The sequence below is a fragment of the Streptomyces sp. NPDC086077 genome, assembly GCF_040686175.1.
Classification (GTDB): domain Bacteria; phylum Actinomycetota; class Actinomycetes; order Streptomycetales; family Streptomycetaceae; genus Streptomyces.
Genome location: NZ_JBFBJT010000036.1, coordinates 1 through 54,895 on the forward strand (window position 1 = coordinate 1; position 54,895 = coordinate 54,895).

Sequence of the window (54,895 nt, forward strand, 5' to 3'; positions counted from 1 at the left end):
GCCGGTCTACGGCAGTTCCGGCGGCCTCAACGACGGCTTCGCGCTGGCCGACGTACCGAAGTCGCTGCGCACGGCCGTGAACAAGGAGCAGCCGCTCACCTCGAACAACAAGTCGCCGTACCACCTGTACTGGCAGCGGATCGTCGACGGCGGCACGCCGTATCTGGTGGCCGGCACCCGGGTGATCGGCGGCGGGCCGACCGGCTACATGGTCAAGTCGCTGGAGCCGGAGGCCAAGGACCTCAACTCGCTGGCCTGGTCGCTCGGCATCGCCACCGGCCTCGCGCTGATCGGCTCGGCACTGCTCGCGCAGGCCGCCGCCACGACCGTGCTGAAGCCCGTGCACCGCCTCGGTGTCGCGGCGCGGCGGCTCGGGGAGGGCAAGCTGGACACCCGGCTCAGGGTCTCGGGCACCGATGAACTGGCCGATCTGTCACGGACGTTCAACAAGGCCGCCGAGGCGCTGGAGAAACGGGTCGCGGACATGGCCGCGCGGGACAACGCGTCCCGGCGGTTCGTGGCGGACATGAGTCACGAACTGCGGACACCGCTCACCGCGATCACCGCCGTGACGGAGGTGCTGGAGGAGGAGCTGGAGTCCGAGAGCGGCAGCCTGGACCCGATGATCGAGCCCGCGGTACGGCTGGTGGTGAGCGAGACACGCCGGCTGAACGACCTGGTCGAGAACCTCATGGAGGTCACCCGCTTCGACGCGGGCACCGCCCGGCTGGTCCTGGACGACGTCGACGTCGCCGACCAGATCACCGCCTGCATCGACGCCCGCGCCTGGCTGGACGCGGTCGAGCTGGACGCGGCGCGGGGCATCCACGCCCGCCTGGACCCGCGCCGCCTGGACGTCATACTCGCCAACCTCATCGGCAACGCGCTCAAGCACGGCGGTTCGCCGGTGCGGGTGGCCGTGCGCGAGGAGGACAGCGAGGTCGTCATCCAGGTGCGCGACCACGGGCCCGGCATCCCCGAGGACGTCCTGCCGCACGTCTTCGACCGCTTCTACAAGGCCAGCGCCTCCCGCCCGCGCTCGGAGGGCAGCGGCCTCGGCCTGTCCATCGCCCTGGAGAACGCCCACATCCACGGCGGTGACATCACCGCCGCCAACTCGCCCGAGGGCGGGGCGGTGTTCACGCTGCGGCTGCCGCGGGACGGGTCGGACGTGGTGCGGGCGGCGGAGGAGAAGCGCTCGGAGAAGGAAGACACGTGAGGAAGGGGGGACGCGTGCGCAACGCTCGTCTCCTGGTGGTGCCCGTGTTCGCGGCGCTGCTCGCCGGCTGCGGCATCCGGGCCACCGAGGTGCCGACGGACTTCGGCGCGGCGCCCTCGCGGGCGCACTGTTCGCTCGCCGGCTCGGACATCGCCACGCAGTCCTCGGCGGGGATGCCGGTGCGGGTGTTCCTGCTCTGCGGTTCGTCGCTGGTCGCGGTCGACCGGGCCGTGCGGGTACCCGAGGTCGCGGAGGACTCCGAACGCCGGGTGCTGGTGGCACAGGGCCTGCTGGACGAGCTCGCCCAAACACCGCCGACGGCAGAGAAGCAGGCCGGCTACTCGACGGACGTACGCGCGGGTACGGCGGTCGTCGGGCCCGGCCGACGGGATCCCGAGGACACGCTGCGGCTGTCCACCGCCCCCGACGACCTGGCCTCCTACGCGCTCGCCCAGATCGTGTGCACGTTCTCCGACTCGGCGGCGGCCGAGGGCGACGGATCGGTGATCCTCGGCGGCCCCGGTACCGCGCCGCCCCGCCGCTACGAGTGCACGGACGACGTCCGCGCCCGTCCGGGCGAGGTGGATCCGCCGTCGGCGGAGGTCAAGGACGGCTGACGGCGGGTGTGGCGCAGGCCTCACCCGGGTAGGGAGGTCCGACTCGGAACCGATCGCGCCGAGGGCCGCGTCTTGGGTGGCGTGCAGCGTCAAGGCTCCAGGGGCGGCAGCGCCGCGATCCACATGCGGGTGACGGGGGGTGTCCTCCTCGCCGCGCACCTCGCCCTCGTCGCCTGGTACACGCTGCGTCCGCTGGACGTGCCCTGGGTGATGCCCGCCAATCTGCGTCCGCTCGCCGGTATCCGCGCCGATCTCGCGCTGGGCTGGCCGGAGGCGGCCCGCGGCGTCGGGGGCGGACTGGCGCTGCTGGCGCCGCTGGGCGTGCTGCTGCCGCTGGCCGGGGGCAGACTGCGGGTCTCGCCGCTCGGCTCCCTGGTCCGCACGGTCACCGCCGGGGCGCTGATCTCACTCGGCATAGAGCTGCTCCAGACCGGCGTGCCGGGTCAGGTCGTGGACGTCGACTCCCTGCTGCTGAACACCGTGGGCGTCGCCCTCACTCATGTCGCCCTCGTCCCCATGGGCCGCTCCTGGCTGCGCCGCAGGGTCCGGGCCCGGCGCCGGGCGGCCCCGCCGGCCCTCCCCAGGGAGGAAGCGTCTCAGGGTCGTACCCCGACGATTCCCAGGGTCGGTATCGCCCCATGGAGCGACGCTTTGCCCCCTTCGTCACCGTAGCGTTGTTGTCAGACGGGGCAGCCGGAAGAAGCCCCGGAAAGACGCACCGCGAACGAGCCGAAAAGACGAAGGAGTCCTGATGAGCCGCCTTGCCCGCCCCACCAGTGGTCGGATGATCGGCGGAGTGTGTGCAGCGCTGGCACGGCGCTTCGGCACTTCCGCGACCACGATGCGTGTGATCTTTCTGATTTCCTGCTTGCTGCCCGGCCCCCAGTTCCTGCTCTACATCGCGCTGTGGATCCTGCTCCCGGCGGACGGCAAGGCCGCCCGTACGGCCTGGTGACAGCCACCTGATCTGCCCTCCCTCAGGGGCACGTGCCGATGGGGCGCAACCCTTACCAGGGTGCGCCCCATCGGCATGTTCACATGGTGCGGCTCAGCCCAGCGGGATGCCGTTCACCGGGGTGCCATGGGTGGGCAGGCCCTGCACCGGCAGTCCACCGAGCAGTTTCGCGGCCGGGCCGGTCGGACCCTCGGCCAGCACGGACTCGGCGGCCGGCTGGACCGCCCGCAGCCCGACGCCGAGCGCGGTCTGCCCCTGGGTCAGCGCAGCGGAGGAACCCGGCACCGCCTGGTTGAGGTTCTCCGCCGGCAACGTCCTCGTGACCGTGTCCAGCGTCTGGCCGGCGTCGGGGAGGGTGGCCGGAGCGGCGTCGGCGGCGCCCGCACCGGTGGCGGCGAAGGCGGCACCGAGGGCGGCGACACCGAGGGTCTTGGCAGCAGACTGCTTCATGGTGAATTGCGTCCTTGACTGACTTGAAATGGGATAAACGGGATGGCGGATCAGGGGGGCGGTTCAAGAACGTAAACACCCCGGGGTACCCGCCGCAAACATCGAAATGCGGATGGATGGTGAACGCCCGTCCGCACTCACTGATCCCCGTCGAGCCCTAGGAAGCCGTGGAGTCCCTGGTAGACGCGGTCTGCTGGAACAGCCATTCGGACTTCAGCTCGGCATAACCGGGCTTGATCACGTCATTGATCATGGCCAGTCGTTCATCGAAAGGAATGAATGCTGACTTCATAGCATTGACCGAGAACCACTGCATGTCTTCGAGCGTGTAACCGAATGCCTCGACAAGGTGCTCGAATTCCCGGCTCATGCTGGTGTGCGACATCAGCCGGTTGTCCGTGTTCACGGTGGCCCGGAAGTGCAGCCGCCGCAGCAGTCCGATGGGGTGCTCGGCGTAGGAGGAAGCGGCGCCGGTCTGGAGGTTGGAGCTGGGGCACAGCTCCAGCGGGATGCGCTTGTCCCGGACGTAGGAGGCGAGCCGGCCGAGCCGCACGCTGCCGTCCTCGGCGACCTCGATGTCGTCGATGATCCGCACGCCGTGCCCGAGCCGGTCGGCGCCGCACCACTGCAGGGCCTGCCAGATGGACGGCAGCCCGAAGGCCTCGCCGGCGTGGATGGTGAAGTGGTTGTTCTCGCGCTTGAGGTACTCGAACGCGTCCAGGTGCCGGGTGGGCGGGTAGCCGGCCTCGGCGCCCGCGATGTCGAAGCCGACGACACCCATGTCCCGGTAGCGGTTGGCGAGTTCGGCGATCTCCAGTGCGCGGGCCGCGTGCCGCATCGCGGTGAGCAGGGCGCCCACGCGGATGCGGTGGCCGCTCTCTCGGGCGATCCGCTCCCCTTCCCGGAAGCCCTCGTTCACGGCCTCGACGACCTCTTCGAGGGTGAGCCCGCCCTCCAGGTGCTGCTCGGGCGCGTAGCGCACCTCGGCGTAGACGACACCGTCCTGCGCGAGGTCCTCGGCGCATTCGGCGGCGACCCGGACCAGGGCCTCGCGGGTCTGCATCACGCCGACGGTGTGCGAGAAGGTCTCCAGATACCGCTCCAGGGACCCGGAGTCGGCGGCCTCGCGGAACCACAGGCCGAGCTTGCCGGGGTCCGTGTCGGGGAGTTGGGAGTAGCCGCTGTCACGGGCGAGGTCGACGACGGTGCCGGGACGCAGCCCGCCGTCGAGGTGGTCGTGCAGCAGAACCTTGGGTGCCCGGCGGATCTGGTCCGGGCTCGGGGTGTGCCCCATCCGGTCAGTCTGGCTCGTCATCTTCGCACCCTAGCTCCTACGCGCGTAGATCGCCGGATGTACGTTTCCGTCGATACGTAACGGTGACCGTGCGGACGGGTGGCGTACACCGGCGCTTCTGACACTGTTCTGTCATGGCACAGCAAGCGACGCCGGTTCGCACGGCCCGGCTGGGACGGGCGTTCGGTCCGGAACCGACGGCGGTGAGCGCAGTGGTGCTGCTGCTCCCCGGCGGTGAGCCGAGCTCCGCCCGCAGACCCTCTCCCCTGGTCGCGGCCGCGTCCGTACGGGGGTTGGGACGCCGGCTGGTACGCGCGGGGCGGGGGGAAGGGCTGGCCGCGCATGTCGTGCACTACCGCTACCGGGGGTGGAACGGCAGCGAGGCGCATCTGGCCCGGGACGCCTCCTGGGCCGCCGACGAGGCCGTACGACGCTACGGCGACGTCCCCGTCTGCCTGGCCGGGATCGACATGGGCGGGCGGGCGGCGCTGCACGCGGGTGGGCACGAGGCCGTCAACTCCGTACTGTCCCTCGCTCCCTGGCTTCCGGAGGACGACGTGGCGGCCTCACCCGAACCGGTGAAACAGTTGGTGGGGCGGCGGGTGCTGATCGCGCACGGCACGAACGACCAGCGGACCGATCCCGAGCTGTCGTTCCGGTACGCGGCGCGGGTGAAGAAGGTCAACCGGGACGTGTGCCGGTTCGAAGTGCATTCGGATCGGCACGGGTTGCACCAGCACCGCGACGAAGTGCTCGCTCTGGCCGAGGACTTCGTGATGGGCGTGCTCTTCGGGCGGGGGTTCTCGCGACCGGTGGAGGACGCGTTGGCCGCGCCGCCGCCGTTGGGCTTGCGGATGCCGTTGGCTGCGGGGTTCGGGCGGTCGTTGCGGCGGTAGCGGGGTTCGGGTCGGGTCGTCCGGGCTGCGGCTCGTTCAGGTCGGGAGCAAGTTGCCTCTTCTGGAGAGGAGGAACTTCTTGAAGGCCGCCACCGGGGGTGTGTCCGGGTGGCCCTCCAGCCAGGCCACGCCGATCTCGCGGGCCGCGCGCGGGGCTGTGACCGTCAGCTCCACCACTCCCGGGCGGGCCACCGCCGGGGGCGGGAGGAGCGCCACACCCAGGCCCGCGGCCACCAGGCCGCGCAGGGTTTCCGCCTCCTCGCCCTCGAAGGCGACACGCGGCTTGAAGCCGGCCTCGCGGCAGAGGTCGTCGGTGATCCGGCGCAGGCCGTAGCCGGGCTCCAGGGTGACGAAGTTCTCCTCCGCCGCCTCGGCGAGGCGGATGCGCCTGCGGGTGGCCAGGCGGTGCTCGGCCGGGACGACGAGACGGAGCTTCTGCTCGTCGAGACGGCGGGCCACCAGGTCGGGGGCGTCGGGGACCGGTGAGGTCAGGCAGAGGTCCAGTTCGCCCGTGCGGAGGCGTTCGAGCATGGCCTCGCCGTAGTTCTGGACCAGGCTGAAGCGGACCCGGGGGTGGTCCGCGCGGAAGGCGTGCAGCAGGCCGGGGACGGTCTCCGCGCCCATGGTGTGCAGGAAGCCGAACGCGACCTTGCCGGTGGTGGCGTCGGCGTCGGCGCGCACCTCGTCGGCGGCGCGCTCGATCTCGGCGAGGGCACGGTCCACCGAGGCGAGGAAGGTGCGGCCGGCGGCGGTGAGGGAGACCGTCCGGCCGCGACGGGCGAACAGGTCGACGCCGAGGTCCTGTTCGAGGCGGACCATGGCGCGGGAGAGGGTGGACTGGGGGACGTCCATCTCCTGCGCGGCCCTGGTGACGTGCTCGGTGCGGGCGACGCCGGCGAAGTGCGCGAGGCGCGGGGCGAGAAGTGTGACGATGTCTCGTGTGTCACTGGCCGGTGACAGCCGGGGCTGTGAGCTTTGTTGATGCACCATGGGAATGATTATGACGATTCCATGCATTGGACGGATGAACGGGCGCGTACGTAACTTCGAAGCATGACTCCCGCCAGTACCGGGGCGTCCACCGTCGTGGGCGCCGTTCCCTCCGCTCCTTCCGCTCCTTCCGCTCCTTCCGCCCCTTCCGCTCCTGTCTCCGACTCGCGTATGGCGCCGGGCGGACCCGGATACCGGCGGATGAGTTTCGCCCTCTTCCTCGCGGGCGTGGCCACCTTCGCGCTGCTGTACTCCACTCAGGCACTGCTCCCTCTGATATCGGGGGACCTCGGGGTGACGGCGGGCGAGGCGAGCTGGACCGTGGCGGCGGCCACGGGTGGTCTGGCGCTGTTCGTGATCCCGATGAGCGCGCTGTCCGAGCGATTCGGGCGCCGTGCGGTCATGACGGTGTCGCTGGCGGTGGCGGTGGGCGTGGCGCTGCTGGTGCCGTTCGCCGGGTCGCTGACCACGCTGGTGGCGTTGCGGGCGGTGCAGGGGGCCGCACTTGCGGGGGTGCCGGCGGTGGCGACCGCGTATCTGGCGGAGGAGGTCCGGCCGAAGGCGCTGGTCACGGCGATCGGGCTGTTCGTCGCGGGCAACAGCGTCGGGGGGATGAGCGGTCGGGTCATCACCGGGTGGGTCGCGCAGGAGTGGGGCTGGCGGGTGGCCGTCGGTGCGCTCGGCGTGGTGGCCGTGGCGTGTGCGGTCGCGTTCCGGCTGCTGTTGCCGGCGCCTCGGCACTTCTCCGCGGAGTCGCTGCGGCCGCGGGTGCTGTGGGGGACGGTGCGCGGGCATCTGGGCAATCCGCTGCTGCGTCGGCTGTACGCGATCGGTGCGCTGTTCATGACGGTGTTCGGCGGGGTGTACACGGTGATCGGGTACCGGCTGACCGAGGAGCCGTTCGGGCTGCCGCAGGGTGTGGTGGGCTCGATCTTCCTGGTCTACCTGGTGGGTACGGTGTCGGCGTCCACGGCGGGTCGGATTGTGGAGCGGCTCGGGCGCAGGGGTGCGCTGTACCTGGGCGGCGGTACGACGGCGGTGGGGCTGGTGCTGTCGCTGGGCGACTCGCTGGTGCTGGTGCTGCTGGGGCTGGTGCTGATCACGGCGGGGTTCTTCACGGGGCACGCGGTGGCCTCGTCGGCGGTCAGCAAGACGGCGACGCACGGGCGGGCGCAGGCGTCCGCGCTGTACCAGTCGGCGTACTACGTGGGTTCCAGCGCGGGGAGCACGGTGGGGGCGATGGCCTTCCACGCGGGCGGCTGGAGCGGGACCGTGAGCGTGGGGTTGCTGGCGGTGCTGGGGGTTGTGGGGATCACGCTGCTGGGGTCGCGGGCGGCGCGGGTGGCTGCGGCGCGGGTGACCGCGTAGGGCGCCGCCCCATGCCTCCGGCGCCTGTGCGGGTGCGGGGGGGCGCTGTGGGGTGCCGTGAGGGTGCGGGTGGCGCCTTCTGTCCGGGGGGTGGATCGGGGCCGCGCCGGGGGTGTCCGTCCTCGGTAACGGCACGGAATCGGTCCCTCACCAACTCGCCCGTGTTGACGCGCCGCTGCGGGCGGACACCCCCCGACACGACCCCTTCTCGCCGTACGCGACTGCGCTCCGTGGGCACGGCCCCTGTTCGCTGTGGGCGGGTGCGGCGCCCGCGGCCGGCAGCGCCGGGCTTGGGGGAACTGTTGACGCACCCCTTCTGGACAGGCCCTTTTCCTACTCGGGGCGCCATTGTCAGTGGGCTGCGGTAGCTTCCGAAGTGCTGGGTGCAATGGTGCGCGGCACAGGGAACGGCCACAGGGGTGGGTGGACGATGAGCAACGGCACGGCGACGACGACAGATCTCGACGCCACACTGGAAAAACACCGGGTCGAGCTGACGGGCTACTGCTATCGCATGCTCGGCTCCTCCTTCGAGGCGGAGGACGCGGTCCAGGACACCCTCGTCCGCGCCTGGCGCAGCTACGACAAGTTCGAGGGACGTTCCAGCGTCCGGTCCTGGCTCTACCGGATCGCGACCAACGTGTGCCTGGACATGCTGAACGCGGGCAACAAGCGCGCCAGGCCGATGGACCTGTCGGAGGCCACCCCGCTCGCGCAGGCCGCGCTGTCGCCGCGCCCCGACCACACCTGGCTGGAGCCGATGCCCGACGCCCGTGTGCTGCCCTCGACCGCCGACCCGGCGGAGGCGGCCGTCGCCAAGGAGTCCGTGCGGCTGGCGTTCATGGCCGCCCTCCAGCAACTGCCGCCCAAGCAGCGCGCCGTGCTCATCCTGCGCGAGGTGCTGGCCTGGAAGGCGAGCGAGGTCGCCGAGCTGCTGGGCACCTCGGTGGCGTCGGTGAACAGTGCCTTGCAGCGGGCCCGCGCCACGCTCGCGGAGCGCGAGGACACCGGCTCGGACGCGGTGGTGTCCGACGCGCTGGACGAGGAGCAGCAGAAGCTCCTGGAGCGTTACGTCGCGGCGTTCGAGGGCTACGACATGACGGCGCTGACCGCCCTGCTCCACGAGGACGCCGTGATGACGATGCCGCCGTTCGACCTGTGGCTGCGCGGCCCGGCCGACATCACCGGCTTCATGACCACCATCGGATCCGCCTGCGCCGGCTCCCGGCTGCGTCCAGTCGAGGTCAACGGCATGCCCGGCTTCGCGCACTACAAGCCGGACCCGGAGTCGGGCGGCTTCGTGCCGTGGGCGGTGCAGGTGCTGGAGATCTCAGACGGACGGATCACCGGGTTCCACTGCTTCCTGGACACCAAGCGGTGGTTCCCGCTGTTCGGGCTGCCCCTCCACCTCGAAGCGGAGGCCGACCAGGTCGAGGAGGGCGTGTAGGGCCGGGTCGGGGTCGCGGAGCCGGATGCCGCTTCCGGCCCGCTTGGCCGTCAGCGCCAGCCGGGCCAGCAGGTCGACGGTCCCCAGACCTGGTGGCCCGATCGCTCCGACGTCACATACGACCACTGGCGCCCCGGTGTCCTCCAGCAACGCCCGCACGTCATCGCAGAGCCCTGTCACCTCGTCCCGGGTGACGGGGCCGGCCAGCACGATTTCGGCGGGGGTCATGGCATCCACGAACCGGTAGACCGGCGGGGCCGCCATAACTCATCGCCGGCGGACCCCCCGTCGCGCCGCGAGGATCACATTGACCTGGGCCAGGGCTGCCGCAGAGGGTTGGGTGTATGCGCCATGGAACACCCCCGCCCGCGACAGCCGGAACACGTCTCCCCCTCAAGGGGGCGTCGTGCAGGGGGTTTTGAGCGGCTTCGCGGTGATCGCGGTGGTCATCGCCGTCGGTTACGCGATCGGGGTGCGGGGTCACCTCGGTGAGCAGGGGCGCGAGGTGCTCACCAAGCTCGCGTTCCATGTGGCCTCGCCCGCCCTGCTCTTCACGACTCTCGCGGGCGCCGACCTGTCGGTGGTCTTCTCCAGCCGGCTCCTGGTCACCGCGCTGAGCACGGCGGCGGTGGCGGGAGTGTTCGTGGCGGTGGGTGTCGTACGCCGCTGGGGGATGGGACGTACGACGGTCGGGGCGCTGTGCTCCAGTTACGTCAACTCGGGCAACCTCGGCATCCCCATCGCGGTGTACGTGCTGGGTGACGCGTCGCTGGTGGCGCCGGTGCTGCTGTTCCAGCTGGTCGGGGTCACACCGATCGCGCTGACGATCCTGGACCTTTCGGCCGGGGGCGGGGGGAAACGGCCGCTGTGGCAGCGTCTGCTCACTCCGCTGCGCAATCCGATCGCCCTCGGCTCGCTGGCGGGGGTGGCGGTGTCGGCGACCGGTCTGCGTGTCCCCGGCCCGGTCATGGACCCCCTGACGCTGATCGGGAACATGTCCGTCCCGGCCGTCCTCTTGGCCTTCGGCATCTCGCTGCGCGGCAGCACCCTCCCGCTGCGCGGCGGGGAACGGGGACCGGTGCTGCTCGCGGTGGCGCTCAAGGCAGGTGCCCAGCCGCTGATCGCCTGGGTGCTGGCGGCGGGCGTCTTCGGTCTTCGTGGCGCGGCCCTGCTCGACGTGGTCGTGACGTCGGCGCTGCCCGCCGCCCAGAATCTGTTCACGTACGCGAGCAGCTACCGGGTGGGCGAGGTCCTGGCACGCGAGGCGATCCTGCTGTCCACGGTGCTGTCGGTGCCGGCGCTGGTCGTGGTGGCGACGCTGCTCGGGTGAGTCCCTGCTCCCGGGGTCCCCGTTCGGCGCGGGCCGGATCCGGCATGCGGAACGGGACCGGTGGGGCTCCACCGGTCCCGTTCACCCGACAGGGAGAAGCGCGGGTCAGGCGATGCGCTCCAGCACCACCGGGGACGGCGTGAAGTCCGTGCCGGGGGCCGCGACGTCGTACGAGCCGTCGACCGCCTGGAGGGCGTAGTCGAAGCGCTCGGGGGTGTCGGTGTGCAGGGTCAGCAGGGGCTGGCCCTCCGTCACGGTGTCGCCGGGCTTGGCGTGGAGCTCGACGCCCGCGGCGGCCTGCACCGGGTCCTCCTTGCGGGCGCGGCCGGCGCCCAGGCGCCAGGCGGCGATGCCGATGTCGTAGGCGTCGAGCCGGGTGAGGACACCGGACGACGGGGCCTTGACGACGTGCTGTTCCTTCGACGTGGGAAGCGTGGCGTCCGGGTCGCCGCCCTGGGCCGCGATCATCCGGCGCCAGACGTCCATCGCCGAGCCGTCGGCCAGCGCCTTCGCCGGGTCGACGTCCCGGACGCCCGCCGCGTCCAGCATTTCGCGGGCCAGCGCGACGGTCAGCTCGACCACGTCGGCGGGGCCGCCGCCGGCCAGGACCTCCACGGACTCGCGGACCTCCAGCGCGTTGCCCGCCGTCAGGCCGAGCGGCGTCGACATGTCCGTCAGGAGCGCGACCGTCCTCACGCCGTGGTCCGTGCCCAGGCCCACCATGGTGGAGGCCAGTTCGCGGGCGTCCTCGAGCGTCTTCATGAACGCGCCGGTGCCCACCTTCACGTCGAGCACCAGCGAGCCCGTGCCCTCCGCGATCTTCTTCGACATGATCGAGGACGCGATCAGCGGGATCGCCTCGACCGTGCCGGTGACGTCGCGCAGCGCGTACAGCTTCTTGTCGGCGGGGGCGAGGCCGTCGCCGGCAGCGCAGATCACCGCGCCCACGCCGTCCAGGACCGAGAGCATCTCCTCGTTGGAGAGCAGCGCCCGCCAGCCGGGGATCGACTCCAGCTTGTCCAGGGTGCCGCCGGTGTGGCCGAGGCCCCGGCCGGAGAGCTGCGGGACGGCCGCGCCGCAGGCGGCGACGAGGGGGGCCAGCGGAAGGGTGATCTTGTCGCCGACGCCACCCGTCGAGTGCTTGTCCGCCGTGGGGCGGGACAGGGACGAGAAGTCCATGCGCTCGCCGGAGGCGATCATCGCCGCCGTCCAGCGGGCGATCTCGCCGCGGTTCATGCCGTTGAGCAGGATGGCCATCGCGAGCGCCGACATCTGCTCGTCGGCCACCTCGCCGCGCGTGTACGCGTCGATGACCCAGTCGATCTGCTCGTCGCTGAGTTCACCGCGGTCCCGCTTGGTGCGGATGACGGAGATGGCGTCCATGGCCATGCTGGCTTTCCTTCCGGGGATTGCGAAGAGCACGGCCCCTGCGGACGGGGTCGCAGGGGCCGTACAGGAGTTACGAGGAGAGGTGCTCCGGCCCGAAGGCGTGGGGCAGCATCTCGGACAGCGGCAGGATGCCCGCCGGGGTGTCCAGCAGCAGGCCGGGGCCGCCGAATTCGTACAGCAGCTGGCGGCAGCGGCCGCACGGGACGAGCAGCTCGCCCCGGCCGTCCACGCACGTGAAGTGCGTCAGCCGCCCGCCGCCGGTGCGGTGCAGCTCCGAGACCAGCCCGCACTCGGCGCACAGGGAAATCCCGTAGGAGGCGTTCTCGACGTTGCAGCCGGAGACGGTGCGCCCGTCGTCGACCAGGGCGGCGACGCCGACCGCGTAGCCGGAGTAGGGGGCGTACGCGTGGGTCACGGCCTCGCGGGCCACCGTGCGCAGCGCCTCCCAGTCGACTTCGGCGGGCGGTGTCACTTGCCCTGTCCCTTCCGGTACGGCAGACCGTCGGCCTTGGGCGGCCGCAGTCGCTGCGCCGAGAGCGCGAGGACGACCAGCGTGATGACGTACGGCGTGGCGGAGACGACCTGGTTGGGGACCTCGTTGGTGGTGGCGTACCAGGCGAAGACCAGGGCGCCGGCGACGAGGGTGATGGCCGCGTTGACGTACTTCTTGCGGACCACCATCCAGACGGCGCCGATGATCAGCAGCAGCGCGCCGAGCAGCAGCAGGGCGTGGACGTTCTCGGAGCCGCCGCGCAGGTTGAGGCTGTCGGTGTAGCCGAACAGGCCGGCGCCGATGGCGAGTCCGCCCGGCATCCAGTTGCCGAAGATCATCGCGGCGAGACCGATGTATCCGCGACCGCTGACCTGGCCCTCCAGGTAGAAGGGGTTGGCGACGATGGAGAGGAAGACACCGCCGAGGCCGGCCAGGCCGCCGGAGATGACGACCGCGATGTACTTGTACTTGTAGACGTTCACGCCGAGCGACTCGGCCGCGACCGGGTTCTCGCCGCAGGAGCGCAGCCGCAGGCCGAACGGGGTGCGCCACAGGATCCACCAGGTGGCGGGGATCAGGGCGATGGCGACCAGGGTCAGCCAGGAGACGTTGGTGACCAGGCCGCCGAGCAGGCCGGCGAGGTCGGAGACCAGGAACCAGCCCTGGTTGTTGAGCTCCTTCAGGCCGTCGGACAGGCCCGGCACGGTGAAGTGGCCGAGGGAGTCGACCGCCGGGGACTGCTTGGCGGAGCCGCCCGCGTGGCCCTCGAAGGCGAGGGGGGCCAGGTAGCGGGTGGCGCCGAGGGCGAGGATGTTGATGGCCACACCGGAGACGATGTGGTTGACGTTGAAGGTGACGGTGACGAAGGCGTGCAGCAGGCCGCCGATCGCGCCGCCGAGGACGCCGACGAGGACACCGGTCCACGGGCCCCACTGGAAGCCGGCCCAGGCTCCGAACCAGGTGCCGAGGATCATCATGCCTTCGAGGCCGATGTTGACCACGCCCGCGCGCTCCGCCCAGAGGCCGCCGAGGCCGGCGAGGCCGATCGGCACGGCGAGCTGGAGCGCGGTGGACATCTGGCTGACGTTGGTGATGCCGTCGGCGCCGGTGATGATGCGGACGAGCGAGGTCAGCGCCAGGGCTCCGGCGATGATCAGCAGCAGGACGGGCCACGACAGGCGGCGGCCGGTCGGCGCCGCGGGCTGCAGCGTGGGCTGGTTGACGTCGGTCGCGGTGGTCATCGGCCAGCCACCTCCTTCGTGTTGTGGGCGCCGAGGACGTGACCGGCGGCGAGTTCGGCGCCGACGCGGCGCTGCTGGCGGCGCAGACCCCATTCGCGGACGGCCTCGTAGGAGACCACGACCGAGAGCACGATCAGGCCCTGCATGATGACCGCGATCTCCTTGTCGTAGCCGTGGAAGTCCAGCTCGGGCGAGGCCTTGTCGAGCCAGGCCCACAGCAGGGCGGCGAACGCGATGCCGACCGGGCTGTTACGGCCGAGCAGGGCGATGCCGATGCCCAGGAAGCCGATACCCGTGGGGAAGTTGAGGCTGTACGTGTGGGTGTCGCCGAGCAGGATGGGCAGGCCCGCGAGACCGGCGAGGGCGCCGGAGATCAGCATGGCGGTCAGCGTCATCCGCTTGGGGTCGACGCCGGAGGCCGCGGCGGCGGACTCGGAGGCGCCGGAGGCACGCAGGTCGAAGCCGAAGCGGGTGCGGTTGAGGACGACCCAGTAGCCGATGCCGAGCAGCACGGCGAGGACGACCAGGCCGTAGATCTCGCCGGCCGCGCCCATGTCGATGCCGGGCACCCAGCCCGAGGAGTGCATCTCGCCGGTGGTGTTGTTGTTGCCGACCTTGACGCCGAAGACGCTCGGGAGCCACAGGTAGCCGATGACGGAGGTGGCGATCGCGTTCAGCATGATCGTCGCGACGACCTCGCTGACGCCCCGGGTGACCTTCAGGACACCCGCGATACCGGCCCAGAAGGCGCCCGTGAACAGCGCGGTGAGGAGCAGCAGCGGAATCTGGATCACGGCCGGCAGGTTCATGTGGGCGCCGACGACGGCGGCCATCATGGCGGCGAGCTGGTACTGGCCGTCCACACCGATGTTGAACAGGTTCATCCGGAAGCCGATGGCCACCGCGAGCGCCGCGATGTAGTACATCGAGGCCTGGTTGATGATCAGGACCTGGATGTCGGAGAAGCCGGCCTGCTCGAACATCACGGCGAACGGCTCGACCGGGTTCTTGCCGGAGGCGATCAGCACGATCGCGCTGAGCACGAAGGCCACGGCGAGCGCGATGACCGGTCCGGCCACCGCGAGGAGCACGCGCTCCTTGTCGAACTTCTTCATCAGCGGGCCTCGTCTTCCGGAGCCTCGGGAGACTTGCGGATCTCGGGGGTCTCGGGGGTGTCTGCCGGGGTCTCGGGGGTCTCTTCGTGCTCCAGGTGACCGGTCGCGGCGCCCGTCATGGCGGAGCCCAGCTCCTCCGGGGTGATGGTGGCGGGGTCGGCGTCGGCGACCAGCCGGCCGTTGTAGATCACCCGGAGTGTGTCGGACAGGCCGATCAGCTCGTCCAGGTCGGCCGAGATCAGCAGCACGGCCAGGCCCTCGCGGCGGGCCTCCCGGATGTGGTCCCAGATCGCGGCCTGCGCGCCGACGTCCACACCGCGGGTGGGGTGGGCGGCGATCAGGAAGCGCGGCTCGTGGCTCATCTCGCGGCCGACGATCAGCTTCTGCTGGTTGCCGCCGGAGAGCGAGGCGGCGGTGACGTCGATGCCGGGGGTGCGGACGTCGTAGGCCTCGACGATGCGCCGCGTGTCCTCCTGCGCGGCCTTCGGGTCCAGCCAGACGCCCTTGGCGTTGGGCTTCTCGGTGACGTGACCGAGGATGCGGTTCTCCCAGAGGGGGGCCTCCAGGAGCAGGCCGTGCCGGTGGCGGTCCTCGGGGATGTAGCCGACGCCCTGCTCGCGGCGCTTGCGGGTGGGCCAGCCGGTGATCTCCTCGTCGCTGAGGGCGATCGTGCCGGAGTCGGCGTGGCGCAGGCCGATCAGCGTGTCGACCAGCTCGGTCTGGCCGTTGCCCTCGACGCCCGCGATGCCCAGGACCTCGCCGGCGTGGATGGTGAAGGTGATGTCGTCCAGCAGGGCCTTGCCGCCGGGGGCGGCCAGGCGCAGCTTGTCGACGGTCAGGACCGGGCGGTCGGTGACCGTGGACTCGGCGGTCTCCGGGGTGGGCAGCTCGCTGCCGACCATCATCTCGGCGAGCTGGCGCGGGGTGGTCTCGGCGGGGACGGCCGTGCCGACGGTCGTGCCGCGGCGGATGACGGTGATCTCGTCGGCGACGGAGAGGACCTCGCCCAGCTTGTGCGAGATGAAGATGACCGACAGGCCCTCGGACTTCAGCTCCCGCAGGTTGGCGAAGAGCGCGTCCACCTCCTGCGGCACGAGCACGGCGGTCGGCTCGTCGAGGATCAGCGTGGTGGCGCCGCGGTAGAGGACCTTGAGGATCTCCACGCGCTGGCGGGCGGCGACGCCGAGTTCCTCGACCAGGACGTCGGGGCGGACGCCGAGACCGTAACGCTCGGAGATCTCCTTGATCTTGCGGCGGGCCTTGGCGCCGATGCCGTACAGCTTCTCGCTGCCGAGGACCACGTTCTCCAGCACGGTGAGGTTGTCGGCCAGCATGAAGTGCTGGTGCACCATGCCGATGCCGCGCGTGATGGCGTCGGCCGGGCTGTGCAGGGAGACCTGCTCGCCGTCGATGGTGATGGTGCCCTCGTCCGGCTTCTGCATGCCGTAGAGGATCTTCATCAGCGTCGACTTGCCGGCACCGTTCTCGCCGACGAGGGCGTGCACGGTGCCCTTGCGGACGCTGAGGTGGATGTCGTGGTTGGCCACGACTCCCGGGAAACGCTTGGTGATCCCGGCGAGTTCGACGGCGGTCGCCTGACCGTGGACCGCCGCTCCGGCCGGAGGGCTGCTGGACGCGTTGATGGCGCACTCTCCTGGGGACGGGGGCCGTCTACGCGCGTAGTGCCCCTACGGCATACAAAGCGGGGCGACGCGCCGGGACAACGGGGTACAGGGAGGCCGACTCCCCGTACCCCGTCGATCGGACGTGACCCCGCGGTTACCGACTGCTCGGCAACGGCTTGTCAGCTGCTCTTGACCTTGATCTCGCCGTTGATGATCTTCTCCTTGGCCGCTTCGATGGCTTCCTGGAGCTCGGCGTCGTCCGCGAACTTCGGGTTGGAGTCCGCGAGGCCCACCTCGCCGCTCTTCAGATCGCCCCTGACGATACCGGTCTCGGGCTTGCCGTCCTCAACCGACTTCGCAAGGTTGTAGACGGCCTTGGCGACGTCCTTGGTGGCCGACGTGAGGATCGAGTCCTTGTACTTCGCGAGGGCTTCCTGCTTGTACTGGTCGGAGTCGACACCGATCGCCCACACCTTGTTGGCGGCGGCGGCCTCGATCACGCCCTGACCGGACAGACCGGCCGCCGCGTAGACGACGTCGGCCTTCTTCTCGATCTGGCCCTCGGCGGCCGTCTTGCCCTTGTCGGGGCTGGAGAAGCCACCCTCCTCGGCGGTCTGGGTGAGGTACTGGGAGAGCACCTTGACCTTCGGGTCGGTGTCCTTGACGCCCTGCTCGAAGCCCGCCTGGAACTTGTGGATCAGCGGGATGTCCACGCCGCCGACGAAGCCGACGACATCGGTCTTGGTGCTCTTGGCGGCGGCCACACCGGCCAGGTACGAGGCCTCCTCCTCGGAGAAGACCAGGTCGGCCACGTTGTCCGCCTGGACCTGGGAGTCGTCGACGATGCCGAAGGTGGTGTCGGGGTACTTGGCCGCGACCTCCTTCACGGCCGGCGCGTACGCGTAGCCGACGCCGATCACCGGGTTGTGGCCCTGCTTCGCCAGCGACGCGAGGCGCTGCGCCTTGTCGGCGTCCGTCTCGCCCTCGGTGGGCTCGATGTCGGCCGTCTCGTACTTGAACTCGGCCTTCGCCTGCTCCAGGCCGGCGTACGCGGCGTCGTTGAAGGACTGGTCGCCCTTGCCGCCGACGTCGTAGGCGATGGCGAGGCCCTTGTCACCCTTCGAGTCCGAGGACGAACTCTCGGTCGAGGTACCGCCGCAGGCGGAGAGGACGAGGGCGAGGGAGGCGGTCGCTGCGCCTGCGACCGCGATGCGGGAAACCCGGCGCATGTGTGGTGCTCCTGTCGTACTGGCGGATCCGGAGTGTGCGGGTGCGTTCCCGCGCCGTTCAGTGCGTGCCCGCACTTCTCCGGGGCGCAGCGCCGCACGGTTGAGCTTCGGCGCTGGCTTCGCCGCAGATTAACGCGCGTAGACCAGCCTGAAAACCCCTTCTGTCCACCTTGTTATGCGGCCGTGGCCAACGGCACTCCGGGTCCAGGTCAGAAGCTTGCCACCCGCAAAGGTAGCGGGACCGCCGGGGACGACGAAGCGGGCGGGTGCTCACGGCACCCGCCCGCTTCGTACGGATCTGCTCTTTTCGCCTGCTCAGCAGCCGACCGCTACTCCGTCTTGACCTTGATCGAGCCGTCGATGATGCCCGCCTTGGCCTTCTCCACGGCGTCCTGAAGACCCGCGACCTTCGCGTACTCCGGGTTGCTGTCGGACAGGCCCACGCCGTCCACCTTCAGGTCGAAGGTCTGGACGCCGGTCAGCGGCTTGCCGCCCTCGACGGACTTGGCCAGCTCGTACACCGCACCGCCGACGTCCTTGAGCGCGGAGGTGAGGATGAAGCTCTTGTACGTGGCCAGCGCCTCCTGCTGGTACTGGTCCGAGTCGACGCCGATCGCCCAGACCTTCGCCTTGGCGGCGGCCTCGATCACGCCCTGACCGGACAGGCCGGCCGCCTGGTAGACGACGTCGGCCTTCTTCTCGATCTGGCCCTCGGCGGCGGCCTTGCCCTTGTCGGGGCTGGAGAAGCCACCCTCCTCGGCGGTCTGCGTCAGGTACTGCGAGACGACCTTGACCTTGCCGCCGCCGGTCGCCTCGACGCCCTGCTTGAAGCCGGCCTCGAACTTGTGGATGAGCGGGATGTCCACACCGCCGATGAAGCCGACGGTGTTGGTCTTGGTGGCCTTGGCGGCGGCGACGCCGGCGAGGTAGGAGGCCTGCTCCTCGGCGAAGACGAGGGAGGCGACGTTCTTGCCCTCGACAACGGAGTCGACGATGCCGAAGGTGGTGTCCGGGTACTTCGCGGCCACGGCCGTCATCGCGGGGCCGTAGGCGAAGCCGACGCCGATGACGGGGTTGTAGCCCTGCTTGGCCAGGGAGGCCAGGCGCTGTTCCTTGTCGGCGTCGGTCTCGCCCTCGGTGGGCTCGATGTCGGCGGTCTTGTAGCCGTACTCGTCCGCGGCCTTCTTCAGGCCGGCGTACGCGGCGTCGTTGAAGGACTGGTCGCCCTTGCCGCCGATGTCGTACGCGATGGCGAGGCCGAGGTCCTCCTTGGTGTCGCTGTCTCCGCCGCTGTCACTGCTGGTACCGCCGCAGGCCGTGGCGGCGAGGGCGAGCGACGCGACCCCCACCGCGACGCGGGTCAGTCTGGATATCCGACGCATCTGAAGTTCCCCATTCTCCAAAGCCCCGCAGTGGGCGCTCGGTTCGGCGCACATTAACGCGCGTAGACACTCCTGGGAACGGGGTTCCTCGTGGCCGTTATCCATTCGTGCCGGTGGCCGGTTACATGTGTGTGAACCACCGGCTCGAATGGTGTGCGCCTGGGGCGATCCCGGCGTGCTTCAGGGCGGGTCCGACCGCTAGGGGCAAGGCTGCCGCGCAGGCCCGGGGGCCGCAACCGGAACGATCCCGGGCCTACCGGCCGGCGTCGAGCAGGGCCGCGGCCGTGAACAGCTCCACGCCCACCGTGATCGCGGACTCGTCCACGTCGAAGTCACCCTGGTGGAGGTCGCGGACCGTGCGCTCGCCCGGGGTGCGGACGCCGAGGCGGGCCATGGCGCCGGGGACCTGCTCCAGGTACCAGGAGAAGTCCTCGCCGCCGAGGCTCTGGTCGGTGCCCTCGACCGAGGCGGCGCCGCGGCGCGCGGTCATGGCGTCGGCGAGGAGTTCGGTGACGCCGGGCTCGTTGACGACGGGCGGCACGCCACGGACGTAGTTGATCTCGGACTTGGCGCGATGCAGGTTGGCCACCTCGTCGATCGCCGCGTGGACGATGTCGGGGGCGTCACGCCACGCCACCATGTCCAGGCACCGCACGGTCCCGGAGAGCTCGGCGTGCTGCGGGATGACGTTCGGGGCGTGCCCGGACTCGATACGTCCCCACGTCACCGCCACGCCGCTGCGGGTGTCCACGCGGCGGGCGACCAGCGCCGGCACGTCGGTGACCACGCGGGCGACGGCGGTGACCAGGTCGGTCGTCAGGTGCGGCCGGGCGGTGTGGCCGCCCGGGCCGTCCAGGGCGATCTCCAGCCGGTCGCAGGCGGACGTGATCGGGCCCTCGCGCAGGCCGATCGTCCCGGCGTCCACCCGGGGGTCGCAGTGCACGGCGATGATCCGCTTCACCCCGTCGAGCACCCCGCAGTCGATGGCCTCGGCGGCACCGCCGGGCAGCACCTCCTCGGCGGGCTGGAAGACCAGCCGCACGGGCTGCGGCAGCAGTCCCTGCCGGTGCAGGTCGGCGAGGATCAGCCCGGTGCCCAGGACGACGGAGGTGTGCACGTCGTGGCCGCAGGCGTGCGCCCGGTCGGGGACGGTCGAGCGGTACGGGCACTCGGTCTTGGCGTCCGGGATGGGCAGGGCGTCGATGTCTGCCCGCATGGCGAGCATCTCGGGCCCGCCGCGCCACTGATCCCCTTCCACGCCGATGTCACAGACGAGCCCGGTGCCGGCGGCGAGTACGCGCGGACGGAGGCCGGCCTTCTCCAGCCGGGCCTTGATCGCGGCGGTCGTACGGAACTCCTGGTTGCCGAGCTCCGGGTGCATGTGCAAGTCGCGTCGGAACGCGACGAGTTCGGCACGCAGCGGCTCGGGGAGCGTGCCGGGAAGGGCGACTCCCGCCGCTCCGGCGGCTCCGAGGAGGTCGGCGTCGGACTCCAGTGACATCAGTTGCTTCACCCTCTGAAGGGTAGGACGCCCGGACGGCCAACTGACCCGAGATCAACAAAACTTCAGCCCGTTAGGGGAAGAAAACCTGGCCGTCGAGCGCATAGGTATCGGTTCGGGTGGGTAAACTCGCCCGATTTCCTCCCGTCGGGCAGATCACGGGTACCACCACTCCTCCACGCATACCACGCCCGGCCCCACCCGCGCGCTTCCGTTCACCTGACGGAACCCCCACGGCATACGCCCGCGCGGTAGCTTGCGCGACCGTGACGATCCGGACACGGCCTTCCTGGAGGCCACCCGTACCTCGTACGACGCCATCGCCGCCGACTACGCGTCCGCCTTCCCCGACGCGATGGGCGGCCTCCCCTTCGACCGGGCCCTGATCAGCGCGTTCGCGGAGCCGGCCCGGGCCCACTCCCCCGCCCCGGTGGCCGGCCTCGGCTCCGGGCCCGGGCATGTCACCGCGCTGGTGCACGGCCTCGGCGTTCCGGTGTTCGGCGTGGACCTGTCACCCGGAATGGTGGCGCTGGCCCGGCGCGCGTACCCCGCGCTGCGCTTCCACGTGGGCACGATGACCCGTCTGGACCTGCCGGACGCGTTCGCCGAGTTCCACCGCGTCCTGCGCCCCGGCGCCCCCGTGCTGCTGACCTTCCAGGTGGCCGACGGGCAGGACCGCCTCCACCTGACGGAGCGCTTCGGGCACGAGATCGCCCTGGACTATCACTGGCGTACGCCCGAAAAGGTGGCGCGGCTGCTCGGCGAGGCCGGGCTGGAAGTGTACGCCCGTGCCCTGCGCGAACGGACGAGGACGAGCGGTATCCCAGGGCGTTCCTGCTGGTCCGCAAGCCGCGCTAGGTCCGCCGCGGGCGCTCCGCAGGCCCTAGACGGCCTGCACCGCGGACAGACGGTGCACGTCCCGCGCCGTCCCCGTCACGCCGTCCAGGAAGCCCTGGGCGCGGGGTGAGGCCGTCCGGGTGAGCCAGTCGGGGTCGATGTCGCAGACGGCGACGCGGACCTCGGTGCCGGCCAGCGCCAGCGGCAGGGTGTGCACCACCGTGGACGGGAAGCTGAGGATGGTGCCGCCCACCGGGCCGCGCCGGGCGATGAGCTCCAGCGGGAGGTCGGGGCGGACCACCTCCAGACCGGTCTCCACCGCCAGCCGGTGGAGCTTCTCGACGCTCTCGCGGCGGTGGGCGAAGTAGCGGCGGGCCCCGTGCGCCTTGGCGAGGGAGCTCACCGCCTCCAGATAGCGGTCGGCGTCCACGACGCCGGTCTCCACCAGCGACGTGCCGACCATGTCCGCGCCCTTGGTGATGCGCGGCGGGCCGAAGCGGGCACGGGTCCAGGCGAAGTCGTTCGCGGTGACCGTGACACCGTCCGGCGTCTGTTCGATGGGCATCGAGGAGAACACCTCGACCCGGCGGTCCCCGCCCGGCGTCAGGCGACGCCGGGCCGAGGACGACACCGGGGCGAAGAGCAGATCACGCGGGCCGGGGCGGGCGCCCCGGCGGTGCCAGCGCACCAGGCGTTCGCCGCGGGCGAGCTGGGTGACGAACTCCATCGTCGCCGTCCCGTCGTCCACGACCACGAGCTCGCTCGCCCGGGTGATGGTGAGCAGCAGCTGCACGTAGCGCGAGAACGGATCGCCCATCACGATCCGGTCCGCGCGGCGCAGCACTCCCATGAGCCCGCCGATCGTCTGGAAGGGTGCGGACGCGCCGCCGCGCGCCTCCTCCCAGCGGACCTCGTAGCCCTCCTCGCGCGCCAGTTCCGCCATCCGCCGCAGCTGGCCGCGGGTCATCGGATCGACGGGCGAGAGGACGACAAGGGTGAGCCCCGCGCCGGGCGTGTGGACATGCGCCCACTCCAGCACGTTCAGGAGCTGTACCGGACTCTCGACGAAGGCGAGAGTGCGAGGGCCGGCATTCCCGGCGCGGGGGCTCATCGGCGTACGACCGTCCCGTGATCAGGCGTTGTGGGAGTTGTGGGGCTGACGTGGATGTCAGACCTGGACGGGCTCGCCGGCCGCGGCGGCGATCTCCGCCTCGGCGACGACGCCCTGGACGCGGCGCAGCTTCTTCATCGGGCCGAGCTCCGACTCGTAGACCTGCTTGACGCCGTCACCGAGGGAGGCCTCGATGGTGCGGATGTCGCGCACGAGGCGCTGCAGGCCCTGCGGCTCGACGGAGGCGGCCTGGTCCGAGCCCCACATGGCGCGGTCGAGGGTGATGTGACGCTCGACGAAGGTGGCGCCGAGGGCGACGGCGGCCAGCGTGGTCTGCAGGCCGGTCTCGTGGCCGGAGTAGCCGATCGGGACGTTCGGGTACTCCTTCTCCAGCGTGTTGATCACGCGGAGGTTGAGCTCCTCGGCCTTCGCCGGGTAGGTCGAGGTGGCGTGGCAGAGCAGGATGTTGTCACTGCCCAGGACCTCGACGGCGTGGCGGATCTGCCTCGGCGTCGACATGCCGGTGGAGAGGATGACCGAACGCCCGGTGGCGCGCAGGGCCTTCAGCAGCTCGTCGTCGGTGAGGGACGCGGACGCGACCTTGTGGGCCGGGACGTCGAACTTCTCCAGGAAGGCGACGGCCTCGGTGTCCCACGGGGAGGCGAACCAGTCGATGTTCTTCGACTTGCAGTACTCGTCGATCTTGCGGTAGTCGTCCTCACCGAACTCCACGCGGTGGCGGTAGTCGATGTAGGTCATCCGGCCCCAGGGGGTGTCGCGCTCGATGTCCCACTGGTCGCGCGGGGTGCAGATCTCCGGGGTGCGCTTCTGGAACTTGACCGCGTCGCAGCCCGCCTCGGCGGCCACGTCGATGAGCTTGAAGGCGTTCTCCAGGTCACCGTTGTGGTTGATACCGATCTCGCCGCAGATGTAGACGGGCTTGCCGGGGCCGACCTCGCGGGAACCGAAGGTACGGAGGCGGGAGTTGGTGCTCATGGCAGGAACTTTCCTTACTTGGTGGAGGGGTCGAGAGAGTCGAGAGAGGGACCGAGGATCCAGCCGGCGATCTCTCGGATCGCGCCGACACCACCGGGGACGGTGGTGACCGCGCGTGCGGCGCCGCGTACGACGTCGTGGGCGCTCGCGACCGCGACGGGCCAGCCGACGAGGGCGAAGCACGGGAGGTCGTTGACGTCGTTGCCGACGTAGAGCACGCGCTCCGGCGCGATGCCCTGCTCCTCGCACCACTGCTTCAGCGCGAGGTCCTTCCGGTCGACGCCGTGCAGCACCGGGATCTTCAGCTTCCGGGCCCGGGCGGCGACGACCGGGTTCTGCTCCGTGGACAGGATCAGCATCTTCATACCGCTGCGCCGCAGGGCCGCGATGCCGAGACCGTCACCGCGGTGCACGGAGACGAACTCCCGTCCATCGGCGTCGATCAGCACCCTGTCGTCGGTCTGGGTGCCGTCGAAGTCGAGTACGACCGCGTCGATGTCGGCGGCGGTCGGAAGGGCGCCTGGCCGGTCCGCGTCGAAGAGCGGGGCCAGGGCGCGGGCGCGCGCGAGGTCGTGCGGGTCGTCGACCTCCAGCACGCGGGCGGGGTCGGTGCGCACCAGCTCGGTGCGGCCGAAGAAGCGGTGCTTGTGCTCGCGGAAGCCGGCCGCGTCCATCGCGTAGGCGGCGCCGGTCTCCAGCAGGTCCTGGGGGCGGTCCTGGCGGCGCGGGCGGAAGGACTTGTCGTGGTTGACGCCGTAGCCGCCGCCGGTGCTGCGGGAGTCGGCCGCGGTGACCACGTCGTCGGCGGCCGCCTCGGCGTCCGCGTCCCGCCAGATGAAGCCGTGGAATGGCGCGACGGTGACCGCGGTGTCGGCGCCGTTCTCGACGACCGCGCCGGCCACCCCGTCGATGTCCTCGCGGATGAGGAACGGGCTGGTGCACTGCACGAGCAGCACCGCGTCGACCGGGGAGCCGTGCAGCGCCTCGTGGGCGTCCATGGCGTGCAGGACAGCGGCCTCCGAGGTGGCGGTGTCACCGGCGATGGCGGCGGGACGCAGCACGACCTCGGCGCCGGCCGAGCGGGCGGCGGCGGCGATGGCCTGGTCGTCGGTGGAGACGACGACGTCGGTCACGAGACGGGAGGCCCGGCACTCGCGCACCGCGCGTGCCACCAGCGGTACGCCGCCGACCGGGGCGAGGTTCTTCGCGGGCACGCCCTTGGAGCCGCCGCGCGCGGGGATCACCGCGAGCACACGGCGCACCGTCGCGCCTTGGCCCGCTTCCGGGTTGGACATGGGAACTACTCCTTGACCAGGGTTGATGCGGCTCACAGCTCCCCCATCCGCCGGATGACGGGCGCGACCCGCTGGACGCCGTGCCGGTAGGCACCTCGTGCGGCGCGACGCACTATCTGGCGCACCGGACCGGGCTCCTTGTCGTGCGCGGGGGCGCCGGGCAGCGGGGTGCCGTCGGGACCGAGGTGGTGCCGGGCGAGGATGCCGGGCAGATAGCCGGGGGCGGTCACCGGCGTGTAGTACGGCGTCAGGGGCGCCAGTCCGCCGGGCTGCCGGAGCAGCTTGGCGATCCGCTCCCGGGCCGCGTCGAAGGCGGTCTCGTACGAACCTCCCCCAAAGGGGGGACCCCCAGCGGCGACGCCCTGCCGGGCAACCCAGTCGGCGTCCGGCGTGGGCCGGTGCCCGGCGTCGAGCTGGTCCCAGGAGGCGAGGCAGCCGGAGCCGACGAAGTGGTGGTTGCCCAGCACCTCACGGACACCGAGGTCGGAGAGGACGACGGTGGGGATCCGGCGGTGCAGCGACTCCAGCGCGGCCGTCGAGCTGACCGTGACGAGCAGGTCCGTGCGGTCCAGGACCTCGCCCATGTTGCCGTAGACGAGCTGGAAGTTGGGCGGCAGTTCGCCGAGCCTCTGCGCGAGCTTCTGGTACGGCAGTTCCTCGATGTGGGTGGTGTGCTCGCCGGGCCTGGAGCGCAGCTTGAGCAGCACCTCGCGCTCGGGGTGCAGCCGCGCGTGCTGGACCAGGCGGTTCAGCAGGTAGGTGCGGTCCCTGCGGTTCTCGGGGACCGACGGCTGGGCGGCGAAGACGACCGTGTAAGGGTCGTGTTCCCCCGTGTACTTGGCGCCGCCCAGGAACGGCAGTGCGACCTCGGTGACCGCGGTGGAGTCGGCGCCGACCCCGTCGTACACCTCACGGAAGCGCTCGGCGTCCTGGCGGGAGTTGGCGAGGACGAGATCCGCGCCGTGCCGCAGCAGCAGGCCGTCGGCGAGCTTCTCGTAGACGACGCCGACGTAGCCGGTGACGACGACGGGCCGCTTCTCGCGGTCCTCCCAGACCCGCCGCAGGCCGTGCAGCATCGCCTGGACACCGCCGCCGACCAGGGAGAGGACCAGCACGTCGTACGACTCCCGCGCCATGGTGCGCAGAAACTCGACGGCCGTCACCTCTGTGAGGGAATCGGCGCGCACGCCCACTTCCGCGAGCTGGCGGGGCGTGGGGGTGGCCCGGCCGCGCAGCAGAAATCCGTCCAGGGCGGGGGCGACTTGCGTCCCGCCTTGAGATCCGGCTTCCATGGACGGGCCCGGAGCGATACGGCTCGCCGTCAGCGCACCCCATTTCCAGCGGGTGTCCGAGTCGGCGAGTACTGCGATCCGCGTGGGCTTCGTTGTACTTGGTGGCACGTCCTAGACGCTAGGAAGCAATTCCGAGTTACTGGCCAACCACGCCTCAACGAAAAGTTAACAGCAACCCACCGAGAGCCGAACTGGCTCGCCGAAGCCCAGGAAGTACACGGGATGCACCGTTCCGACACATCGAGTTCACCCTCCGTACCCTCACCGGAAAGTTCCGCAGCGGGGCCGCCTCCTAGGATTTCGCAGGTGCCAAAGCTTTCCGTGATCGTGCCGTTCTACAACGTGCAGCAATACGCCCCGGACAACCTGAGAAGCCTTCGCGCGAACGCCCGGCAGGACTTCGAGTTCATCTTGGTCGACGACAAATCGAAGGACGAGACGCCGGCCATTCTCGAACGTGCGGCCGAAGAGCTCTCCGCGGTCGCCCAGGTGCGCTATATCCGCAGAGAGGAAAACGGAGGGCTGGCCACCGCCCGGAACTCGGGCCTCGATGTCGCGACCGGCGAATACATCACCTTCCTGGACGGTGACGACTGGCTGGCCCCCGGTTACTGCAGCGAGCTGGTCGCGGCCATCGAGCGGCTGGGCTGCGACTTCGTCCGCACCGACCACGTCCAGGCCACCCACCGTGCCCGCACCGTGCACCGCGTCCCCGTAGGGCTCCGGGACGAGGTCATGAACCCTCGTGACGCCATCCTGCCCGCCGACCGCACGACCTCCGTCGACTACGCCTACGCCTGGGCCGGTGCCTTCCACCGCCGGCTGTTGGACAAGGGTGTCCTGCACTTCACCGACGGGCTGCGCACGGCCGAGGACCGGCCGTGGATCTGGAAGCTGCACCGCGAGGCGGAGTCCTTCGCCGTGGTGAGCCTGCTCGGCGTGTTCTACCGGCGCGGTGTCGCCGGCTCCCTCACGCAGATCGGTGACGTCCGTCAGCTCGACTTCATCCGCGCCTTCGACCAGGTGATCGAGGAGACGGCGGCCGACCGGGACGCCGAGCGGCTGCTGCCCAAGGCCGTGCGCACCTACTGCGCGATCATCGCCCACCACCTCTCGGAGATCGACAAGTTCGAACCGTCCGTGGCCAAGCAGCTGCGGGTCATGAGCGCGGCGGCCATAAAGCGCATGCCGCAGGACGCCCTCGGCGACGTACTCGACACCATGGACCTGCGGCGCGCCTCCAAGCTGCGGCGGCTGCGGCGCCGGATCACCACAGCGAAGGCGGCTGCCTGATGTCCCGTACCACCCAGATCTTCTGCGTCTCCACGCTGTACGGCGCGGCGACGCTCGCCGCCGCGATCGAGTCCGACTGCTTCGAGGAACCCGACCGGCGCGTGCTGCTGGTCTTCAACAACTCGGCGACTCCGGAAACCACACCGGCCGTCGACGAGATGCCGGGTTTCAGCGCGCTGCGCGACCACTTCGACGACGTCCTGTCGTTCAACGAGGCGATCCGCCCGTTCCACCCCGGCGCCTGGCAGCCGCGCCCCGACGACATGCCGCTGTTCGAGCGCTATCTGCGGCTGCTGTGGGGGCTGGGCGACGACCGGGTCGAGCTGGTCGTGGAGTCCATCCAGGTCAACCCGGCGCTCGCGCTCGCGCAGATCTTCACCGGCGCCCCGGTCCATGTCTACGCCGACGGCCTGATGAGCTACGGCCCCACCCGCAACAAGCTCGACCCGCTGGTCGGCACGCGCGTCCGGCGCCTGCTGCACCTGGATCTCGTGCCCGGTCTCACCCCGCTGCTGCTGACCGAGTTCGACGTGCCGGCGCAACTGGTGCCGACGGACGCGTTCCTCAAGGTCATGAGCGGCCTCACCGGCGTCGCCGGGGACCTGCCCGACCTGCCGGACAACGCCGCGCTGCTGCTCGGCCAGTACCTGTCCGCGCTGAACATCCTCTCCCCCGCCGAGGAGGAGGACCTCCATGTGCGGATGCTGCGCGGGGCGGTGCGGCGCGGGCACCGGGCGATCGTGTTCAAGCCGCACCCCACCGCGCCGGCCCGCTACAGCCGCGCCCTGGAGGCGGAGGCCGGGAAGCTGGGCGTCGAGCTCACGGTGCTGGACACCCCCGTCCTGGCCGAGGTGCTGTTCGCCAAGGCGCGGCCCGCGCTGGTCGTCGGCTGCTTCTCGACCGCGCTGTTCACCGCGTCCGCGTTCTACGACCTGCCGGTCGCCCGTATCGGCACCGAGCCGCTGCTGGACCGGCTGACGCCGTACCAGAACAGCAACCGGCTGCCGGTCACCCTGGCGGACGCGCTGCTGCCCGACCTGGAGAACCGCAAGAGCGAGGAGCCGGTCGCGGACGAACTGCTCACCGGGCTGGTCACCGCGGTCGGCTTCACCATGCAGCCGCAGATCCAGTCGCGCCTGCGGCCCGCCACGGAGCGGTTCCTCTCCCAGCACCTCGGCCCGCGCACCCAGCGCTACTTCAAGAAGCGCCGGCTCACCTCGCAGGGCCTGCCCGGCGGCATCCCCGAGCGGCTGTCCTTCCTGCCCCGCAACTCCGCGGCACGCCGGGTGGTGCGCCGGGCGCGGGCGTTGAAGAAGGCCGTGAAGCGGTAAATGAAGAGGGCGTGAACAGGGCACGAAATCCGCGGGAACCGAAAAGCGGATATCCGGTGCGCGGCTTTCCTCGATCCCCGATCGAGGAAAGCCGCGGCCGCCGTTGACCAGCGATTACTCGGATTTCCCTACTTAATACTTCCCAAACCTTCAAATAGTGATGATCTCAGGCCTACGATCGCGCCCATGCGTATCTCCCAGGTCGAAGCCGCCAACGCCCGGATGCTGGCCCACGCCCCGTCCGTCCGGCCCGTCGCCACCAGCGACATCATCCGCACGCACCGCAAGAAGCACCCGTACCGGGGTCTTGCGGAGATCGAATCGCCGTACTGTCCGCCGTTCGTGATGTTCTGCGTGAACGACGACGCGGTCGCCCTGGACACCTTGTGGAACGGAAGATTCGGCTACGAGCCCGGCAGCCTCTCCACCTGGGCACGGCTGGCCGCGAAGAGCACGACGATAGCCGACGTCGGCGCGCACGTCGGCTACTTCTCCATGATCGCCGCACTCACCAATCCCCAGGCGAAGGTGCACGCCTTCGAGCCGGTGGACCAGGTGCACGCGCGGCTCGCGGTGAACATCCGGCTCAACAACGTCCAGAACGTGCGCCGTCACCAGGCGGGCGTCTCCAGCGAACCGGGCTGGGCCGACATCAGCGTCCGCTTCTCCGGGAACCTGCTGTCGACGGGCTCGTCCCTGGAGCACGCGGCCGGTGACGCCGAGATGAAGCGAATCCAGCTGGTCACGCTGGACGAGGTGTTCGCCGACACCAAGCTCGACCTGATCAAGATCGATGTCGAGGGCCATGAGATGTCGGTGCTGGAAGGTGCCCGCCAGGTACTGAAGCGGGACCGGCCCACCGTGATGCTGGAGGCGCTGGTGGGCGCCCCGCTGGACCCGCTGCTCGCCGAGTTCGGCCCGCTCGGCTACGAGGCCCACTGGGTCGCCGAGGAGGAGGACACCCTCATCCCGGCGGACCGCGCCCGGCCTGGCGGCACACGCAACCTGCTGTTCATGCCCCGCCGTTAGGACGAGAACACGAAGGACGCTCCCGCAGCTGGTGGCTCCGGGAGCGTCTTCGGTCGTGGGGCCGGTGGATCAGCCGCCCAGGATGGTCCGCAGTTCCGCCGCGTTGGCCTGGGTGATCTTCCACAGCTCCTGCTGACGGCCGTGCACGTCGGCCACCGTCCTGGCGTGGTCGGCGAGCAGGTCGCGGGAGCGTTCGACGAGCACCTCGGCGAGGTTGCGGTCGTGCACGGAGACACCCCACTCGGGGCGCTCGATGTCGCGCAGGAAGTACGCCATCTTCGGGTGCGAGATCAGGCTGATGATGGGCGTGCCGCAGCCGAACGGGATCATGCCCGCGTGGCCGCGCATGCCGATGACCAGCCGGGTGCGCGCGTACAGCTCGCGGATCTCGTCGTTCTCGAAGTCGTACATCGGGATGACGGGCAGCGACACGCCGTGTTCACGGCGCAGGTCGAAGGCGATCCGCTCGTCGTCGAGCGAGTGCGCCACGCACTGCACCTCACCGAGGTCGCCCAGCTCGCGCACGGCCTTGGCCATCTGCGCGAGGAAGTAGCCGTAGTCGTGGCCGAAGCGCAGCGTGGCACGGTCGTAGGCGGCGTTGATGAGGATGGTGTCGTCGCGCTTCACCGGGTCCTGCCAGTCCGCGACGAGCTGGCGCGTGACCGTGGTCGGGCAGGGCTGGAAGCGCACCTTGTCGTGCAGGTGCGCCGGGAGCATGGCCCGGACCTTCTCGATCGAGCCGTGGTTGCGCAGTCCGAAGAAGGCGGACTTCTCCACGAGCAGCCGCAGCGACTCGCGGAAGCGCTGGGCGCGGTAGCTCTGCCCGTCGAAGGCGTTGAAGCCGACGGCGTACACCGCGATGGGCACGTCGATGCGCTCCAGCAGTTCGTCGGGGACGTTCCACTGCCAGGCACTGTTGCCGTTCGGCATGGTGTCCGGGATGAACAGGCCACCGCCGCCGATGACCATGCCGCGGCGGGCGTTGACGCGCTCCAGGGCCGCCTCGTCGAACAGGCGGTGGGCGTGCACCGAGTGCCAGCGGCGGTTGGTGGTGTCCGCGTCGAAGGCGAGGCGCACGCTCTCCGGGAGCAGCTTGTCGCCCGCGTTGCCCTGCCGGTCCATGTAGAACGCGACGTGCGCGAGCTGCTCGGCGGCGCTGCCGGACTGCTGGGCGGGCATGCCGATGGTGCGCTGGTGCCAGATGCGGCTGGCCCGGTGCGTCGGGTCGACGGTCAGACCCTGGACGGCGTGCTTGTGCGCGGCGGCGTCCTCGCCGTGCACCCAGGAGATCAGGGCGAGCCGGGCGAAGGCGGTGGCGGCGCGGTTGGGTGCGGCGGTGGCCAGCAGCAGCTGGGCCTTGGCCTCGTCGTAGCGGGAGACGGCCAGCAGGGCGTGCCCGTAGACCTCGTGCGGCCAGGCCTCGTCGACGGGGATGTGGACCCGCTCCATGATGTCGACGGCGGCCTGGTAGTCGCCGGCGCCGATGTGGGCGAGGGCGACCCGGCGGGCGGTGTCGACGTCACCGGTGCGCTCGACGTACGGGGTGCCGAAGTGCACCAGCAGGTCGCGGTGCGTGGTGCCGCCCGCGGCCACGTACGCCGCGTGCAGCTCGGCGTCCGTCATGTCGAACTCGCGCCAGCGCTCCTGCGCCTTGTCGTAGCCCGACTCGCCGCCCTGCCACGGCTTGTGCCGGCCGGTGAAGTGCAGGATCGCGGTGTCCTCGGGGACCGCGAGGTCACCAGAGAGCCGCCGCTTGACGAAGTTGTACTTCGGGTCGAGGCGGACGAAGCCGCCGTCCAGCACCGCGTTGAGGATGCCCTGGTCGTGCTTGTCGAGCTCGTAGGCACCGGTGCGGCCGACGTGGTCGATCCTCGCGTAGAACTCGTCGCTCAGGTATTCCTTCTGAATGACGAGCAGACCGCTGTTGAGCTTGTGCTGGCCGTAGAAGAACTGAGGTACGGCGGCGAGGCCCTCGCGCAGCGACAGCAGCTCCGAGAGCGACCCGAGGACCACCATGTCGGTGTCCAGGGTGATGACGGTGTCGTAGTCCCGGATCTTGAAGACGTCGAGGATGAAGTAGGCCTTGCGGACCAGGTAGTTGTCCTGGTCGCCCTTGGCGTAGGAGTCGTAGTGCTCGGCGTCGACGCGACGGAAGCTGACCCGCGGGTGCAGGGCGCGGATGCTGGCGACGGAGGACGGCTTGAGGTCGTCGTGCAGGACGATGAAGTCCTCGCACACACCCGGGTTGGACAGCGCGAGCGAGCGCAGCAGGGCCAGGAAGCCGGGCAGGTAGTTCTCGTCGACGAAGCTGGCGAAGGCGATCCGGCGTTTGCCGGTCAGCGCGCTGGCGTCGGTGCCCGGGGCCGCGGTGCGAGGCTCGGCGGGGGCTATGTGGGTCGCGGTCATCGCAGGGAGATCCTCATGCCGGAGACGCTCTGGGCCCGTTCCATGACCCACGCCTTCTCGCTGGTGTATTCGTGAACGGACGTGATGGGCATCTTCATCGCCGCGTCGATGCGGTACGCACCGCTCTCGTAGAAGTCGAAGCCGATCAGGTCGATGGCGGTGCTGACGTCGAGGAAGTCGAGCAGCCACAGCATGTTGAAGCCGGACGTCGGGATCGACGACCACTTGTCCGTGCCCCACTTGCCGATGTTGCGCACGGGCCAGCGCAGCGACTCGTCGCCGAGGTACTTCTGCGCTCCCGGCACGAGGCGGTTGCGCAGCGAGTACTTCCAGTCGCCGGAGATCCCGCCGAAGACCAGCCGCGTGTCGACCTGCTGGTCCCAGTTGAAGCCGTGCTTGTGGATGGTGACGTGGATGTCGGTCCGCTTGCCGGTGTTCGCCGCGTCGATCTTGTACGAGTTGAAGCGCACGACCAGGTCGTAGGCGTCGATCTCGGTGCCCTTGCCGCTCTCGCCGACCTTGCCGGAGTTGGCGATCAGGGCGATGGACTTGCCGGCGATCCGGTTGCGGAACTCACCGAGGCTGATCCACTGCAGGTTGCCGAAGGTCGGGTCGTCCAGCGGGCCGCGCATGCGGTTGCGCCGCTGCTCGGCGAAGAGGCCGATCGCCTCGATCAGCTCAGGGCTGGGGCGGTGCTGGACGCCGGTGCTCAGGTCCAGGTAGTGGCTGAGCGCCTCCTGGAACTCCTGTTCGGGCGCTTCCGTACGGTCGAGCGCGACCAGCGCGCCCACCAGCTGTGCCTGGGCCCGCTCCCAGTCCCCCGCGTGGTGCGCCGCGAGCCCCTCGGCCCACACGTCGGTCGCCGGGCCCGCGGCGTACGCGGAGGCGTCCGGGACGGTGCGCTTGAGCAGGGTGAGCAGCTCACCGCGCTTCTCCTGGGCGGTACGCAGGCCGGCGACCTTGGCCCGGACGCCGAAGCCGTCCTCCTGGGTGAGGCTCAGGTAGCGCTCGAAGGCGTCGACGGCGGCGGACGGGCGGCCCATGGCCTCCAGCAGCCGGCCGCGCAGCCGCCAGCCGGCGCGGGAGTTCTTGCGCTGCGACAGCGCCGTGTCGGTGATGAGCAGGGACAGGTTCAGCTCGTCGTCGTAGCCGCAGTCGAGCGCCTTGTTACCGACGGCGAGGAGCGCGTCGAGCAGTTCGTTGCTCAGGTTGGCGCCCCCGACGGCCTTCGCGCCACGCCGGATCATGTTGCCCGCGCCCCCGGACGCCGACTGGGGCTGCTCCTGGGCGGCCCACAGGGCGAGCAGCTCACGCAGCTTCTCGGCCAGCGCGATCCGCCGGGAGTCGAGGCTGCCCACGAGCTTGCCACTGTGCACCGCGCAGGCGCGCAGGCAGTCCTCCAGCTCCACCGGAGTGACCTGGGCCGTCGGCGGACCGGCGTCGGTGCTCGCCGATGCCGTGTCCCCTGTTCGGGAACGTGACCATCTGCTGCGAACCGTCATGGTGCTCCTGCTCTGGATGTGACGAAGCAGGCAAGGATCTGCCTCGGTAAACGTGGTGGGTTGGAGAACACTAAGAAACCAATACGACGAAAAGGTGAACCGATAGGGGCCGGTGGGCAAATCGTGTTTCCGTCGAACGGAATTCCGTCAACCGACGTCCTAGGGTGGCGGGCGGCGTCGCAGGACGTTGACACGCATCTCCGGGGTTATGACGGTTGCGGGCGCTTTGGGCAGGATGGCGCGCATGCAGGCCCACGGACAGACGAGGTAGCCGAGGTATTCCAGCGTGACCGAGACGGTCGTCAGTACAGCCAAGCCCCCCACCGCCACCGCCGCGACGCCCGCGCAGCCGCGAGAGGTCAGCGGCGTCCGGCCGCGGCCCAGAACGACGGGGGGCCGGCTGCGCGCCCTGGACGGGCTGCGACTGCTGGCCGCGCTGATGGTGGCGCTGTACCACTACGGCGGCCGGGGCGGTGAGGTCACCCACGCCTGGGGATCCTCGCCCAAGGTCCAGTTCCCGACACTGCACTCCTGGTTCGCCTACGGCTGCCTCGGCGTCCAGATCTTCTTCGTGATCAGCGGCTTCGTCATCTGCATGAGCGGCTGGGGCCGGCCCCTGCGCTCCTTCTTCGCCTCCCGGGTCGCCCGCCTGATGCCCTCCTACTGGGTGGCCGTCGTCCTGGTGACGGCCGTGTTCGCGCTGCCGGGCGTGGCCTACGCGGCGGTGTCACCCAGCGAGGCGCTGGTGAACCTGACCTTGCTTCAGCAGCCACTCGGCGCGGACCGCGTGCTCGGCGTGTGCTGGACGCTGTGGGTGGAGATCCGCTTCTACGCGCTGTTCGCCGTGTGCATCGTGCTGCCGGGGGCCAACCGGCAGCGGGTGGTCATGCTGTGCGCCGCGTGGACGCTGCTCGCGGCGATCACGCAGGCCGCCGAGCAGCCGTTCCTCGATCTGATCGTGATGCCGGAGTACGCGCCGTTCTTCATCGGCGGCATGGGCATCTACCTGCTGCACCGCAACCGGCGGGACGTCACCGCGTGGGGCATCGTGGCGGTGAGCTGGCTGACCGGGCAGCACCAGGCGGTGTCCCACCTGTGGCACAGCCCCCAGCCGGACCAGTTCTCCTACCGCTCCGCCTCGGTGATCGTCCTGATCGTCACGTTCGGCTTCGTCGCGGTGCTCGCGGTGGCGCTGGGCTGGCTGAACTGGGCCGACTGGCGCTGGCTGACGGTCGCGGGGGCGCTGACGTACCCCTTCTACCTGGTCCACGAGCACCTGGGGTGGCCCGTCATCGAGGTGCTGCACCAGGACTTCGGGCTCGCCTCGTGGATGACGATGGCCGGGACGCTGACGACGATGCTGGTACTGGCGTGGCTGTTCAACCGGTATGTGGAGAAGTGGTCGACACCGTTGCTGCGGCGGTCGCTGACGCAGGTGCGGGAATCCTCCAAGGCGTGACGCCGGGGCGGGCGGCGGGCCGGCTCCGAGCGACGGCCTGACGCCCGCTCGACTCACTCGGACGTCGCGGGTGCCGTCCTCAGGGTCGTCGCGGTGCCCTCGATGACCGCTCTCAGGCCCGTCTCGAAGCCGCGGTCGCGGTCCTGGAACATCTCGTGGCCGGCCGCGGCCGCCAGCGGGAAGCCGGCGAGGCGCACCGCCCGCGCGTCGAGGTCGTGGCCCCCTCCCCGGTGGCCGGGTCGGGGCCCATCGCCTGCTCCTCGATGACGTGCCCGATGGTGTAGCTGTACGCCGTGAACCAGGCGCGCGCGGCGGCCCCCGGTTCGCGGTAGCGCAGCAGTTGCGCGCGCAGGCCGCTCATCCGCAGGGAGAACGTCTCCCGCCAGTCCTCGTCCGCACCCGGCTCGGCCACGGGCTCGGCGGTCATGCGCCACATCATGTCCGTGGCCACCTCGTCGAGCAGGGCCTGTTCGTCCTTGAAGTGCCAGTAGAGGGCCGGCGCCTTGACGCCCAGTTCCTTGGCGATGGCGCGCAGGGTCAGGCCTTCCAGGCCCACCTCGTTCAGCAGTCGCAAGGCGGTGTCCGCCACGCGCGGGCGACCGCGCCCCGGACGGGACCGCGGACGGGGTACGGCTGTTCGACGCGTTCGGGGGCCGCACCGGACGCTGCTCGCCCTGGGCACCGAGGCCGAACTCCCGGCGCTGCCCGTCCCCACGCTGCGGATTCGGCGTGCGGGCCCTACGGCACCGGCGTCTTCCTGATCCGGCCCGACGGTTACGTCGGCTGGGCGAGCGCATCGGCTGCCGGACTGACGGAATACGCGACCCGGACGGGGGTAGCCGAAGCATCCCGGTAATCGTTCACCGGGCGTGGCGTCGTTCGCGCCCCGGGCACGGCCAGGACCGCGTACGGTACGTAGGGAATTGACCCGGTATTCACCTTCTCGGGGGTTTTGATGGGTTCTCCTCCCGGGCAGGCGCCGGGCAACTCCTGACCGCACACCGCAACGAGGAAGTGCTCGCCTTTCATGACCACTGCACATGAGGCGCCCCCGCGGCCCCGCCGGCTCGACGACGTCCCAGGCTGGTTCCCCGTACTCGACCAGGTGCTCTTCGACTGGCTTCTGAGCCGGCAGGAGGCCGCGGGTGTCCGCGGCGACCTGCTGGAGGTCGGGGTCTACATGGGCAAGAGCGCGATCTTCCTGGGACGCCATCTCCGGGAGGGCGAGCGCTACACCGTGTGCGACCTCTTCGAGGGCGACGCCCCGGACGACGCCAACCGGGCCGAGTCGACGAAGTCGTACAGCGCGCTCACCCGCCAGGTCTTCGAGACCAACTACCTCTCCTTCCACGACGAACTCCCGCGCGTCGTACAGGGTCCCAGCTCGCTCGTGCCCGGCGAGGTCGAGCGGGACTCGTGCCGGTTCGTGCACATCGACGGCTCGCATCTGTACGAGCACGTGTACGACGACATCGCCGCCGCGCGTGACGTCCTGCTGCCGGACGGGGTCGTCGTCCTGGACGACTTCCGCTCGGAGCACACCCCCGGTGTCTCCGTCGCCGTCTGGGAGGCCGTGCTCAGCCGGGGCCTGCGGCCCATCTGCCTGACCACGCAGAAGCTCTACGGCACCTGGGGCGACCCGGAGCCGGTGCAGCGGGAGCTGATGGCGATGGTGCGCGGGCGTGGTGACTGCGGGCTCAGCGTGCAGCAGGCCGCCGGGCACCGCCTCGTCCGGCTGAAGTCGAAGGGGATGCAGGCCCCCGCCTTCCCGCCGTCCCGGCACGCGCAGGACTCGCCCGAGCCGGCCGTGCCCAAGCCCGCCGCGAAGGCCGCGGCCCCCGCGGCGGCGCGCGCCGTCACGTCCCGGACCCCTGGCGGCCGCGCCCGCCGCCTGGCGGTCGACCTGCTGCCGCCGCTGCTCACCCGCGCCATCCGCAAGGCACGCGCGACCAAGCGGGCGACGGCCGCACGCTGACGCCGCGGAGCGGCGACCCCGCCGCTCCGCCGGCCCAGGAGCTGGTCGGCTAGGAGCCGGCCAGCGACAGCTTCACCGCGAATCCGAGGAACAGCGCCCCCGCCGCCGAGGTGGCCCCCGCCGTGAGGCGCCTGCGGCGGCGGAAGGCGGCCGCCAGCTTCGTACCGCCGAATATCAGCGCGCTCAAGTACAGGAAGCTGGCGAGCTGCGCGAAGGCCCCGAGCACGACGAAGGACAGCGCGGGGTAGGCGTACCCCGGGTCGACGAACTGCACGAAGAAGGCGACGAAGAACAGGATCGCCTTGGGGTTGAAGAGGCTGATGACCAGCGCGCGCCGGAACGGCCGCTCGTCGCCCGGTTCCGGCGCGGCAGGAGCCGCCGCGCTCTCGCGCCGGGTCCGCCACATCCCCCAGGCGGCGCGCATCATGCCGATCGCGAGCCAGGTCAGATAGCCGGCACCGGCGTACTTCACCATCCCGAACAGCAGGGCGTTCGCCTGCAACAGCGAGGCCACACCGGCCGCCGACAACGTCATCAGCACGGTGTCGCCGCACCACACCCCGGCCGCGGCCGTGTACCCGGGGCGCACCCCGCGCCGGGCGGCCACGGACAGCACGTAGAGCGAGTTGGGGCCGGGCAGCAGGACGATCAGGGCGAGCCCTGCCAGATAGGTCGGGAGATCGATGACGCCGAACATGTCCAGGAGTGTCGCACGCCGGTACGACAACCGGTCGGGTCAGAAGGCGTCACTCGGTACGTAACGCCCCCACACGTCCCGCAGGGCGTTGCACACCTCCCCCACGGTGGCCCGCGCGCGCAGCGCCTCCTTCATCGGGGGCAGCACGTTGTCGTCGCCCTCGGCCGCCTTGCGCAGCGCCGCCAGGGCCGCGTCCACCGACCGCCCGTCGCGTTCGGCACGCAGCGCGGCCAGGCGTTCCGACTGCCGGGCCTCGATGGCGGGGTCGACGCGCAGCGGCTCGTAGGGCTCGGCCTCGTCGATCGTGAAGCGGTTCACCCCGACGACGACCCGCTCGCCCGCCTCCGTCTCCTGGGTGATCCGATAGGCGTTGCGCTCGATCTCGCCCTTCTGGAAACCGTGCTCGATCGCGGCGACCGAGCCGCCCAGCTCCTCGACCTTCGCCATCAGCTCGACGGTGGCCGCCTCGACGTCGTCCGTCATCCGCTCGACGGCGTAGGAACCGGCGAAGGGGTCGACGGTCGCGGTCACATCGGTCTCGTAGGCGAGCACCTGCTGGGTGCGCAGGGCCAGCCGCGCGCTCTTGTCGGTGGGGAGGGCGATCGCCTCGTCGAAGGAGTTGGTGTGCAGGGACTGGGTGCCGCCGAGCACCGCGGCCAGGCCCTGGACGGCGACGCGGACCAGGTTCACCTCGGGCTGCTGGGCGGTCAGCTGCACCCCGGCCGTCTGGGTGTGGAAGCGCAGCATCGTCGACTTGGGGTTCCTCGCGCCGAACTCGTCGCGCATCACCCGTGCCCAGATCCGGCGGGCGGCGCGGAACTTCGCGACCTCCTCCAGGATCGTCGTACGGGCGACGAAGAAGAAGGACAGGCGCGGGGCGAAGTCGTCGACGTCCATGCCGGCGGCGACGGCCGTGCGGACGTACTCGATGCCGTTGGCGAGGGTGAAGGCGATCTCCTGCACGGGGGACGCGCCCGCCTCGGCCATGTGGTAACCGGAGATCGAGATGGTGTTCCACCTGGGCATCTCGGCCCGGCAGTACCGGAAGATGTCGGCGATCAGCCGCAGGGACGGCTTCGGCGGGAAGATGTACGTCCCGCGCGCGATGTACTCCTTCAGGACGTCGTTCTGGATCGTGCCCGTCAGCTGGTCGGCCCGGACCCCCTGTTCCTCCGCGACCAGCTGGTACAGCAGCAGGAGCAGCGCGGCCGGAGCGTTGATCGTCATCGACGTCGACACCTTGTCCAGCGGGATCCCGCCGAACAGCACCCGCATGTCGTCGACCGAGTCGACGGCGACGCCGACCCTGCCGACCTCGCCGTGCGCGAGGGGCGCGTCGGAGTCGTGGCCCATCTGGGTGGGCAGATCGAAGGCGACCGACAGGCCGGTGGTGCCGTGCTCGATGAGCTGCCGGTAGCGGGCGTTGGACTCCGCCGCCGTACCGAAGCCCGCGTACTGGCGCATGGTCCAGGGGCGGCCCGTGTACATCGACGGGTACACGCCGCGCGTGAAGGGATAGGCGCCGGGCTCGCCCAGCCGCACGGCCGGGTCCCAGCCGTCCAGGGCCTGCGGCCCGTAGACCGGTTCGATGGGCAGTCCGGACTCCGACTCGTGCGCCATGGTGAGTGCCTTCCGCCGAGCAGTGGCCACTCCTTGCGGTGGCTCACTCCTTGCCCACCACGATGCCGCGCCGTTCGCGAGCCGTCATGCGCGGGAAGGCATCTCGGGTGACACCCAGTGCACTCGGTGAGAAGGCGGGGACCGGCATGCGCAAGCCTGGCTCGAGGAGGGCGGCCGCCGCGCTGGCGGCGCTGGTGACGGTGTGCGGCTGCACCGTGCAGGGCGTGGACGCGGACGGCGACCCGCGCGGGCCCATCCACATCGACATCACCCGCACCGCGCCCGCGCCGCCGCCGGCCACCGCCACCTCCAAGGCCCCCACGCGGCCGGCCGCCCCGGCGCCGGCTCCGGCCCCGGCCCGGGTGCTCTCGTCACCCGGCGACCACGGCCGGGACGTGCGCGAACTCCAGGCCCGGCTGCGGCAGGTCGCGTGGTTGTTCGACGGGCCGACGGGGACGTACGACGGCCTGACCCAGCAGGCCGTGCGGGGCTTCCAGGGCAAGCGCGCGCTGCCGAAGACCGGCACCGTGGACACCGTCACCTGGCAGCGGCTGTTGAGGATGACCCGTGAGCCCGGCCGCTGGGACCTGTACCTGATGGGCGGTCAGCCCGCCGACGCGCCCGACGCGCGCTGTCTGACCGGGCGGGTGCTGTGCATCAGCAAGTCGAGCCGCACGCTGCGCTGGATGGTGGACGGCCGCACGGTGACGACCCTGCCGGTGCGCTTCGGCTCAAGTCACACACCCACCCGGGAGGGCAAGTTCCAGGTGTACTGGAAATCCCGCCACCACCACTCCACGCTGTACGACTCGCCCATGCCGTACGCCATGTTCTTCAGTGGCGGTCAGGCCGTGCACTACTCGCCGGACTTCGCCGCCCGCGGCTACGCCGGGTCCTCGCACGGCTGCGTCAACGTCCGGGACGAGGCGGCGATCGCACAACTGTTCGGCGAGGTGAAGAAGGGCGACAAGGTCGTCGTCCACTGGTGAGGTTCGGGGCGCGGGCGGGACCGGGGGAACGTGTCCCGCCCGCGCTCAGGTGCACGAGCCGTAGGTACGGGGGGAACCCCGGCTCCGTGCGACAGCCGATGACCAGTCGGCTCACTCAGTACTGCGCCGACGCGGCCCAAAGCGTCACACCCCTCGGACAGAAATATCTATCGTCCCGCGAAGCTGCAGGTCAGCGGGGCGAGTGCAAGGCGTTCGGCGTCGGCAGCAGCGAGGCCGCCCGCCTGCGCATGTCGGGGAGGAGGGCCGTCGACCACGCGGAGGTGCGGGGGCCGAAGCCGGTGCGGCCGGGTGCCGGGTCGTCGTCCCCGTCGTCGCCGCTGCCCTCGCCGCCGTCGCCGCGACCTCCGCGACCGTCGTCGCCCCTGCCGTCGCCGTTCGAGTGGTCGTCGCCCCTGCCGTCCCTGCCCCAGCCCTTGTCCCGTCGGCCGTCGGAGTCGTCGAGCTCGGTGTCGCAGTACGCGCGCACGCGCGAGCGGCCGCCCGCCGCCTCCCTCAGGGCGCGCTTGCGGTCGGGGTCCAGGCGCCGGCCCTCGCGCAGGTCGCGGCAGGCCGAGGTGAGCGCCCTCCACCAGTCGCCGGCGTCGCGCGTCCGCTCCTCGGCGCCCGCGTCGGCCGAGGGGGTCTCGTCGCCGGGCGCGCCGGGGCTGCCGGCGGAGGGGCCGCCCGTGGTGCCGTCCGGCGCGGCCGAGCCGGGTTCTTCGCGCCGCGTCGGCGGGGACGGGACCGACGGCTGCTCGGGCGGCTCGGCGGCCGAGACGGAGGCGGCGGGGCGCGGATCGTCGTCGTGGAACGGCGTGTCCAGGACTCCGGTTCCGGCCGCGACGGCCACTCCGCCGACCATGGCGACGGCCAGCGCCGCGGCCAGCCCCATCCGCACAGGCCGGCCCCGACGCGGGCGGTGGGCAGCGCGCGTACGGCCACCCGCGCGGCCGCCGATGCACACCAGACCGGCGTCGGACGTCCGCACGGCGCCGGGCGCGTCGAGGGCGGCGAGCTCGCTGTCGCGGTCCGCGCGCACCTTGCGGAAGGCGGCCAGCGCGGCGGCCTCGCCGGGGAGTTCGTCGCTGGTGAGCGGGGGTTTCGCGGAGAGTGCGCCGAGGGCGCGGGCGAGCCGGTCGGCCTGTTCGCGGGTGGCGTCGTCGGCGGCGTCCAGTGGCTCTCCGCTCAGCAAACGCTCCGCCGTCTCGCGGTCCAGCCACCTGTACTGCTCGTCGGCCATCACATGTCCTTCTGCGTCCGCGTGCGCGTAGGCGTCACACTCGCGGACGTCACCGCGCGATCGCGCGGTTCTCGCTGGGGCGGCAGGGCGTCGAGCACACCGGCCGATTCCGGATCGTCGCCGAGGTCGCCGAGCAGTTCGGCGAGCCGTTTCAGCCCCCGGTGCGCCGCGGTGCGCACGGCGCCCGCCCGTTTGCCGAGCGCCTCGGCGGCGGTGTTCGCGTCGAGTCCCACCACCACCCGCAGCACCACGGCCTCGGCCTGGTCCTGCGGCAAGCGGGCGATCAGGGAGAGGGCGTGGTCGGTGGTCAGGGCCTCGATGGCCTCGCCCGCGGTGTCGGACTCCGCGGGCCGACCCGTCAACTCGGTCTCGTCACCGCCGATCGCGGGCCGCCGGCCGCGCATCCGTATGTGGTCCAGGGCCCGGTTGCGCGCTATCCGGGCGGTCCAGCCGCGGAACCGGTCCGCGTCGCCGCTGAACCGCTCCAGGTCCCGGGCTATCTGCAACCAGGCCTCGGACGCCACGTCCTCGGCGTCGAGGTCGCCGACCAGCGTCCGTACGTATCCGAGCAGGCGTGGGTGCACCGCGCGATAGACCGTCCGGAACGCGCTTTCGTCCCCGCTCTGTGCCGCGAGCACCGCGGCCGTCAGCTCCGCGTCGTCCCCCACCGCGCGCGCCCTTCTTTGCGCCCAAGCCGGTGCCGCTCTCACGGACCGGGTTCTCGCCGTCGTGGTTCCTCGGTCGATGGTCGCCGTTCGAGGACCGCTGCGGTCGCGGTGGTCGTCCCGCCTCCGCACTCCGGCGCGAAAGGCACGTTACGTCTTGAAACCGCCTCCCGTCCATGCAGGTAGTCGTCGATGCAACTAACTCGTGACGCAGTGAGGTGTGACAGAAAACGCAGTCATGACGCTGAAGGAAGTACGGGCCGCCGCGCGGCCCGTGCCGCGCGACGGCCGGGGCCTCTCCTGTGGGGGGTGGCGGCCCCGGCCGTTGCCTTGGCCTCCGCCTCACCCACCACCCCGGCCTCACCGCTCGGCACTCCGCGCCCGCCAGTCGTCCCGGCGGCGCGTACGAGCCCGGTGGGCGCCCGCGTCCCGGGCCGCGCGGAACGCGGCCAGAGCCTGCCGCTCGGCCTCCGCGTCCAGCTCGCCGTCCCGCATGACGGCACCCAGCAGTGCCGAGAACCGGCTGCCGCGCCGTCCGTCCTCGGACCGCTGTTGACCCTGCATCACGACTCCCCCGGCCCGGGGGAACCGTCCTGCGGCCCGCCCCCGGCGCCCAGTCGGCGGGCGAGTTGCCTGAGCCCGCGGTGCGCGGCCGTCCGCACCGCGCCGGGCCGCTTGCCCAGCACCCTGGCGGCGGTGGGGCCGTCCAGACCGACGACCACCCGCAGCAGCACGGCCTCCGCCTGGTCGCGCGGCAGTTCGCGCACCAGGGCCAGGGCCCGCTCGGTGGTGACGGACTCCAGGGCCTGCTCGTGCGTGCTGTGCGGGCCGGGCAGATCCAGGACGTCCGGTTCGAGCGCGGTCGGGCGGGGCCGTGCCCGGGTGCGGCGCAGATGGTCCAGCGCCCGGTGCCGGGCGACGGTCGCGGTCCAGCCGCGGAAACCGGCCCCGTCGCCCTTGAACCGGCCCAGGTCCCGGGCGATTTCGAGCCAGGCGTCGGACGCCACGTCCTCGGCGTCGTCGCCGACCAGCCCGCGCAGATAGCCGAGCAGCCCCGGCTGCACCAGCCGGTACGCGACCGAGAATGCGGCCTCGTCGCCGTCCTGCGCCCGCGCGACCGCAGCGCCCAATTCCCCGTCGTGCGCCTGTGCGCGACGGGGTCGCCCTCCCTGGCCCACAACCGTCCTCGTTCGCACCGCGTTCGTAGGAAGTCGGCACCGTGCGACACGTTCCGGCCGTGTCGACGCCCCTGAGGTCATCAGCGTCAGGCCTCACAGAAGTGTCACAGCCCGTCAGACTCCCCGCGGTCCCTCGAGTCACGGCGCCGAGAGGTGTCCCGTCACCGGCCGGCGCTCGCGTCCCGGCACAGCAGCCGCAGCGAACCGTCGCCGGTGAAACAGCGGCGGGCCTCGTCGATGGGGTCCCAGAGGCGGCCGTCCGGCGTGCGGACCCAGTGGTCGCCGCCGCTCGACCACCACTCGGCGCCGGCCTGACGGGCGATCACCTCTCCGGCGTAGGCGCCGAGACCGCGCAGGACGGGTTCCGCGGCGGCGTACGGCGTCCCCTCCCGGCGCAGTTCGTCGATCATCCGGTCGACACGCCACAGGGACTGCGCGGAGTAGTCGAGCCGCAGCCGCGCCCCCTCACGCAGGGTCGCCACCGCGTCCGCGGCCCAGCGCACCGGCTTCGTCGCGGCCGAGGGCCTGTTCTGCGGGGTCGTCCCCGCTTGGGTCGTCGTCACAGTCTGGGTCGTCACACTCGGGAAAGCGCGCTGCAGCAACGATTCGTCACACCTGTTCGGCGGCTGCCCGCAACCGGCGCAGGACCGCCCCACGGCGCCCCGAGGACGGTCACAGGATCCTTGCGCGAACCCGGGTTTACGTTGCCGGATCGGGGGCTCAGGTCCTTGGCGCGGGACTGAGACGGTGGGGTGCGGGCTCCGGGGCCACGGCCCCGGTGGCCCCGCGCTCAGGCGCCGGGCCCGGGGCGCGGTCCCCACCGCGCCGCGCTCAGGAACGGGGTGCCCGGGCCATGGCCCCACCGCGCCGGACTCAGGCGCGGAGGCCCCGGAGCATGGTCACCGCCGCCGTCAGGCTCAGGAACGGGGTCTCGGGGCGTGGCCCCGCACGCCGCGCTCAGGAACGAGGTGCCCGGGCATGCTCCGGGCATGCGGTCCCCGCCGTGACGCGCTCAGGCACCGGGGCCCGCGGCGTGGCCCCGGCCGCGCCGCGCTCAGGCGTTCCTTGCCCGGCGGGAGACCACCGCGCGCAGGACCCTGCGGCCCTCCGTCGACAACTCCAGGGCGCGGCGCAGGCCGGCCGAGCCGTGTTCGGTGAGGAGTTCCAGGACCGTGATCTGGCGGCGCAGTTCGGCGGCGACGAGCGGCGAGACGGCGTCCGTGCGGCCCGCGACGGGGGCCGTCCCCGACCGCACGGATTCGAGAACCCGCGGGAACGTTTCGGCAGATGCCGCGCCGTCCTCCGCCGGGTCGAGCAGACGGTGGATCTGCAACGCCGCCACCGAGCAGCCGTCGGCCCACACCCGGGCCTCGTCGGCCGACCGCACGGCCGGGGCGGCGGCCAGCATCCGCCGGACCAACAGCGCGGCCTCGTCCTCGACGTCCGTCGCCTCCACGACGTCCGCGACGCCCAGCTGCGCGCGCGCCTTGTCCAGCAGCGCACCCCACTCGACGGTGTCGCCGTTGTCCGCGAGGTTCGCCCACAACGGGCGCAGCACCTCGTCGTCACCCCCGAGGAGAGGCACGCACCGATCCAAACAAGCCAGCGCGCTCACGGCCAGCCCGCGTTCGTCGGCCTGCGCGATCAGTTCCACCAGGCTCATCCACGCCTCCCGTTCCGGGGCGCCATCCGTTACGGAGCCCGCACTTCCCCTAACTGCGCGCCATACTGCCGTACTGTCACACCGGCACGACACCAAGTCGGTGAAGGAACAGCAAGAACAGGTTTTCGGCCAACGTGTCGGCACCGGCGCTCAGAACGTCGAGCAGTGGGCGTCACCGTCACCACCGGCGCACTCCCACACCCAGAGCCCCTCGTCCCCGCATACGCCCACCCGCGGGCCGCACGGCCCTGCGCGCCCTCAGCCGAGCTGGTCCGCCAGTTCGCTGAACTCCGCCCAGGAGAGCTCTGGCTCGCCCTCGTCCCACAGTTTCTGGACGGTCGCCCGCAGCGGCATCCGGATCCCCGCCGCCACCTGGTCCTGCGTCTGGGAGTTCGCGAGATCGCACCACACCGCGAAGGAACCGCCGAGGATCTGCCCGTCGTAGCGCGCCGCGACCGGCTGCGTCCCGCGCAGCACCCGCGGCGTCCACTGCTCGTATATCCGCTGCCCCGTGGGATAGACGAAGGTCTGCGGCTGACCGAGGACGTAGTAGAGGAACTCGTCGTTGTAGTTGATGACCTCGCGACCCGCGCTCAGGTACTCCGCCGGCTGTCGCGCGCCGATCTCCTTGCCGGTCCAGTACGCGACCTCGATGTCCTTGTCGGGCTGCACGGAGGCGTCGGTGTAGAAACCGTCGTTCCAGGCGCGCGGGGTGCGGTCGAGCGCCCGGACCGCGGCGGCGCGATCGTTGAGCCAGCCGGTGGCGAGGTCGGCGACGGTGCCGCCGGGGCCGTACGCCTCGCGCGCGGCGGCCGCGAGCTGCGGGTACGAGGCCTGGGGGTCGGACACGGTGAGCGCTCGGTACTCGTCGCCGCCGAGGTGCCACTGGGTACCGGGGAAGAGACCGGCGTACTCCTTGAACAACTCGTCGACGATCTTCCCGGCCTCGGGGTCGGCGATGTCCACGGCGCCGGTCGCCGCGACGCCCTGCGCGTTGCGCAACTGCAGATCCGGATGCGCGGCGATCACCGCGCCCAGGTGCCCCGGTGAGTCGATCTCCGGCACGATGCTGATGTGCCGGCTCTCGGCCAGCTGGACGATCCGCCGGACCTCCGCCTTGGTCAGATGCTGCTCCGAGACGATCTCGGGATGCGAGGCGGACTCGATACGGAATCCCTGGTCGTCGGAGAAGTGCAGCCCCAGTTCGTTGAACTTGAGGTCGCCCAGCTCCCTTATCCGGTCCTCGATCCAGTCGGCCGTGAAGTGCTTGCGGGCGATGTCCACCATCAGTCCGCGCCGCTCCTTGGCCGGCTCGTCCCGCACGACGCCCTCCGGCGCCGTGGCGCCGTCGTGCACGGTCTGCTTCAGCGTGCGGGTCCCGTAGAAGACCCCCGCCTCGCCGGCCCCGCTGATGCTGACCCGCCCGTCGCGGACGGTCATGGTGTACGACTCCTGCTCCGCCCCGTCGGCACCGCTCAACGCCAGCCGGACGTCCCCGGCCCGGGAGTCGTTCCTCTCCCCGGCGTACGTCAGCCCCAGCTCACCGGCGACCAGCCGGCCCTCGTCGGCCAGCCCGGCGTCGCCCACCACGACCCGCCCGCCCTGCGCGGGCCGCCAGCCGGGACCGCGCGCCGGGGAGTGTTCACGGACGGCGGGGATGGTGCGCGGGGCCGTGGACAGGGGGTAGGAGCGGGTGGGCGTCGGAGTGGGGGTCGGCGCGGCCGCCGCCCGGCCCGACGGGCCGTCCGGTGCCCGGGCCGCCGTACCGGCACCGCCGGCCCACAGACCGAGGCCCACCACCGCGACGGCGACCACCGCGATCAGCAACCGCCTTCGCGTCACACTCCGCGCCTGCGCCCTGCGTCTGTGCTGGCTCACTCCACCAACGTACGACCTCGAGCGTCCACCGCGCGTCCTCAAACTCTCCCGTCCGGGTGAAACTCAGGCGCCTCTCGGACACGCCGTGAACACTCTCGATAACGTGACGGCACATCTCCCACAACATCCCCTGTCGACACACGCGACGCCCACGAGGAATCACGCTGCCCGCGCACCGTCTCCCAGACCTCCCCGGCCGAGTCGCCATACCGGTGCAGACCGGCCTGCCGTCCGCCTTGGCGCACTTCAACGCCGCCCCCGCCGCCGAGCTCCAGCACGCCCTCCTCAGCTGCCTGAACAGCGTCCGCTGGGCCCACCGCGTCACGGCCCACCGTCCCTACCCCGACGTGGCCGCCCTCCTCGCCGCCTCGGACGAGGCCGCGTACGACCTCACGGCCGTTGACCTGGCCGAAGCACTCTCGGCCGAGTCCCTGCCGGCCCTCCCGGAGGGCGCGTACACGGCAGCTCACACGGCACTGAGCGCGGCGCACGCGGCCTACGAGGCCCGATTCGGTCACGTGTTCGCCATCTGTCTCGACGACACACCCCCGAGCGAGTTCCCCGACCGGCTGCTGGCCGCCATCCGGTCACGATTGGCGAACGATCCCGAGGAGGAGCGGGTCGTGGCGGCGGAAGAGCTCCGCCGCCTGGCGAGGGGACGGCTGCTGGAGCTGCTCAGGTGCGCGAGGAACCGCGCCACCAGCCACAATGCGCCCGCACCCGGCACATAACGGCACAGCCCGCCTGAATAGCCCGTTCGACTGCCAGTTTGATCACATCGCCAGACCCGGGCTCAGCCGAGCGCCAGCGCGTCGCTACGATGCTGGGGGCCGGTGGACCGTACCCGGCCGGGCCCGTCCGACACCGAAGCCGGCAGGCCCCAATCCCCGCTCCCGGAGGGTTCTTCCGTGCCGGCTGGAACGCTGTACCGCGGCCGGGAAGGAATGTGGTCCTGGGTGGCTCATCGAGTCACCGGCGTCCTCATTTTCTTCTTCCTGTTCGTACACGTGCTGGACACCGCTCTCGTCCGTGTCTCCCCCGAGGCATACGACGAGGTCGTGGCCACTTACAAGACGCCGCTCGTCGCCGTGCTGGAGTACGGCCTCGTGGCCGCCATCCTCTTCCACGCGCTCAACGGCCTGCGTGTCATCGCCGTCGACTTCTGGTCGAAGGGCCCGCGCTACCAGAAGCAGATGTTCTGGTCCGTCGTGGGCGTCTGGCTCGTGCTGATGCTCGGGGCGATCTACCCCGTCCTCGGCCACGCCGCTCGTGAAGTCTTCGGGAGCTGACGCGCATGTCCACCACTGAGAAGACCGCTTCCGGCATCGGCCCCGTCGAGGGCGCCTCCGTGTACACGGTCGACAACCCCGCGCCGCTCATCGAGCCGCCGCGCCAGCGCACCAAGAAGACCCCGCGGACCACGCGCGGCAACTTCGAGATGGCCGCCTGGCTCTTCATGCGGCTGTCCGGCATCGTGCTGGTCGTCCTGGTCATCGGCCACCTGCTGATCCAGCTCGTGCTGGACGGCGGCGTCTCCAAGATCGGCTTCGCCTTCGTGGCCGGCCGCTGGGCGTCCCCGTTCTGGCAGGTCTGGGACCTGCTGATGCTGTGGCTCGCGATGCTGCACGGCGCCAACGGCCTGCGCACGATCATCAACGACTACGCGGAGCGCGCGAACACGCGCCTGTGGCTGAAGGGCCTGCTGTACACCGCGACGGTGTTCACGATCCTGCTGGGCACGCTGGTGATCTTCACCTTCGACCCGAACATCCGCTAGGCACGGGGCTGAGGTACTACTGATGAAGATCCACAAGTACGACACCGTCATCGTCGGCGCCGGTGGCGCCGGTATGCGCGCCGCGATCGAGGCGACCAAGCGCAGCCGCACCGCCGTGCTGACCAAGCTCTACCCCACCCGCTCCCACACGGGCGCCGCGCAGGGCGGCATGGCCGCCGCGCTGGCCAACGTGGAGGAGGACAACTGGGAGTGGCACACCTTCGACACGGTCAAGGGCGGTGACTACCTGGTCGACCAGGACGCCGCCGAGATCCTGGCGAAGGAGGCCATCGACTCCGTCCTCGACCTGGAGAAGATGGGCCTGCCGTTCAACCGGACCCCGAACGGCACGATCGACCAGCGGCGCTTCGGCGGCCACTCCAGGAACCACGGCGAGGCCCCGGTCCGCCGCTCCTGCTACGCGGCCGACCGCACCGGCCACATGATCCTCCAGACGCTGTACCAGAACTGCGTCAAGGAGGGCGTGGAGTTCTTCAACGAGTTCTACGTCCTGGACCAGCTGATCACCGAGGTCGACGGCGTGAAGCGCTCGGCCGGTGTCGTGGCGTACGAGCTGGCGACCGGCGAGATCCACATCTTCCAGGCGAAGGCCGTGATCTACGCCTCCGGCGGCACCGGCAAGTTCTTCAAGGTGACGTCGAACGCCCACACGCTGACCGGTGACGGCCAGGCCGCGGTCTACCGCCGCGGTCTGCCGCTGGAGGACATGGAGTTCTTCCAGTTCCACCCGACCGGCATCTGGCGCATGGGCATCCTGCTGACGGAGGGCGCCCGCGGTGAGGGCGGCATCCTCCGCAACAAGGACGGCGAGCGCTTCATGGAGAAGTACGCGCCGGTCATGAAGGACCTGGCGTCCCGCGACGTCGTGTCCCGCTCCATCTACACCGAGATCCGTGAGGGTCGCGGCTGCGGCCCCGAGGGTGACCACGTCTACCTGGACCTCACCCACCTGCCGCCGGAGCAGCTGGACGCGAAGCTCCCGGACATCACCGAGTTCGCGCGCACCTACCTGGGCATCGAGCCGTACACGGACCCGATCCCGATCCAGCCGACGGCGCACTACGCGATGGGCGGCATCCCGACCAACGTCGAGGGTCAGGTCCTGGCGGACAACACCACCGTCGTCCCGGGTCTGTACGCCGCCGGCGAGGTCGCCTGTGTCTCCGTGCACGGCGCCAACCGCCTCGGCACCAACTCGCTGCTGGACATCAACGTGTTCGGCAAGCGGGCCGGCATCTCGGCGGCGGAGTACGCGCAGAAGGCGTCCTTCGTCGAGCTGCCGGAGACCCCCGAGTCCCTCGTTCTGGAGCAGATCGAGCGGCTGCGGACGTCGACGGGCAACGAGCGGGTGGCGGTCCTGCGGCGCGAGCTGCAGGAGACCATGGACGCGAACGTCATGGTGTTCCGCACCGAGCAGACGATCAAGACGGCCGTCGAGAAGATCGCCGAGCTGCGCGAGCGGTACAAGAACGTGGCGATCCAGGACAAGGGCAAGCGGTTCAACACGGACCTGCTGGAGGCCATCGAGCTGGGCAACCTGCTCGACCTGGCCGAGGTCATGGCGGTCTCCGCGCTGGCCCGCAAGGAGTCCCGCGGCGGTCACTACCGCGAGGACTACCCCAACCGCGACGACGTCAACTTCATGCGCCACACCATGGCGTACCGCGAGGTCGGCGCCGACGGGTCCGAAACCGTCCGTCTCGACTACAAGCCGGTCGTCCAGACCCGCTACCAGCCGATGGAGCGTAAGTACTGATGGCTACACCCGTTCTGGACAAGGCCCAGGCGCAGTCCGCGGCCTCCCCGTACATCACCGTCACCTTCCGGATCCGCCGCTTCAACCCGGAGGTCTCGGCGGACGCGACCTGGGAAGACTTCCAGCTGGAGATCGACCCCAAGGAGCGTGTCCTCGACGGTCTGCACAAGATCAAGTGGGATCTGGACGGCACCCTGACGTTCCGTCGCTCCTGCGCGCACGGCATCTGCGGCTCGGACGCCATGCGGATCAACGGCAAGAACCGCCTTGCCTGCAAGACGCTGATCAAGGACATCAACCCCGAGAAGCCGATCACGGTCGAGCCCATAAAGGGCCTCACGGTCCTGAAGGACCTGATCGTGGACATGGACCCGTTCTTCCAGGCGTACCGGGACGTGATGCCCTTCCTGATCACGAAGGACACCAACGAGCCGACGCGTGAGCGTCTGCAGTCCGCCGAGGACCGGGAGCGCTTCGACGACACGACGAAGTGCATCCTGTGCGCGGCGTGCACCTCCTCGTGCCCGGTGTTCTGGAACGACGGCCAGTACTTCGGCCCCGCGGCGATCGTGAACGCCCACCGGTTCATCTTCGACTCGCGTGACGAGGCCGGTGAGCAGCGCCTGGAGATCCTCAACGACCGTGACGGCGTGTGGCGCTGCCGTACGACGTTCAACTGCACGGACGCCTGCCCGCGCGGCATCGAGGTCACCAAGGCGATCCAGGAGGTGAAGCGGGCGCTCATCACGCGCCGCTTCTGACCTCCGTCCCGCCCCGTGTGTGAGGGCCCCGCCCGCGGTACGCACCGCAGGCGGGGCCCTCGCGCGTCCGCGGCCGGCTGAGGACGGTCCGGTAAATGCCGGGGTTCGGGCGTTCGCCGACCTACGCTGACGGCATGTCAGATGACGAGTCGTACGAGCTGCTCGGTTTCGACAACGTGCTGTTGCCCGTCGGGGACCTCGGCGAGGCCGTGGGTTTCTACGAGCGGGCCGGGTTCACGACGGGGTTCCGGATCGACGAGGCCGGGATCGCGTTGCTGAAGGTCGGGGGCGAGACGCCCGGGCTCCTGCTGCGCGAGGAGGAGGAGTTCGGGCACCGGCCGCCGCCGTGGCCGTCCCCGCGGGTGTGGCTGGAGGTGCCGGACGCGCGGGTGGCGGCCGAGTCGCTGACCGCCGCGGGCGTCCCGCTGCTCGACGCCCCCTACCCCGTGGTCACCGGCTGGACGGTCGAGATCGCCGATCCGTGGGGAAACGTCGTCGGGTTCACGGACTACAGCAAACGGCCGGAGCTAGGCCGGATTTCGTGACCCGGAAACCCGTCGGCCGGCCGGTGCCACCATCACCTTGAACGCGTTCAAAAACAGGGCTACAGTCATCCCTGTCAGCGTTTTGAACGCGTTCAAGAAAGGGTGGGGGACATGGACCGCACGGTCGTCGCCTACGTCATCTACCTGGTCGTCAGCATCTCCCTGACCATGTGGGTGGCCCGTACGCTCAGCCGGAACGGGCGGGTCTTCCTGGCCGACGTCCTGCACGGCAACGAGAAGCTCGCCGACGCCGTCAACCACCTCCTGGTGGTCGGCTTCTACCTGGTCAACCTCGGCTTCGTCGCGCTGTACCTGAGCGGCGACGAGACCATCACCGACACGCGCGGCGTCTTCGAGGCACTGTCGACCAAGCTCGGCGTGGTGCTGCTGGTGCTCGGGGTGATGCACCTGTGCAACGTGTACGTGCTCAACCGGATCCGGCGGCGCGGCGTGATGGAGCGGGAGCAGCTGCCGCCGGTCCCGCCCCAGGAGTGGGTCGCCCCGGCGACCGGGGCGTGAGCACCGTGGGGACGGCGGAGGGGGGCCGGGGCGCAAACGCCGCTTCGGTCCCGGCGGGGGGCCGGGACGGGGGCGACGCTTCGGCTCCGGCCGGCCGGGACGGGGGCGGAGCCACGGGCCCGGCCGGCCGGGATGAAGGCGGCGCCTCCGTCCCGCAAAGGGGCCGGGACGGGACCGACGCCTCCGGACCGCCAAGCGGCCGGGACGGGGCCGGCGTCGTCGGAGCGCGGGCGGGGCGCGGTCGTGGGGGTGCTTTCGCCTCGGACGGGGGTCGAGGTGGAAGTGGTGTGGCTGCGGTCGCGGTGGGGGGCCGGGGCGCGGAGCGCGTCCCGGTTCGCCGGCTGACCGTGCTGTACGACGCCGAATGCTCCCTGTGCACCTTCCTGCGGGACTGGCTCGCACGGCAGCGGCAGCTGGTGCCGCTTGACCTGGTGCCCGCCGGCTCCGCCGAGGCCCGGCGGCGCTTTCCCGGGCTCGACCACCGCACGACCCTCGACGACATCACCGTCATCGGCGACGGCGGACAGGTCTACCGGGGCGCCGCCGCCTGGACCGTCACCCTGTGGGCGCTGCGCGAGCACCGCCCGCTCGCCCACCGTCTCAGCACCCCGGCGGGGATGCGGGTCGCCAAGGGGGCCGCGCTGGCCGCCGCGAAGTGGCGTGGCGGCCAGTGGGGCGGACAGGCCTACCAGCGCGCGGAAGGGTGGACGTACGAACCGTCCCTTGGCTGGGTGTACCTCCCCAAGGGGTGCGCGGACGGCGCCTGTCCCACTGACTAGGCTTTCTTCGTGCCCGCGAACAACGACAGCCCGAACGAACGCCCCGGTGCGGGCGGCGGTCCGCCGGCCAAGGCCGAGCAGACCAAGTCCGAGCAGACCCGTGCGCTGATCCTGGAGACCGCGATGCGGCTGTTCCGGGAGCGCGGGTACGACAAGACGACCATGCGGGCGATCGCGCAGGAGGCCGGGGTCTCCGTCGGCAACGCGTACTACTACTTCGCCGGTAAGGAGCACCTGATCCAGGGCTTCTACGACCGGGTCGCCGCCGAGCACCAGGCGGCGGTCCGGGGCGTGCTGGACCAGAAGACCGACCTGGAGTCACGGCTCGCGGGCGTCCTGAAGGCCTGGCTGGACGTGGCGATGCCGTACCACGAGTTCACGGTGCAGTTCTTCAAGAACGCCGCCGACCCGGACAGCCCGCTCAGCCCGTTCTCCCCGGAGTCGGAGCACGCGCGCCAGGAGGCCATCAGCGTCCACAGGGAGGTGCTCTCGGGTTCGAAGACCAAGGTGGCGCCGGAACTCCGCGACATCCTTCCGGAGCTGATGTGGCTCTCCCAGATGGGCCTCGTCCTGTACTGGATCTTCGACCGCACGGAGGGGCGGGAGCGCAGCTACCGCCTGGCGGAACGCGGCGCCCGCCTCACCGCCCGGGGCGTCTCCCTGGCCCGCTTCCGGGTGCTCCGGCCGCTGGTGCTGGAGGTGCACGAGCTGTTCACGGACTTCCTGCCCGGGATGACCAAGGTGCTGCCGGATCCGGGGGGCAAGGGCCGGGCAGGGTGATCCACGATCGGGTGAAGCCTCTTGATCGGGACGTTCGGATCCTCACCGGCCTACGATGATGCTCTCGACACCAGCCCCTAGGAGGCACGCGATGTCCGCCGCATCCGTCGAGCAGCCCTTCGACGACGACGAGCCGTTCTCGCTCACGGCCATCGCCGACGAGATCATGGAGCGCCATCCGGGCTACCGCGTCGAGATCATCGGAGGCCACCTCCTCGTGACCCCATCACCGGATGCCCCGCACGCCCGTGCTCTGACCAAGCTGATGCGGCCCTTCATCGCCGCAGGGCTGGACGACGGCGAGACCGAGGTTCTCCAGAACGTCGGTCTCTGGCTGCCCACCGGGACCGAGGACTACGCCATCCCCGATCTCGTGGTGGTGGATTCCGACATCGATGATCACTTCGTCGAGAACAACGCCTACGATTCGGTCTGCTTCCGCCTCGTCCTGGAGGTCACGTCCAGCAACTGGAAGGACGACCTGAGGACCAAGCCCGGCGCCTACGCCCAGGCCAAGATCCCCGTCTACCTCGTCGTCGACCGCAAGCATCAGCGGCTCCACGTCCTCACGGAGCCGACCGGGAGCGAGTACGCGAACCACCGCGTGCACGCTCCCGGCGAGACGATCACCTTGCCCGAGACGATCGGCGCCGAGGTCACCCTCGACGTGGAGCAGATCATCAAGGCCGGGCAGCGGAAGGCTAACTGACGGCGTCCACCTCCCCCTCCGCCAGCTCCACGTCGTGCACCAACGGCCCCTCACCGACCGCCACATGACCCGCGCGTGAGTGGTGCGTCGCCGCCGTCACCGCCAGCAGGTACGTCCCCGGCCCCGGCACCGCCACGATGTACGAACCGTCCGCCAGCGACGTCACCCGGTCCAGCTGACGTCCGCCGCGCGACAGCAGTGTCACCACCGCTTCCGGCACGGGCTCGCCGTCCGCCGTGCGGATGAAGCCG

General features: G+C 70.9%; 53 protein-coding genes and 2 pseudogenes. 26 read left to right on the top strand and 29 right to left on the bottom strand.

What is annotated here, in order from left to right; translation table 11 throughout:
* The 4 genes from AB0O67_RS13335 to AB0O67_RS13350 all read left to right on the top strand — a co-directional run.
* Nucleotides 1-1,219: HAMP domain-containing sensor histidine kinase (locus tag AB0O67_RS13335; protein ID WP_365449337.1), on the top strand; the 1,219-nt coding region annotated here is incomplete at its 5' end.
* A gap of 14 nt (nt 1,220-1,233) precedes the next feature.
* Nucleotides 1,234-1,836, top strand: a complete 603-nt coding sequence (locus tag AB0O67_RS13340; RefSeq protein WP_365449339.1) for a hypothetical protein — start codon at nt 1,234-1,236, stop codon at nt 1,834-1,836.
* 81 nt (nt 1,837-1,917) lie between these two features.
* Nucleotides 1,918-2,508, top strand: coding sequence for a VanZ family protein (locus AB0O67_RS13345; RefSeq protein ID WP_365449341.1), 591 nt, complete (start codon nt 1,918-1,920; stop codon nt 2,506-2,508).
* A 79-nt stretch (nt 2,509-2,587) separates the two neighbouring features.
* The gene (locus tag AB0O67_RS13350) at nt 2,588-2,791 is read left to right on the top strand and encodes a PspC domain-containing protein (RefSeq protein ID WP_365449343.1); all 204 of its coding nucleotides are present in this window, start codon (nt 2,588-2,590) and stop codon (nt 2,789-2,791) included.
* A gap of 93 nt (nt 2,792-2,884) precedes the next feature.
* Here the strand turns inward: AB0O67_RS13350 and AB0O67_RS13355 are convergent, their stop codons facing one another.
* Together AB0O67_RS13355 and AB0O67_RS13360 are read right to left on the bottom strand one after the other, a co-directional pair.
* The gene (locus tag AB0O67_RS13355; protein WP_365449344.1) at nt 2,885-3,241 is read right to left on the bottom strand and encodes an ATP-binding protein; all 357 of its coding nucleotides are present in this window, start codon (nt 3,239-3,241) and stop codon (nt 2,885-2,887) included.
* A gap of 157 nt (nt 3,242-3,398) precedes the next feature.
* Nucleotides 3,399-4,556 (bottom strand): adenosine deaminase, encoded by a 1,158-nt coding sequence (locus AB0O67_RS13360; RefSeq protein WP_365449346.1) that lies wholly within the window; start codon nt 4,554-4,556, stop codon nt 3,399-3,401.
* A 113-nt stretch (nt 4,557-4,669) separates the two neighbouring features.
* Between AB0O67_RS13360 and AB0O67_RS13365 the strand changes: the two genes are divergently transcribed.
* Nucleotides 4,670-5,431 carry an alpha/beta hydrolase gene (locus AB0O67_RS13365; RefSeq protein ID WP_365449348.1) on the top strand — a complete coding sequence of 254 codons (762 nt, stop codon included), beginning with the start codon at nt 4,670-4,672 and terminating at the stop codon, nt 5,429-5,431.
* Between the two features lie 36 nt (nt 5,432-5,467).
* Here AB0O67_RS13365 and AB0O67_RS13370 read toward each other — a convergent pair whose 3' ends face one another.
* A complete protein-coding gene (locus AB0O67_RS13370) occupies nt 5,468-6,421 on the bottom strand; it encodes a LysR family transcriptional regulator (RefSeq protein ID WP_365449350.1) in 954 nt (317 codons plus the stop codon).
* A 63-nt stretch (nt 6,422-6,484) separates the two neighbouring features.
* On the opposite strand from AB0O67_RS13370, the gene AB0O67_RS13375 reads away from it, so the two are divergent.
* Both AB0O67_RS13375 and AB0O67_RS13380 read left to right on the top strand, forming a co-directional pair.
* Nucleotides 6,485-7,789 (top strand): MFS transporter, encoded by a 1,305-nt coding sequence (locus tag AB0O67_RS13375; RefSeq protein ID WP_365449352.1) that lies wholly within the window; start codon nt 6,485-6,487, stop codon nt 7,787-7,789.
* A 430-nt stretch (nt 7,790-8,219) separates the two neighbouring features.
* On the top strand, nt 8,220-9,236 hold the full coding sequence (locus tag AB0O67_RS13380) for a sigma-70 family RNA polymerase sigma factor (RefSeq protein ID WP_365449354.1): 1,017 nt from the start codon (nt 8,220-8,222) through the stop codon (nt 9,234-9,236).
* Here the strand turns inward: AB0O67_RS13380 and AB0O67_RS13385 are convergent.
* On the bottom strand, nt 9,120-9,500 hold the full coding sequence (locus AB0O67_RS13385; RefSeq protein WP_365449356.1) for an STAS domain-containing protein: 381 nt from the start codon (nt 9,498-9,500) through the stop codon (nt 9,120-9,122). The two genes, AB0O67_RS13380 and AB0O67_RS13385, sit on opposite strands and share 117 nt — an antisense overlap.
* 142 nt (nt 9,501-9,642) lie before the next feature.
* On the opposite strand from AB0O67_RS13385, the gene AB0O67_RS13390 reads away from it, so the two are divergent.
* The gene (locus AB0O67_RS13390) at nt 9,643-10,566 is read left to right on the top strand and encodes an AEC family transporter (protein WP_365449358.1); all 924 of its coding nucleotides are present in this window, start codon (nt 9,643-9,645) and stop codon (nt 10,564-10,566) included.
* Between the two features lie 105 nt (nt 10,567-10,671).
* On the opposite strand, the gene AB0O67_RS13395 is transcribed toward AB0O67_RS13390, so the two are convergent.
* The 8 genes from AB0O67_RS13395 to AB0O67_RS13430 form a co-directional block, all read right to left on the bottom strand.
* Entirely contained in the window at nt 10,672-11,955 is a 1,284-nt protein-coding gene (locus AB0O67_RS13395; protein ID WP_365449360.1) for a thymidine phosphorylase, read from the bottom strand.
* Nucleotides 11,956-12,025: 70 nt separating this feature from the next.
* Entirely contained in the window at nt 12,026-12,427 is a 402-nt protein-coding gene (locus tag AB0O67_RS13400; protein WP_365449362.1) for a cytidine deaminase, read from the bottom strand.
* On the bottom strand, nt 12,424-13,689 hold the full coding sequence (locus tag AB0O67_RS13405) for an ABC transporter permease (protein ID WP_365449364.1): 1,266 nt from the start codon (nt 13,687-13,689) through the stop codon (nt 12,424-12,426). The genes AB0O67_RS13400 and AB0O67_RS13405 overlap by 4 nt, the downstream gene beginning before the upstream one ends.
* Entirely contained in the window at nt 13,686-14,804 is a 1,119-nt protein-coding gene (locus AB0O67_RS13410; RefSeq protein ID WP_365449366.1) for an ABC transporter permease, read from the bottom strand. Before AB0O67_RS13410 ends, AB0O67_RS13405 begins: the two co-directional genes overlap by 4 nt.
* Nucleotides 14,804-16,447, bottom strand: a complete 1,644-nt coding sequence (locus AB0O67_RS13415; RefSeq protein ID WP_365449438.1) for an ABC transporter ATP-binding protein — start codon at nt 16,445-16,447, stop codon at nt 14,804-14,806. The genes AB0O67_RS13410 and AB0O67_RS13415 overlap by 1 nt, the downstream gene beginning before the upstream one ends.
* A gap of 161 nt (nt 16,448-16,608) precedes the next feature.
* Nucleotides 16,609-17,658 carry a BMP family ABC transporter substrate-binding protein gene (locus tag AB0O67_RS13420; protein WP_365449368.1) on the bottom strand — a complete coding sequence of 350 codons (1,050 nt, stop codon included), beginning with the start codon at nt 17,656-17,658 and terminating at the stop codon, nt 16,609-16,611.
* A gap of 329 nt (nt 17,659-17,987) precedes the next feature.
* Nucleotides 17,988-19,040: a BMP family ABC transporter substrate-binding protein gene (locus AB0O67_RS13425; protein ID WP_365449370.1), complete on the bottom strand. Its 1,053-nt coding sequence runs from the start codon at nt 19,038-19,040 to the stop codon at nt 17,988-17,990.
* 253 nt (nt 19,041-19,293) lie between these two features.
* Nucleotides 19,294-20,541: an amidohydrolase gene (locus AB0O67_RS13430; protein WP_365449441.1), complete on the bottom strand. Its 1,248-nt coding sequence runs from the start codon at nt 20,539-20,541 to the stop codon at nt 19,294-19,296.
* A 256-nt stretch (nt 20,542-20,797) separates the two neighbouring features.
* Here AB0O67_RS13430 and AB0O67_RS13435 point away from each other — a divergent pair, with 256 nt between their 5' ends.
* Nucleotides 20,798-21,508: a class I SAM-dependent methyltransferase gene (locus tag AB0O67_RS13435; protein ID WP_365449372.1), complete on the top strand. Its 711-nt coding sequence runs from the start codon at nt 20,798-20,800 to the stop codon at nt 21,506-21,508.
* Here AB0O67_RS13435 and AB0O67_RS13440 read toward each other — a convergent pair.
* The 4 genes from AB0O67_RS13440 to AB0O67_RS13455 are packed head-to-tail and all read right to left on the bottom strand — an operon-like array spanning nt 21,425 to nt 26,180.
* Nucleotides 21,425-22,489, bottom strand: coding sequence for a hypothetical protein (locus AB0O67_RS13440; RefSeq protein ID WP_365449374.1), 1,065 nt, complete (start codon nt 22,487-22,489; stop codon nt 21,425-21,427). The two genes, AB0O67_RS13435 and AB0O67_RS13440, sit on opposite strands and share 84 nt — an antisense overlap.
* Before the next feature lie 57 nt (nt 22,490-22,546).
* A complete protein-coding gene (locus AB0O67_RS13445; RefSeq protein ID WP_365449376.1) occupies nt 22,547-23,485 on the bottom strand; it encodes an N-acetylneuraminate synthase family protein in 939 nt (312 codons plus the stop codon).
* A gap of 14 nt (nt 23,486-23,499) precedes the next feature.
* Nucleotides 23,500-24,780: an N-acylneuraminate cytidylyltransferase gene (locus AB0O67_RS13450; protein ID WP_365449378.1), complete on the bottom strand. Its 1,281-nt coding sequence runs from the start codon at nt 24,778-24,780 to the stop codon at nt 23,500-23,502.
* A 32-nt stretch (nt 24,781-24,812) separates the two neighbouring features.
* Nucleotides 24,813-26,180 (bottom strand): DUF6716 putative glycosyltransferase, encoded by a 1,368-nt coding sequence (locus AB0O67_RS13455; RefSeq protein ID WP_365449380.1) that lies wholly within the window; start codon nt 26,178-26,180, stop codon nt 24,813-24,815.
* A gap of 198 nt (nt 26,181-26,378) precedes the next feature.
* Here AB0O67_RS13455 and AB0O67_RS13460 point away from each other — a divergent pair, with 198 nt between their 5' ends.
* The 3 genes from AB0O67_RS13460 (at nt 26,379) to AB0O67_RS13470 (ending at nt 29,725) form a co-directional block, all read left to right on the top strand.
* Nucleotides 26,379-27,365, top strand: coding sequence for a glycosyltransferase family 2 protein (locus AB0O67_RS13460; RefSeq protein ID WP_365449382.1), 987 nt, complete (start codon nt 26,379-26,381; stop codon nt 27,363-27,365).
* The gene (locus AB0O67_RS13465) at nt 27,365-28,696 is read left to right on the top strand and encodes an alpha-2,8-polysialyltransferase family protein (protein ID WP_365449384.1); all 1,332 of its coding nucleotides are present in this window, start codon (nt 27,365-27,367) and stop codon (nt 28,694-28,696) included. The genes AB0O67_RS13460 and AB0O67_RS13465 overlap by 1 nt, the downstream gene beginning before the upstream one ends.
* Nucleotides 28,697-28,882: 186 nt before the next feature.
* Nucleotides 28,883-29,725, top strand: a complete 843-nt coding sequence (locus AB0O67_RS13470; protein ID WP_365449386.1) for an FkbM family methyltransferase — start codon at nt 28,883-28,885, stop codon at nt 29,723-29,725.
* A 69-nt stretch (nt 29,726-29,794) separates the two neighbouring features.
* Here the strand turns inward: AB0O67_RS13470 and AB0O67_RS13475 are convergent, their stop codons facing one another.
* Both AB0O67_RS13475 and AB0O67_RS13480 read right to left on the bottom strand, forming a co-directional pair.
* The gene (locus tag AB0O67_RS13475) at nt 29,795-32,131 is read right to left on the bottom strand and encodes a glycosyltransferase (RefSeq protein ID WP_365449388.1); all 2,337 of its coding nucleotides are present in this window, start codon (nt 32,129-32,131) and stop codon (nt 29,795-29,797) included.
* Entirely contained in the window at nt 32,128-33,633 is a 1,506-nt protein-coding gene (locus AB0O67_RS13480; protein WP_365449390.1) for a glycosyltransferase family 29 protein, read from the bottom strand. Before AB0O67_RS13480 ends, AB0O67_RS13475 begins: the two co-directional genes overlap by 4 nt.
* A gap of 286 nt (nt 33,634-33,919) precedes the next feature.
* On the opposite strand from AB0O67_RS13480, the gene AB0O67_RS13485 reads away from it, so the two are divergent.
* On the top strand, nt 33,920-35,092 hold the full coding sequence (locus AB0O67_RS13485; RefSeq protein ID WP_365449392.1) for an acyltransferase: 1,173 nt from the start codon (nt 33,920-33,922) through the stop codon (nt 35,090-35,092).
* A gap of 53 nt (nt 35,093-35,145) precedes the next feature.
* Here AB0O67_RS13485 and AB0O67_RS13490 read toward each other — a convergent pair.
* Nucleotides 35,146-35,681 (bottom strand): annotated as a pseudogene (locus AB0O67_RS13490) (TetR family transcriptional regulator).
* Here AB0O67_RS13490 and AB0O67_RS13495 point away from each other — a divergent pair.
* Both AB0O67_RS13495 and AB0O67_RS13500 read left to right on the top strand, forming a co-directional pair.
* Nucleotides 35,681-35,948, top strand: a pseudogene (locus tag AB0O67_RS13495) (pentachlorophenol monooxygenase); the annotation flags it as partial. The pseudogenes AB0O67_RS13490 and AB0O67_RS13495 sit on opposite strands and share 1 nt — an antisense overlap.
* Nucleotides 35,949-36,119: 171 nt before the next feature.
* Complete coding sequence (locus tag AB0O67_RS13500) at nt 36,120-37,067, top strand: class I SAM-dependent methyltransferase (RefSeq protein WP_365449394.1); 948 nt, start codon at nt 36,120-36,122, stop codon at nt 37,065-37,067.
* A gap of 49 nt (nt 37,068-37,116) precedes the next feature.
* Here AB0O67_RS13500 and leuE read toward each other — a convergent pair whose 3' ends face one another.
* Complete coding sequence (leuE, locus tag AB0O67_RS13505; protein WP_365449396.1) at nt 37,117-37,764, bottom strand: leucine efflux protein LeuE; 648 nt, start codon at nt 37,762-37,764, stop codon at nt 37,117-37,119.
* Between the two features lie 39 nt (nt 37,765-37,803).
* A complete protein-coding gene (locus AB0O67_RS13510) occupies nt 37,804-39,384 on the bottom strand; it encodes a methylmalonyl-CoA mutase family protein (protein ID WP_365449398.1) in 1,581 nt (526 codons plus the stop codon).
* Between the two features lie 146 nt (nt 39,385-39,530).
* On the opposite strand from AB0O67_RS13510, the gene AB0O67_RS13515 reads away from it, so the two are divergent.
* On the top strand, nt 39,531-40,373 hold the full coding sequence (locus AB0O67_RS13515; protein WP_365449400.1) for a L,D-transpeptidase family protein: 843 nt from the start codon (nt 39,531-39,533) through the stop codon (nt 40,371-40,373).
* Between the two features lie 190 nt (nt 40,374-40,563).
* On the opposite strand, the gene AB0O67_RS13520 is transcribed toward AB0O67_RS13515, so the two are convergent.
* From AB0O67_RS13520 to AB0O67_RS13550, 7 genes are all read right to left on the bottom strand, one after another.
* The gene (locus AB0O67_RS13520; RefSeq protein ID WP_365449402.1) at nt 40,564-41,613 is read right to left on the bottom strand and encodes a hypothetical protein; all 1,050 of its coding nucleotides are present in this window, start codon (nt 41,611-41,613) and stop codon (nt 40,564-40,566) included.
* Nucleotides 41,613-42,281: an RNA polymerase sigma factor gene (locus tag AB0O67_RS13525; RefSeq protein WP_365449404.1), complete on the bottom strand. Its 669-nt coding sequence runs from the start codon at nt 42,279-42,281 to the stop codon at nt 41,613-41,615. The genes AB0O67_RS13520 and AB0O67_RS13525 overlap by 1 nt, the downstream gene beginning before the upstream one ends.
* Nucleotides 42,282-42,638: 357 nt before the next feature.
* A complete protein-coding gene (locus AB0O67_RS13530) occupies nt 42,639-42,842 on the bottom strand; it encodes a hypothetical protein (RefSeq protein ID WP_365449406.1) in 204 nt (67 codons plus the stop codon).
* A complete protein-coding gene (locus AB0O67_RS13535) occupies nt 42,842-43,456 on the bottom strand; it encodes an RNA polymerase sigma factor (RefSeq protein WP_365449408.1) in 615 nt (204 codons plus the stop codon). Before AB0O67_RS13535 ends, AB0O67_RS13530 begins: the two co-directional genes overlap by 1 nt.
* 161 nt (nt 43,457-43,617) lie before the next feature.
* Entirely contained in the window at nt 43,618-44,019 is a 402-nt protein-coding gene (locus AB0O67_RS13540) for a hypothetical protein (protein ID WP_365449410.1), read from the bottom strand.
* A gap of 491 nt (nt 44,020-44,510) precedes the next feature.
* Entirely contained in the window at nt 44,511-45,119 is a 609-nt protein-coding gene (locus AB0O67_RS13545; protein ID WP_365449412.1) for a hypothetical protein, read from the bottom strand.
* Nucleotides 45,120-45,377: 258 nt separating this feature from the next.
* Nucleotides 45,378-46,997 carry a glycoside hydrolase family 20 protein gene (locus AB0O67_RS13550; protein ID WP_365449414.1) on the bottom strand — a complete coding sequence of 540 codons (1,620 nt, stop codon included), beginning with the start codon at nt 46,995-46,997 and terminating at the stop codon, nt 45,378-45,380.
* Nucleotides 46,998-47,209: 212 nt separating this feature from the next.
* Here AB0O67_RS13550 and AB0O67_RS13555 point away from each other — a divergent pair, with 212 nt between their 5' ends.
* From AB0O67_RS13555 to AB0O67_RS13600, 10 genes are all read left to right on the top strand, one after another.
* Nucleotides 47,210-47,728, top strand: a complete 519-nt coding sequence (locus AB0O67_RS13555; RefSeq protein ID WP_365449416.1) for a 2-oxo-4-hydroxy-4-carboxy-5-ureidoimidazoline decarboxylase — start codon at nt 47,210-47,212, stop codon at nt 47,726-47,728.
* A 177-nt stretch (nt 47,729-47,905) separates the two neighbouring features.
* Nucleotides 47,906-48,286 carry a succinate dehydrogenase, cytochrome b556 subunit gene (sdhC, locus tag AB0O67_RS13560; protein ID WP_365449418.1) on the top strand — a complete coding sequence of 127 codons (381 nt, stop codon included), beginning with the start codon at nt 47,906-47,908 and terminating at the stop codon, nt 48,284-48,286.
* 5 nt (nt 48,287-48,291) lie between these two features.
* Nucleotides 48,292-48,774, top strand: a complete 483-nt coding sequence (locus tag AB0O67_RS13565; RefSeq protein ID WP_365449420.1) for a succinate dehydrogenase hydrophobic membrane anchor subunit — start codon at nt 48,292-48,294, stop codon at nt 48,772-48,774.
* A gap of 22 nt (nt 48,775-48,796) precedes the next feature.
* Nucleotides 48,797-50,551 (top strand): succinate dehydrogenase flavoprotein subunit, encoded by a 1,755-nt coding sequence (gene sdhA / locus AB0O67_RS13570; RefSeq protein ID WP_365449422.1) that lies wholly within the window; start codon nt 48,797-48,799, stop codon nt 50,549-50,551.
* Nucleotides 50,551-51,312, top strand: coding sequence for a succinate dehydrogenase iron-sulfur subunit (locus AB0O67_RS13575; RefSeq protein WP_365449424.1), 762 nt, complete (start codon nt 50,551-50,553; stop codon nt 51,310-51,312). Before sdhA ends, AB0O67_RS13575 begins: the two co-directional genes overlap by 1 nt.
* Before the next feature lie 134 nt (nt 51,313-51,446).
* A complete protein-coding gene (locus tag AB0O67_RS13580; RefSeq protein WP_365449426.1) occupies nt 51,447-51,857 on the top strand; it encodes a VOC family protein in 411 nt (136 codons plus the stop codon).
* Nucleotides 51,858-51,968: 111 nt separating this feature from the next.
* Complete coding sequence (locus AB0O67_RS13585; RefSeq protein ID WP_365449428.1) at nt 51,969-52,376, top strand: hypothetical protein; 408 nt, start codon at nt 51,969-51,971, stop codon at nt 52,374-52,376.
* 287 nt (nt 52,377-52,663) lie between these two features.
* Nucleotides 52,664-53,155 (top strand): DCC1-like thiol-disulfide oxidoreductase family protein, encoded by a 492-nt coding sequence (locus tag AB0O67_RS13590; protein ID WP_365449430.1) that lies wholly within the window; start codon nt 52,664-52,666, stop codon nt 53,153-53,155.
* Nucleotides 53,156-53,164: 9 nt separating this feature from the next.
* Nucleotides 53,165-53,935 carry a TetR family transcriptional regulator gene (locus tag AB0O67_RS13595; RefSeq protein WP_365449432.1) on the top strand — a complete coding sequence of 257 codons (771 nt, stop codon included), beginning with the start codon at nt 53,165-53,167 and terminating at the stop codon, nt 53,933-53,935.
* Between the two features lie 91 nt (nt 53,936-54,026).
* Complete coding sequence (locus AB0O67_RS13600) at nt 54,027-54,644, top strand: Uma2 family endonuclease (protein WP_365449434.1); 618 nt, start codon at nt 54,027-54,029, stop codon at nt 54,642-54,644.
* Here AB0O67_RS13600 and AB0O67_RS13605 read toward each other — a convergent pair.
* Nucleotides 54,637-54,895: carboxypeptidase-like regulatory domain-containing protein (locus AB0O67_RS13605; protein WP_365449436.1), on the bottom strand; the 259-nt coding region annotated here is incomplete at its 5' end. The two genes, AB0O67_RS13600 and AB0O67_RS13605, sit on opposite strands and share 8 nt — an antisense overlap.

Bases quoted from the DNA above. Each gene is read 5' to 3' on its own strand.
- AB0O67_RS13350 (WP_365449343.1), top strand. From the start codon at position 2,588: ATGAGCCGCCTTGCCCGCCCCACCAGTGGTCGGATGATCGGCGGAGTG.
- AB0O67_RS13355 (WP_365449344.1), bottom strand. From the start codon at position 3,241: ATGAAGCAGTCTGCTGCCAAGACCCTCGGTGTCGCCGCCCTCGGTGCC.
- AB0O67_RS13360 (WP_365449346.1), bottom strand. From the start codon at position 4,556: ATGACGAGCCAGACTGACCGGATGGGGCACACCCCGAGCCCGGACCAG.
- AB0O67_RS13365 (WP_365449348.1), top strand. From the start codon at position 4,670: ATGGCACAGCAAGCGACGCCGGTTCGCACGGCCCGGCTGGGACGGGCG.
- AB0O67_RS13370 (WP_365449350.1), bottom strand. From the start codon at position 6,421: ATGGTGCATCAACAAAGCTCACAGCCCCGGCTGTCACCGGCCAGTGAC.
- AB0O67_RS13375 (WP_365449352.1), top strand. From the start codon at position 6,485: ATGACTCCCGCCAGTACCGGGGCGTCCACCGTCGTGGGCGCCGTTCCC.
- AB0O67_RS13380 (WP_365449354.1), top strand. From the start codon at position 8,220: ATGAGCAACGGCACGGCGACGACGACAGATCTCGACGCCACACTGGAA.
- AB0O67_RS13385 (WP_365449356.1), bottom strand. From the start codon at position 9,500: ATGGCGGCCCCGCCGGTCTACCGGTTCGTGGATGCCATGACCCCCGCC.
- AB0O67_RS13395 (WP_365449360.1), bottom strand. From the start codon at position 11,955: ATGGCCATGGACGCCATCTCCGTCATCCGCACCAAGCGGGACCGCGGT.
- AB0O67_RS13405 (WP_365449364.1), bottom strand. From the start codon at position 13,689: ATGACCACCGCGACCGACGTCAACCAGCCCACGCTGCAGCCCGCGGCG.
- AB0O67_RS13410 (WP_365449366.1), bottom strand. From the start codon at position 14,804: ATGAAGAAGTTCGACAAGGAGCGCGTGCTCCTCGCGGTGGCCGGACCG.
- AB0O67_RS13420 (WP_365449368.1), bottom strand. From the start codon at position 17,658: ATGCGCCGGGTTTCCCGCATCGCGGTCGCAGGCGCAGCGACCGCCTCC.
- AB0O67_RS13425 (WP_365449370.1), bottom strand. From the start codon at position 19,040: ATGCGTCGGATATCCAGACTGACCCGCGTCGCGGTGGGGGTCGCGTCG.
- AB0O67_RS13430 (WP_365449441.1), bottom strand. From the start codon at position 20,541: ATGTCACTGGAGTCCGACGCCGACCTCCTCGGAGCCGCCGGAGCGGCG.
- AB0O67_RS13440 (WP_365449374.1), bottom strand. From the start codon at position 22,489: ATGAGCCCCCGCGCCGGGAATGCCGGCCCTCGCACTCTCGCCTTCGTC.
- AB0O67_RS13445 (WP_365449376.1), bottom strand. From the start codon at position 23,485: ATGAGCACCAACTCCCGCCTCCGTACCTTCGGTTCCCGCGAGGTCGGC.
- AB0O67_RS13450 (WP_365449378.1), bottom strand. From the start codon at position 24,780: ATGTCCAACCCGGAAGCGGGCCAAGGCGCGACGGTGCGCCGTGTGCTC.
- AB0O67_RS13465 (WP_365449384.1), top strand. From the start codon at position 27,365: ATGTCCCGTACCACCCAGATCTTCTGCGTCTCCACGCTGTACGGCGCG.
- AB0O67_RS13470 (WP_365449386.1), top strand. From the start codon at position 28,883: ATGCGTATCTCCCAGGTCGAAGCCGCCAACGCCCGGATGCTGGCCCAC.
- AB0O67_RS13475 (WP_365449388.1), bottom strand. From the start codon at position 32,131: ATGACCGCGACCCACATAGCCCCCGCCGAGCCTCGCACCGCGGCCCCG.
- AB0O67_RS13480 (WP_365449390.1), bottom strand. From the start codon at position 33,633: ATGACGGTTCGCAGCAGATGGTCACGTTCCCGAACAGGGGACACGGCA.
- AB0O67_RS13500 (WP_365449394.1), top strand. From the start codon at position 36,120: ATGACCACTGCACATGAGGCGCCCCCGCGGCCCCGCCGGCTCGACGAC.
- leuE (WP_365449396.1), bottom strand. From the start codon at position 37,764: ATGTTCGGCGTCATCGATCTCCCGACCTATCTGGCAGGGCTCGCCCTG.
- AB0O67_RS13510 (WP_365449398.1), bottom strand. From the start codon at position 39,384: ATGGCGCACGAGTCGGAGTCCGGACTGCCCATCGAACCGGTCTACGGG.
- AB0O67_RS13515 (WP_365449400.1), top strand. From the start codon at position 39,531: ATGCGCAAGCCTGGCTCGAGGAGGGCGGCCGCCGCGCTGGCGGCGCTG.
- AB0O67_RS13520 (WP_365449402.1), bottom strand. From the start codon at position 41,613: ATGGCCGACGAGCAGTACAGGTGGCTGGACCGCGAGACGGCGGAGCGT.
- AB0O67_RS13530 (WP_365449406.1), bottom strand. From the start codon at position 42,842: ATGCAGGGTCAACAGCGGTCCGAGGACGGACGGCGCGGCAGCCGGTTC.
- AB0O67_RS13545 (WP_365449412.1), bottom strand. From the start codon at position 45,119: ATGAGCCTGGTGGAACTGATCGCGCAGGCCGACGAACGCGGGCTGGCC.
- AB0O67_RS13565 (WP_365449420.1), top strand. From the start codon at position 48,292: ATGTCCACCACTGAGAAGACCGCTTCCGGCATCGGCCCCGTCGAGGGC.
- sdhA (WP_365449422.1), top strand. From the start codon at position 48,797: ATGAAGATCCACAAGTACGACACCGTCATCGTCGGCGCCGGTGGCGCC.
- AB0O67_RS13575 (WP_365449424.1), top strand. From the start codon at position 50,551: ATGGCTACACCCGTTCTGGACAAGGCCCAGGCGCAGTCCGCGGCCTCC.
- AB0O67_RS13580 (WP_365449426.1), top strand. From the start codon at position 51,447: ATGTCAGATGACGAGTCGTACGAGCTGCTCGGTTTCGACAACGTGCTG.
- AB0O67_RS13585 (WP_365449428.1), top strand. From the start codon at position 51,969: ATGGACCGCACGGTCGTCGCCTACGTCATCTACCTGGTCGTCAGCATC.
- AB0O67_RS13600 (WP_365449434.1), top strand. From the start codon at position 54,027: ATGTCCGCCGCATCCGTCGAGCAGCCCTTCGACGACGACGAGCCGTTC.